We start from the raw sequence: 57,671 nt of genomic DNA, 5'->3' as shown, positions 1-57,671 counted from the left end.
TCTTTTGCCGTGGCTGGGCTGGCGACAGGCAGCATGCCGTTTCCCTTGGAACGTGACCCGGTTCGGGATGAGGCTTTGCGCAAGCTGGCCGCCGTGGCGGGAGACCGAGGCTGGAGCATTGCCGTGCTGCGTGACGTGGCTGGCCCGGATGCTGACCTGCTGTTTCCCGGTGGCCCGGTTGAAATGGTGGAAACATGGTCCGATGTGTGCGACCGCGACATGGTCTCAGCCATGTTGGAAACAGACGAGCCCCGCTTAAGCCAGCGGGTGAAACAGGCCATTCTTCTCCGGTTGCCAACGGATACCGCCATGCGGATGGGGGCACGGACTGGCTTTGGCGTGTTGGCTAGTCCCTGTGCGCGTGGTGCCTTGCGCCGGTCTCTTTTACGGACGGTCAATGCAATCTGGCAGGCTGCGCAGGACGATTCGTCTGGGGTAACTTATGTAACCAAGCGCATGACGCTGAGCATGGTGTATGGCGCGACGCTTCTCTACTGGGTGTCGCGTGGTCGGGATGAGGCCGCTTTGGCTGCTTTTGTTGAGCGCAGGCTGGCTGATGTTCTCCGGTTGGGTAAGGTGAAGGCCCGTTTAAGTCGAAGCGCTCATACGCCTCGTGCCGCTGAAACTTCTGCGTCTGCCACCTGATGCTACAAGCGCAAGGTCACTAAGATGAGCGGCTATCGCCCAAGTGATGAAGCCGGGGCGGGTCTGCTGTTTCTGCGTGAGGAGCAGATTCGGCTGGCTCAGACCATGATGTTTCTTGCAACGCGTGACATGACGGCAGCGATGGAGCCGATTCTGGCGGAACAAAAGCTGGGGCGGGCTCATTATCGCGTTTTGCAGGTTCTGGCGTTCAGTCCCGGTATTCCGGTTAGTCGGTTGCAGGAAGTATTGGGCGTTACCAAGCAAAGTCTGGGCCGTACGCTGGGCGAATTACAGGCGCGAGGGTATCTGGAAAGCGAGTCCTGCATGCGTGACCGCAGGCAAAGGCTTTTACGTCTGAGCAAAGAGGGCCAGAGTGTTGAGGCCCGTCTGTTTGCGGTTGTACGCCATCGGTTGGTTGAAGCGTATCGCGAGGCCGGAGGGGCCGCAGTGGAAGGGTTTCGTCGCGTGATGTGGGGCATGCTGTCTGAAAGCAGCCGCACAATGGTGGCAGATGATGCCGCAGGCCGAAGGAAGGGACGCCATGGTTCATGATCCGCACGACGTCATGCTGGAGGAGGAAACAGCCCCCCATGTCATTGTTGTGGATGATGATTCGCGTTTGAGGCGTCTGCTTCAACGCTATTTGTCCGAACACGGATTTCGCATCAGTGTGGCCGCCAATGCCGCAGAGGCGCGTCAGGCGTTAAGCGCCATCCGACCTGACGCCATGGTGCTGGATGTCACCATGCCCGGCGAAACCGGGCTGGAATTAACCCGGTCTTTGCGGGATTCGGGGCAAGAGTTTCCGATTGTGCTCCTAACTGCGCGCGGAGAGCCAGCAGACCGGATTTCGGGGCTGGAAGCAGGCGCTGATGATTATCTGGGTAAGCCGTTTGAGCCACGGGAACTGCTCTTGCGGCTTAAAGCGCATTTGCGGCGTCTGGCACCTGCTCCTGCTACGGATAATTTGCGTATTATTCGCCTTGGGGAGCAGGAGTTCGATCCTGTGCGGGCGCTTTTGTCTGGACCCAACGGCAATATTCATCTGACGGGTGGCGAAGCAGCACTTTTGTCGGTTTTGGCGCGTAAACCAAACGAAGTCCTGACGCGGGAAGAAATTGCCCGTGCGCTTGATATGGCGGAAATAGGGGAGCGCGCGGTCGATGTGCAGGTCACGCGGTTGCGGCGGCGTATAGAGCCCGACCCCCGAGAGCCCCGGTTTCTGCACACTATCCGTGGACGTGGGTATGTCTTGAAACCCGGCGTGCAATAAGGGTGACAGACCGCAGAACGCTCCGGTTGTTTCCGCCAGGGTTACTAAGATCTCGCCGTATGGAAAAATCGGTGCGGCGTGTCCTGCCCCGGTCTCTGCTCGGGCGTTCCCTGCTGATTGTATTCATTCCCCTGCTGGTGACGCAGGCCATTTCTCTTGAACTGTTTTACGGTAATTTTCTGAAAGTCGTCTCTCGCCGTCTGTCAGATGGGGTCAGTTCAGAAATTGTCCTGTCATTGAATGCGTTGGAGCGTCTGCACAAACAAAGTGACAAGGAATGGTTTGTTGCGCAGGCGCGTGACCATCTTCAACTGATTGAAACATGGCGGCCGGGAGCCAAACTACGCCGGTTCGGCTTTAACCATGTGCTGGGACCAATGGACGAGGATCTGGCGCATGCACTTGAAAGTGCCATTGATTATCCATTTTTTGTAAACTGGAAGCAGGACCCGCACACCGTTAAAATTTCCATCCAACTTAGTGACGGCGTTCTGGAAGTCGAAGCCCCGCGCAAGCGCTTGGATATGGGGCAGATCTGGCTGTTTGTGGCGTGGGCGTTAGGGAGTTCGCTTCTTCTGTTTACGATTGCCAGCCTGTTTATGCGAAATCAGGTCCGCGCTATCCGCAGACTGGCCAAAGGGGCCGAGCAGTTTGGTCTGGGGCGTGATATTGGCCCCATCAAGCCTGAAGGCGCACAGGAAGTCAGGAAAGCTGCCGTTGCGTTTAACCGCATGCAGGATCGTATTTTCCGCTTTGTGTCCCAGCGTACGGGCGTTCTGGCTGGGGTTTCGCATGATCTGCGGACACCGCTTACGCGGATTCGTCTTTCTCTGGCCATGATGCCGCGGGTGGGGACGGTGAAGGCCGAAGACATTCGTGAAGACGTGGACGATATGATCAATGATGTGGTCGAAATGGAGCACATGATTGACAGCTATCTCTCCTTTGCCCGAGGCGAGGGGGCTGAAACACCGACAGTTGTGGAACTGGCCCCGTTTGTGGAAGACGTGGTGAGTGCTGCCAAGCGAACAGGTGCCCGTATTCAGGCTGTCAGTATTCAGAAAAATCTTCAGGTTATGATGCGGCCGGATGCCATGCGGCGTGCGTTGACCAATCTGCTGGATAATGCCCGGCGGCATGGTGGGGCAATTACACTGACGGCGCGGGCATCTTCTGAAGGAGCCTGTATTCTGGTCGATGATGATGGACCGGGCATCAGTGCTGACCGTCGGGAAGCTGTTTTTCGTGCGTTTGAAAGTGGGCGCGGGGGCGGCACAGGCCTTGGGCTAACAATATCGCGCGATATCGTGCGGGCACATGGTGGGGATATGGAACTGGATATCTCGCCATCAGGTGGCTTGCGTGTGAAGATTTTTCTGCCCTAACTGGAAGTTAGGTCCCCGGATAATCTGCAATAAAAAAGGGCGGCAAGAGGCCACCCTTTTTAGAAAATAACCAGAAATCTGTCAGATTAGAGCGTGTTGCCTGAGCCGAAGTGGCCCGGACCGCTGTTGCTGTTCATCATGCCGCCACCGCCGCTGCCCATGTTGCCGCTGCTGCCCATCATGTTCTGCATCGGGTTGTAGCGACCCACATTGCCCAGAATCTGCTGAAGAATGTTGATACTTGTGCCAGGCGTCGGGGTAACCTGGCTGATCATGGCAACAGGGCGGGCGTCACGACGGCTCAGCGTCCGCATGCTTTCCAGCGCACCTGCGTTGTTGAATTTCAGCACAACAACCTGCTGCTTCTTCACGCCGGGGAAATCTATTGGCCGCAGATACGTGGTCATGGAAATATAAATCCACGTATTATCGTCAAAAGCCCCCTTGGTGGTGGCAGAGCCCAGAAGATCGACTGCATCGGCACGGGTGCTGGTGCCCGGAACAAGCTGGTTGTAGTCATCTGCTTCAATCAGCGAGCCACGGGGAATGGGCGTTGGGCGAAAAACACCGCAACCCGACAGGATGCTCAGTGCCGCGAGTAATCCGCATCCTGTGCGGAGACGCGCCATTGTTTTCGAGCGTTGCGGCATCATGTCAGTAAAGCACCCCGGTTTGTGCTGTCACTCTATAGAAAAAAGAGCGACGAAATCAAACAGTGGCTGCACGTGGGCAGACCTGTCTTGTCGGATGCCTTAATGCAGGGAGTGCGTCAATTACAGAATTTACCGCACGCCTTGATTTAACGGAAAAACTGCCGCCGCCGCCTTACGCAGCAGAGAGTTTGTGATACGGCTGTGTGGCGGGCGCAGACAGATACGCGTCCGTAGCCGCCACGGCGGTTCTGAATACGGCAAATGTTTTTTCAGGAGGGTCCCGATGGCCGAGAAACCCGAATTTTCCCGCCCGACGGCAGTTCGCCGAATCGGCGCAGGTGGGCTGGCTGTGACGGTTGAAGCAACGCCTGAGGAATGTGCGCGGATTGCGGTCCGTCTGGGTCTGCCAGAAGTGACCATGTTCCGCTGCAAATATCAGTTGGAACTGGGGCGGCGGAATGTCGTTTCTGCCCACGGTGCTCTTGCGGCCCGCTTCAAGCAGACCTGCGTGGTCACGCTTGAACCGTTTGAAGACGTGCTGGCGGGCTCGTTCGCGGTGCAATTTGTGCCTGAAGAACATTTTGAAGAAAGTGCAGAACCTGATCTAGATGCGGTCGATGAGATCCCGTATGAAGGAGACTCCGTTGATCTGGGCGAAGCTGCTGTTGAACAGTTTGCACTTGATCTGGAACCTTATCCTCATGCGCCTGATGCCCAGTTGCCTGAAGGCCTTGTGATTGATGAGGAAGAAGCTGAAAAGCGGACGCAGGAAGAGGCACGGGCAAACGTGATCAATCCATTTTCCGCCCTTGAACGGTTGCGCCGCAAGGATAGCTGATGTGTCGAGCGCGGGTTTTCTTGCGCTCTTGCTTGCGAAAGGTGCGGCTCTCTGCTAGAGCCCGCCCTCAATCTGGTGATTAACCTGTTTTGTCTTGCCAGTTGCATGGCCTCGTGCCGTGTTGCTGGCGGTCTTTGATCTGTTTGGAGGGGCTCGGGCCCATGGCTGTACCCAAAAGAAAAACCTCGCCTTCACGTCGTGGCATGCGTCGCAGCCATGAAGCTCTGCGTGTGGAGGCCTATGCTGAATGCTCTAACTGTGGTGAGCTGAAGCGTCCGCACAACATCTGCAGCCACTGTGGCCACTATGACGGCCGTGAAGTGATTGCAGCTGGTAAAGCACTGAAAGTCGCTGTTCGCGCCTGATATCACAGGTGCACATGTCCATCTAACGTGGGCATGAAGCGTTACAGGAGTAAGGCATCTGCGGCATGGCAGAGAAGCAGGCATGAGCGATAGAGAGATTCCAGCTAATCCCCCTTCAGATCAAAGCGAGGTTTTTAGCCTTGCGGTTGATGGAATGGGGGGAGATGGAGCTCCCGATGTGGTCATTGCCGGGCTTGCCATTGCTGCTGATCGTCATCCCGGCATGCGTGTGCTTCTGACGGGCGATGAAGCAAAGCTTCGCCCGCTGCTCGCCAGGCATCCGAAAGCAGAAGCCATCTGCACACTTTGGCATACAGATGAATCCATTCCCATGGACATGAAGCCGACCGCCGCACTGCGCGTGCGGAAATCTTCCATGCGTCTGGGGATGGATGCTGTTGCTAGTGGCCGGGCAAAAGGCGTTGTGTCTGCTGGCAACAGTGGCGCAATGCTGGCGTTGGCCAAAATTGTGGTCAAAACCATGCCGGGTATTTCCCGCCCGGCCATGGCCGCTATCAGCCCTACCATCAAAGGTGACGTGGTCATGCTTGACCTCGGTGCCAATGTGGCGTGCGACTGGCGGAATCTGGTAGAATTCGCGGTAATGGGCGAGGCCTTTGCCAAGGCTGTTCTTGGTTTGCCTGCCCCCCGTATCGGTCTCCTCAATATTGGTTCAGAAGAACTCAAGGGCGACGAGAAGCTGCGTATCGCTTCTGAAGTGCTGCGTGAAAGCCCGCTGGCCGCTCAGTTCCATGGCTTTATTGAAGGGCATGACATTACAGCCGGCACGACCGATGTGGTGGTGACGGACGGTTTTACAGGCAATGTCGCGCTGAAAACCGGGGAAGGGGTGCTGAAAATGTCAACATCTCTGCTCCGACAGGTTTTTAGTCGCGGTATTATCGCCAAAATTGGTTACCTTCTGGTGCGGCCCGGACTTGAGCGCATGAAAGAATGGCTTGATCCCCGCCGGTATAACGGTGCCGTGTTTGTTGGCCTGAATGGCGTGGTTGTGAAATCTCATGGCGGGACAGATGCCGAGGGTTTTGCGGCTGCGGTTGACGTTGCCATGGATATGGTCACGCATGGCTTTAACGACGGTATTCGTGAGCGCCTGTCCCATATGGGTGCTCTTCTATCTCATCAGCAGGCCTCCATGGAGCGCGAACCCGTAGCAACGGTGTCCTGACGGAATAGAACAGAACGGTGAAATGCTGCCTCGTTTCAGGGGTGCTGCACCGCCGGATAATGAAAGAGCTGAGATGGCGAGACGTTCGCTTCTGGTAGGGTTTGGCGGGTTCCTGCCAGACCGGGTCGTGACCAACGATGAACTGGCAGCCCGGCTTGAGACCTCTGACGAATGGATCAGAACCCGCACCGGCATTTCTCAACGTCATATTGCTGGCCCTAATGATACCGCAACCAGCATGGGGGCGGAGGCTGCCCGTCGGGCGCTGGAGTATGCAGGCCTGACCGCTGACGATATTGATGCTGTCATTGTCGGTACCTCCACGCCAGATCAGGCTTTCCCGGCAACAGCGGTTCGTATTCAGGCCGAACTAGGCATGAAGCAGGGGTTCGGGTTTGATCTGGCAGCGGCCTGTTCAGGCTTTATTTTTGCCCTTTCGACAGCGCATGCTTTTATCCGCAGCGGCCAAGCCCGGAATGTACTGGTGATTGGCAGTGAAGTTTATTCACGCATTGTCGATTGGTCTGACCGCGGCACATGCGTTCTGTTTGGTGACGGTGCCGGTGCCGTCGTGCTGTCTGGTACTGACGAACCAGGCACAGAAGGGTTGTTGTCCACACATCTACATTCGGATGGGAGCGCTGGTGACCTGCTGTATGTAGATGGCGCTGTTGGCCGCCGTGACATGAGCGGCCACCTGAAAATGAGCGGCCGTGATGTATTCCGGCATGCGGTAGCCAAGCTATCGTCTTCAGTAGACGAAGCACTTCAGGCTGAAGGGCTGGAATACAAGGATGTGTCTTGGCTGGTGCCACATCAGGCCAATATTCGCATCATTGAAGGTGTAGGCAAAAAGCTGAACCTTCCTGCTGAACGGGTGGTGGTGACGGTTGATCGTCACGCCAATACCTCTGCCGCCTCGATTCCTTTGGCTTTGGATGAAGCCGTGCGGGATGGCCGGATTCAAAAAGGGGATCTGGTGCTGATGGAAGCACTGGGTGGTGGGCTGACATGGGGCTCTGCTCTGGCCCGTTTCTAGTTTTTGATCGGGAAGGTGGGTGGTGTCGTTCAGTTTGAATTGACGAGGCCCGCCAACATGTTACCTTCTCTTTCATGGAAACTGTCACGCGTGCATCCCTGGTAGAACAAATCTATCAGCAGGTTGGGCTATCCCGGAAAGAATCCGCTGTTCTTCTGGAAGACATTCTGGAAACGGTAATGGCGGCGCTTGAGCAAGGCGAAAGCGTCAAAATTAGCGGCTTTGGCACCTTTTCTGTCAGACAGAAGGGTCAACGCAGCGGTCGTAACCCAAAAACAGGGGAGGAAGTACCCATTCTTCCGCGCTCCGTTCTGGTGTTCAGGCCCAGCCAGCTTCTGCGGGCAGAAGTGAATCACGAATCTCTCGATCTGGATGTGGACGACGATAATGACTGAAGAGACTTCTCCGTCCATGGAAGACCAGATTCTGAACGCTATCGAAGAAGAGGGAACTTCCCGCTCAGAAAAAGGGCCTCTCGCGTTTCGTACAATTAGCGAAGTGGCAGATGAACTGCATGTGCCCCAGCATGTGCTCCGGTTCTGGGAAACGCGGTTTGAACAGGTTCGCCCGCTGAAGCGTGGTGGTGGCCGACGCTACTACCGTCCATCTGATATTGATCTGCTGCGTTATATTGCCGATTTGCTCTACACTAAAGGCTATACGGTAAAAGGTGTGCAGCGCCTGCTGCGTGAAGGTGGCTACGCTGCATCAGAAGCAACCTCAAAAACGGTCCCATCTGTTGAGCCAGACGGAAACGAAACATCTTCTCTCCCAGTAGCACAGCCTGACGATGTGCTGACATCTTCGGATGAGGCGGCAGCAGAAGGCGAGCAAATTCACGTTGACGAAGAGTCGGAACAGGCTTCTGTAGAATCTGCTGACCAAGACAATAATCACGAAATTACTGTTCGTGGGGCAGAGGAAGGTCTCGAAGGAACCGAGGTTCAGTCAACAGAAGTCATTGCAGTTGTTGTTGCTGAAGAACCGATAACACTCTTGTCCGTTGAGGAAGCCCTCCCGGCAACGGATGACGTCGCCCCCGAAGTCTCTGTTGCCTTAGCATCAGAACAGTCCGGTCAGGACGAAGAAAATGTCGATGCTTCCGTGACTGAGGAAGATGTGATTGCGGCTTTTGCGAGTGTGCCGATTGAAGAAGAGCTCGTAGAAACTGTCCAAGCTCACGATGTAGCTGATCCTGAACGTTCTGCTGTTGTTGGGCAGGCAGATAATGCTGCGACGCAGAATATTGTCTGGCTGGAAAAGCAGAACACGCGACTACGCAATGATCTGTCAGACATCCTGCTGGAACTGGAAGCCCTACGCAGTCGTCTTTCTGCATAAAAAACAGATCAGACGGCTTGTGCGGCTAGCATCAGACTGCTAAAGACCTCTCACCAAGCAAACGGGCAGTAGCGCAGTCTGGTAGCGCATCAGTCTGGGGGACTGGGGGTCGTGGGTTCGAATCCCGCCTGCCCGATATCTCGTTTCTTGGTTTCCAAAAAACTAAGTTGCTGTGCGGGTGTTCAAAAACTGAACACCCTTTTTGCTATCAGGATTGCACAGTATTTTGCGAGCGCGCACTGCTGACCGTCCAGCGCCGCCAGAGCAGATCAAGAGCTGCCATGACCGCTGGCCCAACAAACAGGCCGAGTAGGCCCCACGTTTCGGCTCCGCCCAAAATACCCAGAAGCACCCATAGGAACGGAAGCTTTGTACTGCCACCAATCAGAACGGGGCGCACAAAATGGTCCGCAACAAAAATAACCACAGCCCCAATGCAGAAGGTTACAATCCCCGCGACTGATGCGCCCTGTGCCAGAATAAGCAGCGAGACCAAGCCAATCGCAATCATGGCGCAGAAGGGGATCATCGCTGCCACAGCTGTCATGACGCCAAACAGGGCAGGGTGGGGGGCACCGCTTAGGAAATAGACAATGCCCATCAGCACACCTTCTGCCATGCCGACCAGAACAAGCCCCTGAACAGTGCCGTGGATGGAGGCTACAATCTGACGGGCGATTGTTTCTCCCCGTTTGCCAAAGGCGCGGCGTGACGCAACGCGGCACTGGCGAATAACGGAAACCCCGTCTTTGTAGAGAAAAAACAGTGTCACAATGGAAAAGCAGAAGAGTGTGCCGCGATGCGCGATCTGCGCTCCGACTGCTTTGGTCAACGCCATACCGCGGCTATCGAGCGCGCCGGTCAGCCCGGAAACATCTTGCGGATTGGCTAGATGCGCTTGCCACCAGTTGGTAAGGGCCTGACTGCCAAAGGGAAGGTGCGACACGGCTTCTGGGACCGGCACGCCAGACTGACGCGCTTTTTCCAGCCAACTGAGGGCGCTTTGGGCCTCACCAACAGCCTCAAGCGTAATCAGCATCATGGGGATAACAAAAATAAGCGCCATAGCGGCGGTAAACAGAAACGGCAGAAGCAGGCCGTTAGCTGCCTTGGGCCACGCAGCGCGGGCGCGGGTGTAAAGTGGCCATGTCGCTACCGCAAAAACGCAGCCCCAAACCAAAGCGGGCAGGAAGCCGTGGATGGTATAGAAGGCCATTGCCAGAATAAAAAATGCCAGAACAGCCCGCGCAATTTCCTGCCCCCGCCGAGACCGGTGGCTCGGTTTCACAAGAACGCAGCGCGGAGGCCCGGAAAGAACGGGCTGGTCGTGATGGTCTGGCATTATGGGCAAGTCTCCTCTTCCGCCTGAAAAAACCCTATTTCCCGCCATTTTTTGTCAGTCAGGCGGCTGTGTTGTTTTATAATATGGGCATGCACTTGCCTCTGGGTAGCATAATTACCGCTTTTTGTTTGCTGCCCCTGCTGAATATTTTGGCTTTTCGGTAATAAGGACTCTATCTCTCGGCAACGGGCTCCTCTTATAAGCGGCAATCATGTTCAGACATTTTCTTACAGTTGGCGGCTGGACCATGCTCAGCCGCATTCTTGGCTTGGTGCGTGACCAGCTTCTGGCTGCTTTTATGGGGGCAGGCATTATGCAGGATGCCTACCAGGTGGCCTTTCGTCTGCCGAATATGTTCCGCCGACTGTTTGGTGAAGGTGCGTTTAATGCAGCCTTCGTGCCGCTTTTCTCCTCCATTCTGACAAAGGAAGGGGAAGATGAAGCACGCTCATTTGCTCGGCGGGCACTCGGCGTGATGCTGGTGTGGCTGACGTTTCTATGCGTGCTGGGCGAAATCTTTATGCCGCAGGTGCTGCGCGTCATTGCACCGGGGTTTTTGCAAACGGGGGAACGCTACGCGCTTGGTGTCAGCCTCAGCCGCATAACCTTTCCCTATCTGGTATTGATCTGCGCTGCGGCCTTGGTAGCGGGTGTGTTGAATGGCCTTCATCGCTTCAGCATGGCTGCCGCTGCCTATCTGGCGTTTAATGTGGTTGGTATTGCCGCCATCCTGTTTGCGTCTCCGTTCATGCCGAATGTGGCGTATGCGGCCGCTTGGGGTGTAACGGCATCGGGCGTTGTGCAACTGGGGCTGCTGCTGTGGTCATGCCAGCGGGCGGGTTTTGGTCTGATGCCGCTTTGGCCGCAGCTTACACCGCGCATCCGCTTACTGGTACGCCGGATGGTGCCGGGATTGGTGGGGAGCGGGGTTGGCCAGATCAATCTGACAATAGATACCATTATTGCAACATTGTTGCCGTCCGGCAGTGTTTCTCTGATGTATTTTGCTGATCGGATCAATCAGTTGCCATTAGGCGTTTTGGGCGCTGCAGCGGGCACGACGTTGCTACCGGTTCTGACCCGCCATCTGGCTGCGGGTGAGGAAGATGCGGCCCATAGCGCGCAAAATCGGTCCATTGAATATGTGCTGTTGCTAACGCTGCCTGCCGTTGCTGGTATTCTGGTGCTGGCGGGGCCCATCATGATTGTCTTGTTTGGGCACGGATCCTTTACCGAGCATGATGCGCTGCTTTCAGCAAAAGCATTGCGCGCTTATGCGATCGGGTTGCCTGCTTTCGTGATGGTGAAGGTTTTGTCGCCAGCATTTTTTGCACGAGGAGACACGCGGACGCCCGTTTATATTGGCATTGGCATATTGGTGTTTAATTTTGTTTTGAACCTGCTGTTCATGAAGCCGCTTCTGTATGTAGGGCCGCCTTTGGCCAGTAGTATTGCAGCCTTTGTGAACGTTGCCTGTCTTGCCGTTATTCTGCGTCAACGGAGCGCCTTGCAACTGGCCTCTACAACAACGCGTCGTATTGTTTTGACTGTTGCCGCAGCTTTGATCATGGCGGTTGGTTTGTTCGGGGTAGAGCGTCTTGTCGGTTTCCCTGCCAGTCTATTGCTGCGCATGCTCTGGCTGGGCAGCATGATTGTGTTCGGGGCCTTACTGTATGGCGTCATTCTGCATGTGCTGGGGGTTATTGATCTGGCATCCGTCCTGGCCCGTATCCGGCGTCGGGTCAGCAAACGATAAGACTGAATTATGCCGGTCTGAAGGATAATAGACTGTGACTGATATTCTTCTGGCGCATCAGGTTGATATGGCAACATGGCGGCGAGAATTGCGCCACCATGTTTTTGCCGGGACTGAGCCCGACCGTCTGGTTTGGAGCGTTCTTCCTGAGAGTGCTCTGTTTCAGACTCACCCCATAGCGTTGGGTGGGCGGGCAGATACAACGGCACAAGAAGAACCCCTGCGACTTTCGCGTCGGGTGGTTGAGCTCTTACTTTTTGCGTTTCAGGCTTCTGACCCACAGCGATTTTCTCTGCTGTATCGGCTGATTTTTCGTATCGTGCATGAGGGGCTGGATATAACCACCCAGCCGGACGATGCTGACCTTATGCAGGTTGAAGCGTTGGCTGATGCCGTTAAAGCAGAAACACTGCGTTTCAGAACAGAGTTCGCCGCATTTTTCCGCAATGGTGGCAACGGGGTGTGGACTGATCATCCTGCACACTATGTGGTCGAGGCAAATGCGACATATTGCTGTGCGCGGGTGGCTGAAGCGTGGTCTGTCGAAACACCGTATCGACGCATGCAGTGGAATGAACGACACATTCTGTTTGGCCCTGGTACGGGGACAGCAACAGAGCACCAGCCGTCTCTTTGGCAACCAGACGGGCAGGGTGTCTGGTCTGGGTACCCGAACAGTGTCATTCCCCCCAGCCATCACGATGTTGCTGAGGCTCCGACGCTAGACGTTCTCGGGGCTGAAGCAATGAATTGCCATGCGTGTGCACTCTGGCAACCAGCAAACCGCACAGTGTTTGGTGAAGGGCCGGTTAGCGCACGGATTATGTTGGTGGGCGAGCAACCCGGGGACAAGGAAGACCTTGGCGGGCATCCTTTTGTGGGGCCAGCGGGGCAGGTGCTTGACCGTGCGTTGCAGGAAGCTGGCATTGAGCGTCCTGACGTTTATGTCACAAATGCCGTCAAACATTTCCGGTTTGTCTGGCGGGGTACGCGCCGACTGCATCAGAAGCCCGAACAGGAAAACATAGATAGCTGTCGTATGTGGCTGGATGCAGAGCGTCGGCTTATCAAGCCGGTCTTGATTGTCATGATGGGCGTTACAGCCGCACAAAGCCTGCTGAGACGACCTGTAACAATTTCTCGTGAGCGTTCCAGATTAATACCGCTTGATCGGGGTAGTCAGGGGCTTGTGACCGTTCATCCGTCCTATCTGCTGCGTCTTCCAAACGAAGAAGACAAAGCGCGAGAGTATCAGCGTTTTGTTGCAGATTTGCAGTTGGCAAAACGCTTTATGGATGAAAGTGCCCTTCCGGCAGAGCTTTAGCGTTCTCGGGCTTTATTAATTCGGGCATGCAGTTCCTTGCCCGTTTTGAAAAACGGTATGAACTTCTTGGAAACCTGAACCTGTTCGCCTGTCTTGGGGTTACGGCCCACGCGCGGATCCCGTTCCTTAATGGAGAAGGCACCAAAACCACGCAGCTCAACACGGTTATTGTCTGCCAGACTCTTGGAAATCGAGCCAAAAACCGTATTTACGATCAGATTGATGTCCTTGAGTTGAAGATGCGGATGCTTCCTCATGAGAATGGCAATCAGCTCAGACTTGGTCATGCTAACCTTCCGGATACATACAATCTGACAAACAAGGCCCCAAATCCTGCGCAGCGCGGGCAGGAACGTAAGCCCTGAAAACACGAAATGCGCCACCGGCACTTAACACCGCTGACGCATTCCAGATTTCACTACAGTCGAGGCATTCGTCAATATGCAAACGGTCTGTGAGCATGAACCAGTTTAGTGCCCACAGACGATTTGATACTTAAGCGGAAGCTTTTTTCGGGCGACGGCCGCGGCCTGTGGTTTCTTCACCTTCTGGTGTGGCGTGAATTTTACGGCCCAGACCGATTTCGCGTGCCAGTGTGGAACGACGTTCAGCATAGTTGGGGGCAACCATGGGGTAATCGGTCGGCAGGCCCCAGCGTTCACGGTACTGTTCAGGGGTCATGCCATAAGCGCTTTGCAGGTGGCGCTTAAGCATTTTCAGCTTTTTACCATCTTCAAGACAGATGATGTAGTCAGGGAAGACAGAGCGTTTGACCGGAACGGCGGGCTGAAGCTTTTCAGGTTCGTTCACAGGCTGGTCAGCCGTTTTCAGCGCCTGATAAACATCTTTGATCAGGCCCGGAATAGCAGCCGGATCGGTCTGATTGTTGGAGACATGGGCAGAAACAATTTCCGCAACCAAGTCAAGAATGATTGGGTAAGTCTGGTTCTCAGTCATGACGCTTCCATTTTTATTTTGTCGGCTGAATGATGTAACGCATACTATCGCTGGTCTTGTTTGTGAATAGAAAATATTCAAACACGACTGAATAATGTTCTATTTCTTATGGTCTTGAACAGATTTATGCGTTCATTGGCCAAAACTTCAAGTAAAATAAACATTTTGTAATCTCATTTCTGAATATATAGCTTCAGATCAGACGGGCCGTTGATAAATGCCAGTCTATCGTTGGCTTAGGCCTGTATGTCGATTGTATTTGTAGGGGCAATAATTGACATTCCGGGCAAGGCTATTAAGCCAAATCATGCGCCTTCAGCAGTCTTTCCGACTATCTGCCACAAGATTGCCTAGCAGGTCATGAATATTTGTCTTTCAATAGAGATGAGGACTGTGGAAATGGCACATGACAGTAAAAAGGGGGGCAAGATTGTTCCTGTTGTGTTGTCTGGCGGGACGGGCAGTCGTCTCTGGCCCATGTCTCGTGCAAGTTTCCCAAAGCAGCTTTGGTCATTGGTCAGTGAACGCAGCATGTTGCAAGAAACTGTGCTGCGCGGCTGCTCGGCGGCTTTTACTGCCCCGGTTATTGTCTGTAATGAAGAACACCGCTTTCTGATTGCCGAACAACTTCGGGAAGTGATGACGGAAAAACCAAGTATTCTTCTTGAACCCCTGGGGCGTAATTCTGCCCCCGCCATTACCGCGGCTGCGTTGCTGGTGGCACAGTCAGACCCGCAGGCCGTTTTGTGGATGATGCCTGCTGACGCAGATATCAAGAATCAGACTGCCTTGATGCAGGTTATGGAAAAAGCCGTTCAGACTGCTGACCTTGGTCGTATTGTCACATTTGGTATGACCCCGACCCGCCCAGAAACGGGGTATGGTTATATTGAAAAAGGCGCACCACTTACCGGGGTGGAGGGTGCTTATGTTATTCGCGCGTTCCGGGAAAAACCTGCGCCCGACGTTGCTCAGGCTTTTGTGGAAGACGGCGGTTATTTCTGGAACTCCGGCATGTTTGTGTTTCGTGCCGATGTGCTGCTGGCTGAAATGGCAAAACATGCCCCCGCGGTGCTTGAGCATGTTCAGGCCGCATTTGAGAAGCGCACTACGGATCTGGACTTTATCCGTCTTGATAAAGACGCTTTTGCGCAGGTTCCAGATATTTCAATCGATTACGCTATTGCTGAAAAAACCGACGTTTCAGCTGTTATTCCTGCTGACCTTGGGTGGTCAGATGTCGGTAGTTGGGATGCGTTGTGGGATATTAGCGTCAAGGATGCGCAGAACAACGTGCTGATTGGGGATGTGTTAACAGAAGATGCGCATGGATGTTATGTGCGTTCTGAAAATATACTGACAGCCGTTTCTGGTTTGGATGACGTTGTTGTCGTCGTGACATCCGACGCTGTGTTGGTGACGCACAAAAACCGGGCTCAGGACGTAAAAACACTGGTTGACCGTCTGAAGCGGGAGGGGCGGGCTGAAGCATCGGTGCATCAGCGCTGCTATCGACCATGGGGGTTCTATGAGGGGCTGATCTGTAATGATCGCTTTCAGGTCAAGCGCATTGTTGTGAATCCCGGTGGCAAGTTGTCACTGCAAAAGCATTTTCATCGTTCAGAACATTGGGTTGTTGTGGGTGGTGTGGCGATGGTGACGCGCGATGAAGATGAGTTTCTGGTGCGCGAAAATGAAAGTATTTATTTACCACAGGGATGTGTCCATCGTCTGGAAAATCCGGGGAAAATTCCGCTTACATTGATTGAAGTGCAGTCAGGAGCCTATTTGGGCGAAGATGATATTATCAGGCTGGAAGACAGTTATAATAGAAATTGATAAATAAAACGTGAGCAAATACCAAAAAAGCTCTCCGAAAGGAGAGCTTTTTTGTAGTGAAACCGAATCAGAGAAAACGCGTTTAGCGGATTCCCAACTCACTCATCAGGAAGTCACGGAATACGGCTACGCGTTTGGAACTGCGTAGTTCTTCCGGGTAAACAAAGTAGGCATCGACAGTCGGGGTAGAAACTTCCGGCAAAATCTGCACCAGATCAGGAAATTCCTTGGCGGCGTAGGTTGGGATGGACCCAATGCCCAGCCCCGATGCAATAGCAGATGCCATGGCGGCCATGCTGTTGACCTCAAGCCGGGCCTGCTGCTTCGCGCCGTTTCGACCGCCGGCTTCAGCCAGCCAGTTGATGTGCGCCACCGGTGGGTGGTGTTCACCAAACAGAACCAGTTGATGGTTGGCGATATCTTCAAGGGTTTTTGGCTGCCCGTATTTTTCAATGTAAAGCGGTGCAGCAAAAATCGGCAGGTGGAAGTCTGCCAGATGGCGTTGGATAAGGTCAGGTTGACGTGGTGCATGCATACGCACGGCAACGTCGGCTTCTCTCATACCAAGGTCGAGATCGTTATCTTCCAGAATAAGGCAGATATCGATATCTGGGTTTACGGCCATAAATTTATGAAGTCGCGGCATAAGCCAGCAGCTGCCAAAACCAGTAGTGGTTGTAACCCGTAGTCGGCCGGCGGCCTTTTCCTTGCTTTCGGTTAAAAGCGTTTGTGTCATTTCAAGTTTTGAAAAGACTTCACGCACCGTCTTGTGCAGCGTCTCGCCCTGTTCAGTGAGGATCAGGCCTCGGGCGTGGCGGTGAAAAAGAGGAACCTGAAGAACGTCTTCCAGAGCTGAAATCTGCCGTGAAACAGCAGACTGGCTCAGGTTAAGAACATCCCCAGCGTGGGTAAAGGAACCGGCTTCGGCTACAGCATGGAAAACCCGGAGTTTGTCCCAGTCCACGCACGCCTCCTGCACTATTGAATGAAGTTATTAAGGGTATGAATTCATACCACTCATTTCATTACGTGCAGTAATTGTAAGGCGTGGTCAAGGGACAACCTGTTATGCGGGTGTGGTCTCAGCCAGATAGCGTTCGGCGTCCAGCGCGGCCATGCAGCCGCTTCCCGCAGCCGTAACAGCCTGACGATAAATCTTGTCCTGCACGTCACCAGCGGCAAATACACCGGGCACAGATGTCCGTGTGGTGCCGGGTGTTGTCAGAATGTATCCGTCTTCATCCAGTGTCAGGCTGTCTTTGAAAATGCCAGTATTGGGCGAATGGCCAATGGCAATGAACACGCCATCAGTCGGCAGAGTGGTGGTTGTGTTGTCCTGCGTGTTCTGAAGTGTAATGCCAGACACAACAGCAGGGGAACCTTCGGCCAGAATGTCGCTAACGACGCTGTTCCAGACGATTGAGGTTTTGGGATTGTTAAAAAAGCGATCCTGAAGAATTTTTTCAGCCCGCAGACTGTCACGCCGATGAACAAGTGTGACGTGGGCCGCGTGGTGCGTCAGGTACAATGCTTCTTCAACCGCGGTGTTGCCGCCACCCACGACCACAACATTCTTGCCCCGATAGAAAAAGCCATCACAGGTTGCGCATGCTGAAACACCGGCACCCTGAAGCTGCTTTTCACTGGGCAGTCCCAGCCATTTGGCTTGTGCGCCGGTTGCAATAATAACGGAGCGTGCGACGTAAATCGTGCCAGAATCCCCAACCATGCGGAACGGGGAGCCGGATGTGAAGTCAACGGATGTGATAATGTCGTGCTGGATGCGGGCACCGACATGTTCTGCCTGGGCAGCCATCTGTTCCATCAGCCATGGCCCCTGCACAGCTTCGGCAAAGCCCGGATAGTTTTCAACGTCGGTCGTGATCATAAGCTGACCACCTGGCTGAAGGCCTGCCACCAGAACAGGTTTAAGATTCGCACGGGCCGCATAAATGGCAGCCGTATAACCCGCCGGGCCAGCGCCTATAACAAGCAGGTCTGTTGTAATGGTTTCGGTCATAATCAGCGGGCCTTTCTGGTCAACAGCAGGGGCGTGTAGCGGGCAGCAGATGCTTTATCCTTAATGTGGCGATATGGCGGGTAGGCTGCGTTTGGGCAAGAGGCGACTTGGGTTTGCGACCTATGCAGACGCGTGGCATATACGGGACAAATCGTTCAGAAAAAGGCTTCAGCGTAAAATGGAACACATCAGGTGACAGAACTCGACGCTGTTGATCTACGGATTGTTGCAGAGCTTCAGGACGACGGGCGTATGACCAATGTTGAATTGGCGCGCCGTGTAGGGATTTCTGCACCACCCTGTTTGCGGCGTGTCCGCAGGCTTGAAGAACTGGGTGTTATTCAAGGCTACCATGCTGAACCAGATGCGGCCATGCTGGGCTGGCCCATCACGCTGTTTGCGCTGATCGGGCTGGATAGTCAGAAGGAAGCCATCCTGTCTGCGTTCGAGCAGGAACTGGCCCAGTGGCCGGAAGTGCGGGAATGCCACATGATCCGTGGTGGCGGGGATTTTCTGGTGCGTCTGATTGCACGCGATGCCGCGCATGAGAACCAACTGACCCGGAAATTGACGGAAGGCCCGCATGTGATCCGGGTCCAGACCTTGCAGACCATCCGCACGAGTCTGGAACGGACAGGCGTTCCTATCGCAACAGTTCCCGAGGGCGCACAAAGGTGAATCCAGAGCCAGCGGCTCTTGACGGTGGGGCTGTCGGTAGCCCCGATATCAGCGTCATTGTTCCCTGTTACAATGAAGTCAGAAACGTCGCCCCACTCGTTCAGGCACTCGACCGTGCGCTGTCAGGGCGTCGGTGGGAGGTTGTGTTTGTTGATGACAACTCCCCTGACGGTACGACTGAAGCCGTGCGTGCTCTGGCACGACAGGATGCGCGGGTAAGGGGATTGTGCCGCATAGGGCGGCGCGGTCTGTCTTCGGCGGTGATCGAAGGGGTATTGTCCTCATCAGCCCAGATTGTGGCCGTGATGGACGGAGACCTTCAGCACGATGAGTCCCGTCTGGGCGCGCTGATTGAGGCTGTTGAAAGTGGTGCCTGTGATGTGGCGGTCGGGAGTCGTCATGTTGAAGGGGGCGATAATGCCGGTCTGGCTAACGCATGGCGACACGCTCTGTCTGATGGCGGCATCAAACTGGCCCAGATGATTTTGCCGGTAAAACTGACTGACCCGATGAGTGGCTTCTTCGCTTTTCGGCAGGAGCAATTTGCTGCCATAGCGCCACGATTGTCAGGTACAGGCTTCAAAATCCTTCTCGATCTGCTGTTGTCCGCCCCCACACCGTTGCGGGTGCAGGAGATACCGTGCGGGTTCAGGCCAAGACTGGATGGCGAAAGCAAACTGGATGCTGTGGTTATGCTCCAGTTTCTGGCGCTACTGGCGGATAAACTCTGCCGTGGCTGGCTACCCTTGCGGTTTATTGCGTTTTGCATGGTCGGGGCGATTGGTGTGCTGACCAATCTGGTGGTCATGAAGCTGGCAAGCATAGCCGGAGCCAATTTTTCAGTTGCGCAGGCTATTGGTACCGTTGTCGCCATGATGCTCAATTTCTGGCTTGATAACGCGCTGACATACCGAGATCGCCGCTTGCGTGGTGCGGCCTGTCTGCGTGGATTAGTGGTATTTATGCTGGTGTGCTCCATTGGGGCCATTGCCAATGTGGGTGTGGCGCAGATGCTCTATGTGGATCGACAGGGGCTGACTGAGGCCAGCATAGCGGGTGCGTTGATTGCGGCCGTGTGGAACTATGCTGTTTCTTCAACAATTGTCTGGCGGTTGTGATTTTTCAGATGTCTCCCTTTAGGCAGGCTCGTCAGCATTCGTGGGTGATTGGTGGAGCATTTTTGCTGCTTCTGACACTTACGCGGATTGTCATGGGGGCGATCTTACCCCTGACACCAGATGAAGCTTATTATCGCGTATGGGCTTTAGCACCGGCTGCTGGGTATCTTGATCACCCTCCCATGGTGGCCGTATTTATTCGCATCGGCATGGCCGTGTTGGGCGATACCGCGTGTGGTGTTCGGTTCATGGGGCCGATATCAGCTGCGTGTGGAACCGTGCTTCTCGCCATGGCGGCTCGGGGCTGGTTTCAGGCGCAAGGGCGGCCAGCCTCTACGCAGGCCGGATTAAAGACCGCTGTTTTATTAAATGGCACGGTTGCCCTCGGTGTTGGCACGCTTCTCATGACACCCGATACACCGCTTCTTTTTTTTATGGCGATGATGCTCTGGGCCCTAGCTCAACTGTGTTGCACAGGAAAAGGGGTGTGGTGGCTGGCGATTGGATTTAGTGCCGGGCTGGGGTTTGACAGCAAATATACTGCCCTGCTGCCGGTTGCAGGTTTGGGGCTCTGGCTTGTGGTCACACCGGCAGGGCGTGCGTGGCTGAAAACCATCTGGCCGTGGATTGCGGCGGGCATTGCCGCCCTTTGTGTAATCCCCGTCGTATGGTGGAATGCAACCCATGGTTGGGCCAGTTTCCTTAAACAGGGTGGCCGTACAGGTGATTGGCACCCGGCAAAAATGGTCACGTATTTTACGGAATTGTTAGGCGGCCAAATCGGGCTGGCCTCCCCCGGGGTGTTTGTGTTTTTTGTGGCCGGAAGCGTTCTGTTGTGGCGGCAGAAAGATGCGTTTTCGCGCCTGCTTCTGTGTATGATTCTGCTGCCGCTTACCGTGTTTTTGCAGCACGCGATTGGTGCCCGCGTTCAGGCAAACTGGCCGGTTGTGATTTATCCAGCATTGTCTGTGGCAGCTTCTCTGCCTGCGTGGAAAGGGTGGAAAGCCGCCAGTCTGTTTGGCATGACTCTGGTGGCCGTTATCATGGTGCAGGCCGTGGCGTCACCGGCACGCCTTTCTCCGCATGTAGATATGACGTTGCGGCAGATGGGTGGGTGGTCGGAGTTTGGGCAACAGGTTGCGGCCAGAGTGCCAGCCGAGTCCGCTGTTGTGGTGGATGAATATGGTCTGGGTGCAGAACTGGCATTCTATATGCCAGCACAGAGACAAGTAATTGCGGTTGAGCCGCGCTGGGCGCTGTTTGCTCTGGCTCATGCGACATGCGGCGAGGCCTATCTCATCAGAAGCCACAGGCGCCGAGACGTCCCGGACCCCGCTTTCTTCGACGTTCTAGCCCAGGAGCCCGACATTGCGCGCGTGCGCCGAGGCATGGTGGCGGAGACATATGCCGTGTTCCATGTGCGACTGCGGTGTGACCTGTCAGGGCATATGCCAGACAGCGCTCTGCTGCCTCGTCGTTCTTAGAAGGTCAAATCGCTGGTTTGCACACAAGCGCAGAACAGGGATACGCTACACAAAACAGGTTCACGAGTAAGAGAAAGCGGGTGCGTATGTCGTCTCCATTAAATGTGGCTGTCCAGATGGATCCTCTGGAGCATGTTGATATTAACGGCGATTCCACTTTTGCCCTGATGCTGGAAGCGCAGTCACGCGGCCATAAATTATTTGTTTATGAGGTGCCGTCTCTGGCATTGGGTGAGGGAACAACATCCCCCGGTGGTAAAGTCAGCACGCAGGTCAGTGCGTCTCTGCGCCCCGTCACGGTGCAGCGTGAAAAAGGTAACCACGCGACCTTTGGCGAGGCTTCTCGTCGTTCGCTTGGGGAGATGGATGTGGTGCTGATGCGTCAGGATCCCCCATTTGACATGGCCTATATTACCGCGACCCATCTGCTCGACCACGTTCATGGTGTTGGCCCGAACAAGGCGCTTGTGGTGAATGACCCGCGCTGGGTGCGCGATTCACCGGAAAAGCTGCTGGTTACGCATTTCCCGCATCTGATGCCCCCTACGCTGGTGACGTGGGATGTTGAACAGATCCGCGCATTCCGGACGCAGTGGAAAGACATTATTGTCAAACCCTTGTTTGGGAATGGCGGCAGCGGGATCTTCCGCATCAAGGAAGATGATCAGAACCTGAATGCACTGCTTGAAATGCATTTTGCACGCTCACGCGAACCCTTGATGATTCAGCGTTATGAGCCCGCCGTGAAGAAGGGTGACAAGCGGATTATTCTGGTTGATGGCGTGCCTGTGGGGGCGATCAATCGTGTCCCGACCGGGGATGACCATCGATCAAACATGCATGTTGGGGGCGTGGCCCGTAAAGTCGCATTGACTGAGCGGGATAAAGAAATCTGTGAAGCCATAGGTCCTTTCTTAAAGGAGCATGGCCTTATTTTTGTGGGGATAGACGTGATTGGTGATTATTTGACTGAAATCAACGTCACATCCCCAACGGGCTTGCAGGAACTGGAACGGTTCGACGGCGTCAATGGTGCGGCCGCAATCTGGGATTGTATTGAAAACAAGCTGAAAGCCTGATCGGGCAAAGGATCAGGTGTCTTTACGTTGCTCTGATGGGGAATGTTTGCCCATGAAAGAGTCGGAAAATGCCTGATCCATTTGTTCGGCTTCCCCTTCGTCCAACGGAGGAGGTGGGGTGTCCTTGCCGAAGCGGTTATCCAGCCACGTGAAGATCGGGTCGCGAAAAAAATAAATGATCAGAGAGGACCAGATAATCAGGCTAAGTAGGGCAAGAAGCAATTCCAGCATGTCTCTTTATCTTTGACGTGATTGAATGGTGCGGAAGGTAAAAGAACAATGAGCACTGACACAAGGGCGCTTTTAAGGCACACTGGGTTTTAAAGAAGAGGAAGATGCGTTGTGGCTCTTGAAGAAATTGCCGCCAGCGGGCAGAGAGAACCTATGAGTGACGTTCTCCACAAATGCTCGCCCGGTCAGGGTGAAGATCCGGCACCTTCGCGTTCAGCGTTGGATGCCGAGGCCGTAAAGGTCGCTTACCGCCGGTGGGCAGGTGTGTATGACACCGTGTTTGGTGGCGTTTCAGGGTTCGGCCGCCGTCGTGCGGTTGAAGCCGTCAACGCATTGTCCGGCACAGATGTGCTTGAAGTGGGTGTGGGAACAGGCCTTGCCCTTCCACATTATCGCAAGGACAAGCAGATTACGGGCATCGATTTGTCTGGTGATATGCTGGCCCGTGCGCGTGAACGGGTGCAGAGAGAGCACCTGACAAATGTTAAAGCCCTGCTGGAGATGGACGCGGAAGAGACCTCGTTCGAGGACAACTCCTTTGATATTGCTGTGGCCATGTTTGTGGCGTCCGTTGTGCCGCACCCGCGGAAACTGCTGCGTGAACTCAAACGCGTGGTAAAGCCGGGCGGTCACATTCTGTTCGTGAATCACTTTCTGGCCCCAGGCGGTGTGCGTGGTGCTGTTGAGCGTGGCATGGCACGTGCCTCACGGTCGCTGGGTTGGCATCCTGATTTTGCGATGGAATCTCTTCTGCCTCCGGAAGATCTGGTGCGGGCGCGTCAGCAGCCGGTGCCGCCAGCGGGGCTTTTCACGCTCGTCACGCTTGATAATCTCTAAGATTTTTTGCTGCTGATCGCCTTTCTGCACAGGGCAGGGGCGATAAGCATGCGCAGCTAAATGGGTCGTTTACTTAAGGCAAAGCCGCTATAGAAGAGGCTTTCAGGGTGCGCGTGTCGTAACCCAACACACATCTGTCAGGGCGTGGGGTGCGAAACATGGCATCTGCTTGTGCGGAACAAGACCAGTATAAGGAAAACAGCATGGTACGGCGTACTGCATCGGTTGATGGTGTAGGGGCAGGTTACCTGCTGGTTGCGGCTTTGGCTGGATTGCTAGGCGGTGGCGGTTCAGCGTTACAGCAACTTGGTCTTTTGCCGCATGCTGGATTCTGGGCCGGTATTGACCGCGTGCATAGCGCCCTGATGCTGCTTTTTGTTGTCGTGCCTGCTTTGGTGTGTGGATTTGGCACACTCTGGTTACCGCGCGCGTTGAAGCGGGATGGCACGGTTCTTCCGGGTCTTAACAAACTTTCCTTGGCCTGTGTTTCAGCCTCTGGTGTGCTGATGGTGGCCTCTCCTTGGCAAAATGCGGCCACGCTGGTCTGGTGTTGCGGCACCTTAATGGCAGTCATGGTCATTCTGGCGACCATTTTTGACAGCCGTGCAGATGGTGAGGCACGCGCGCCGTTTTCTCCCTTGGTCTGGGGTGAAATGCTGGCTTCTGCTGTTGTGCTGGTAACGGTCCCTGTGTTGGGTGCTGTTGTTAGCCATCAGATTAAGACTGGCGGAGCATTCTCCCCTGAAATGCTGACAGGGTTTGTCGAGCCGATTACTCTGGTGACGCTGCTGGCTGGCTTTGGCGTGGTTTTTGAAACAGGTGCCAAAGTCGCACGGTTCCCCACTTTTCCGGTTGCCGCGATTATGAGTCTGACTGCTGCGGCAGGGACAACGCTTTGGGTAAAAAGCGTTTTTGCTCATGGTTTGTTAGGCGTTGCAGCGCAGACAGCTTTTTTCTCCGCACAGTCTCTTATTCTCAGTGCTGCGACGTTGGCATCTGTTCTTCTGGCCGCGCTGTGGATGGCAGGCACATGGCGCGCCAATCTGACTGTCAGAACGCCTATGCTCTGGGGGCTTGGTTTTCTGGCCGTAGTGTCTTCCGGCTGGGTCAGCCAGTTCATGCAGGGCGATGGTCTGCATTCCGCGTTACAGGTCGGAACGCTTTATGCCGTATTCTGTGGCCTGTATCTCTGGCGGGGTGAGGGCTGTGGCCGTTGGTATCCGACGTCGCTGGCCACAGCGCAGTTTGTCTGCATGGTCGCGGGGACGGTGCTTGCTATTCCGTCTTTGCCTGCCGTGTGCCGGATGTGGAGCGGCGGCCTGCTTGGGGCGTCCGTATTGTGCTTCCTGCTGACTATGGGCTTAAGCTTTTCCCAGAACCGCCCTCTGGTTGAAGTTAATTCTTGCGAAAAAGATGCGTTTGAAACAACAGACAGCATGGTGCGGTCATGAGTGAAACAACGGCGCAACCGGCTGTTTCTGCCCGCGTCCGCTTCAAAGCAGACCGGGTAGGCACCACAGCTAAAGACTGGGTTCAGCTTCTTAAACCACGGGTTATTTCTCTGGTCGTGTTTACAGGTGCTGCGGGCATGATCATGGCCCCCGGGCACCTTTCTCTTTTTGAAGCTGCTGTCGCCATTCTGTGTATCTGTCTGGCATCAGGCGCGGCAGGTGCCATCAATATGTGGTACGACCGTGATATTGATGCGGTTATGCAGCGCACCATTACACGCCCTATTCCGGGTGGGCGCATTCCTGAACAGGAAGCGCTGGCTTATGGTATCGGGCTGTCCTGCTTTTCTGTTTGTCTGATGTGGATGGCAACAAACGCTTTGGCCGCCGGTATTCTGGCGTTCTCGATTTTTTTCTACGCTGTTATCTACACCATGTGGCTAAAGCGTTCGACACCGCAGAACATTGTGATTGGCGGTGCGGCGGGCGCTTTCCCACCCATGATTGGATGGGCCGCCGCCACAGGTCACATGACAGTATTACCGGTTGTTATGTTCGGTATTGTGTTTTTCTGGACACCACCGCACTTCTGGTCCCTGTCACTCTATGCGTGCAAGGATTATGGGCGCGCCGGAATTCCTATGTTGCCCGTGGTCAAAGGGGCACGTCACACACGTTGGAACATTTTTGTTTACACGCTGGTGTTGCTGGCAATCTCTCTTATTCCGTCAGTCATGCATCTCTCCGGCTGGCTCTATACAGCGACAGCTCTTGTGCTTGGTCTGGGGTTTGTCGCGTGTGCTGTGCGTGTGCTGCGTGAGCCGCAGGATGAAAATGGCGTCAGTCTTGCAGGCGATAAAGCCGCCCGCATTTCCTTCCGTTTCTCGCTGGCATACCTGTTTCTTCTGTTCTGCGGGTTGCTGGCAGACCATATGCTGCAAGGGTGGATTGGTTAATGGATACACAGAATAGCCTGACCCAACCGGAACTTGTTGAGAAACAGCGCCGCCAGAAAGACCGTCTAAAAGCCATGATTGGCTTTATGGTTCTGATTGCAGGCGTAATGTACGGGCTGACCTTTACGCATTTATAGACTGGTTAGGCCCATTGAGTTTAGGCGGGAGCGAGTGCGCTTGTGTCTTAACAAAGAGGCAAAAAGCCAATGCTTCCAAGAATGGGGCATTGGCTTTTTTATTATTTAAGACGCCTATTCAAAGTAAAAAATAAGACACTTTTTAGACGCAAGTGGTTCACGGGCTGTAGCAAAACATACGAAAAATAAAGCGACGCAGCGGCGGGACCTTTGTTCAAAAACGAGGTTTTTAGTAGAACAGAGGCGTCAAGATTAACAAAAGAAGATCGCAAACACGATTTTAGAGATGTCCATCTGCCCGTTATTTTTTACGGACTTCTTCCAGCAGCGTATCCATTTGCACAGGCACACCTTTTTCCCGCAGCTTAGTCAGGTCATTTTCCAGATCTGCTATTTTACGCTTGTTCCAGAAATGGAGAAAAATGCTGAAGGCCGAGGCAGAGACAGCCAAGACGAACGTAATAATTTCCAAAAAAAGCATGTTTCTAACATCCTATGGAACGCTAAAGGCCAACACAGCTTAGCGCCTTAGATACAAAAAATCCCGGCCACGTTGGAAGCATGGCCGGGATGTGTCACGTCGAATGCCTGAAAGTTATCCGCGAGTTTGCTGAATACCCGACAACAACCAACGACCACCACGAGACGGGCGCGTAAAGGTCCACAGCTCAGTAATTGTTACAGGGTCAGTAGAACTGCCTTCAATAACCTGACCCATCGCGTTGGTCGTTAGATCAATCAGACTGTAGCGCATGGCGACAGTTGCGTAATCCATACCACCTTCCTGCCATGCTTCGGCCAGATCACCCTGAATAAAGTGAACGTCTGACACCACATTGCGCGCGCCTTGGGCGGCAAGGGTGGCTAGTTGCTGGTTGAAGTAAGACACCATCTCTGGCGTCGCCATCTGCTGCATGGCCGGAATGTTCTGCTGGTTCCAGGCATTCTGGATATCAAGCAAAGTCTGCTGAAAGGCCTGATAATCGCTGCTTGTAATAGGCAGATTAGACTGGGCATTAGCGACAGGTACACCGGGCGGTGACGCGCCGCCAGTCGCTGCCTGATTAAGGCTGAAACCATTGCCGCCAGTCGTATTTCCTCGGTTGCCCGAGAACCGGCGCACCAGCCACATAACAATCCAGACGACCAGAGCAACCTGAAGCATCAAACCAATCAGGCCGAAAAAGCTGTGAACGCCACCAAAGAAACCATGACCACTCAGCAGCCCAAACAGACCGGCCCCGAGCACACCGCCCGCAAAACCTGTCAGGAACGGGTGGCGGGGGCGCATGGCCTGTGCGCCAAACCCCTGCTGATATGGCGTTTGCGTGCCATAGCCGCTCTGTCCCGGTGTACGGGGTGTTATGGAACGGTCCATCGGGCTTGCACCATAGGGGGTGGTGCGTGTCGGGGGCGGGGCGCTCCATGTCCGGCTGCCGCGGCTACCCATGGACCCACCTTGTCCGGGGCGCGCATCGGCCTGATAGGCCAATGGGCCACTCAGCAGGCTCACAGTCATCAGAGCGGCGAGAGCGGAAGAGAGAGTGCGCTTTTTCACGAGGTGTTGTGTCTCCAGACTTTGGTTAGGCACCGGCGACGCTCAAGGCGTCTGTTCTTAATGTGGGGGCATCAGTGCCAAAACGGAACTGTAAATCGTTCGCTAAAGTGATGGACGCGAAAATTTCCAGCAGGTTCCCGGCCAAAGTAAATTCAGCAGCGGCTTCGGCAATCTTTCCGTCGCGGATCATGAAGCCAGAAGCGCCTCGGCTGTAATCCCCCGTCAACCCGTTAATGGAGGAGCCCATCATTTCCGTAATGAACAGGCCTTCCTTTATGTCTGCCATCATCTCTTCCGGGCTCAGGCTGCCCGGTGCGAAAGACAGATTGGTTGCCGACGGAGACGGCGGGCCAGAGGTTCCGCGGGCAGCACGACCGTTGCTTTCCAGCCCCAGATGGCGAGCGCTCCGGGTATCCAGAATCCAGCTTTGCAGTACACCATTGCTGACCAGTTCCAGGGGAGCGGTGCGATTGGCTTCCCCGTCAAACGGCCGGGACTTCAGGCCGCGTGCGCGGGTAGGGTCATCCGTGATGGTGACGCTATCCGCAAAGATTTTCTGTCCGAGCTTTTCTTTCAGAAACGATGTGCCACGGGCAATCGACGCGCCGTTGATTGCCCCAATAAAGTGACCAAGAAAGCTATTGGCAACGCGCGGATGGAACACGACCGGATAGCGCCCCGTGCGTGGACGGATGGGGTTGATCCGAGCCACGGCATTTTTACCCGCACGCGTGCCAATCAGGCCTGCATTTTCCAGATCAGAAAGATGCACGGTGCCATGGTAATCATAATCCCGCTGCATGGTTTCACCCTTGCCCGCCAGAACACAGACCGAGGTCGAGTGGCGGGTGCGGGCATAGGTGCCAGCAAAGTTCTGCGAGGTTACCAGCGCGATTTCAGTGCGCCCCCAGGAGGCACTGCTGCCCGCACTATTGGTCACACCCTTGATAGCCAAGGCTGCGTCTTCACCCTCACGCGCACGGTTTAGCAGCGCATTCGCATCGGGCTCGGCCGTGTCGGTCAGATCCAGATCATTACTGGTAAAGGTGCCCGTAAGAGCATGAGGAGCCAGCCCGGCAAATCGGTCATCCGGCAGCACTTTGGCCATTGCCAGCGCTTGCTCAACCAATCCATCAAACCGGTTAGGGTCGATGGTGGTTGTGGAGACGATGGCTGATTTCTGGCCCAGAAATACACGCAGACCCAGATCTGTGGTTTCAGAGCGTTCGAGTTCTTCCGTAACACCGTTACGAACCCCCGCACCTATGGCTGTGCTGGAGACAAAAACTGCATCGGCAGCATCGGCCCCGGCGGCACGCGCACGGCGGACAAGATCAGAGATCTTTTCGAGGGTTTGTTCACTCATGCTGCAAGTTTCTCCGCAATGGTGTTCAGGGGCAGCACGTGGCTAACGGGCCCAAGGGCTGCCAGCGTCGGCTGTTGGGTGAAGATACGGCTGGCCACGCGGCAGATATCTGCCGGGGTAACAGCTTCAACATGCGCAACTGTTTCGGAAACCGGAATAATACGCCCAAAAAGCTGAAGCTGGCGGGCAATCTGTTCGCATCGGCTGCCAGTGCTTTCTAAAGACATCAGCAGGGAGGCCTTAAGCTGGGCGCGCGCACGCAGCATTTCGTCCTGCCCGACGGACTGCTGAATCTTGTGCAGTTCTTCAAGCGTGACCGGGACCAGTTCGGCACATTGTTTCTCGCCTGTGCCAGCATAGATGCCAAACAGGCCACCATCAATGAACGGTGCGTTGAAGGAGTAAACAGAATAAACCAGTCCGCGCTTTTCCCGAATTTCCTGAAACAGACGGGATGACATGCCACCGCCCAGAACCATGGAAAGAAGAAGGGTCGCGTAATAATCGGGGTCATTATAACCGACAGACGGAAACCCCAGCACCACATGCGCCTGGTCGAGGTCTTTTTCCTGACGGAACTCACCACCACCATAGAGAGACGGCGGGGTTGGAATTTGTGCCGTTGTCGGCAGGTCGGCAAAATGACGCTGCACCCGTTCCACCACGTCTTCATGGTGGAGGTTGCCAGCGGCGGCAATCACCATGTTGTCTGCTGTGTAATGGGTGCGCATGTAGGACATGAGCGTATCGCGGCTCATGTTCTGAATCAGGTCTTCCGTGCCCAATGTCGGGCGGCCCATAGGCTGATTGGGGAAGGCTGTGGCCTGAAAATGGTCAAACACCACGTCATCCGGTGTGTCGTTAGCCTGACCAATTTCCTGAAGAATGACCCCACGTTCACGTTCAATTTCAACCGGATCAAACGTGGAATGGGTCAGGATATCACCAATGATATCCACGCCCAGGTCCATATTGTCTTTCAGCAGTTTGACGTAAAACGCGGTCTGTTCCCGTGCAGTATAGGCATTGATATGCCCACCCACATTTTCAATTTCCTCGGCAATCTGAAGGGCTGACCGGCTGGTGGTGCCTTTGAACGCCATATGTTCCAGAAAGTGTGAAACACCGTTTTCTTCAGCCGTTTCATCCCGTGTACCGGTAGAGACATAAGCACCGAAAGAAACGGTTTCCACACGGTCCATGCGTTCAGTCACAACGGTCAGGCCGGAGGGAAGGCGGGTCAGATTGATGGGATCAGTCATTCGTGTCCTGAAAGGAAAGGCCGCGTCACGCGGCCTGAAAAAAGGAAAGTATTAGTGCGTGTTAGAAAGAACGGCAGCGCGCACGGCATCTTTGACGGCATCTGCCGTAGCCGGCACGGTGCGATAGCGTTCTTCCCGAGAAAACAGATCTTCCAGATGGACAGGCAGAGCCGGGTGAATACCCGTGGCTGCGACCATGGCGTCCGGGAATTTGGCCGGGTGAGCCGTTGCCATGGCAATCATGGGCACACCGGCCTCACGGAAACGACGACCCGCCGCAATGCCAATGGCACTGTGAGGATCTGCCAGATAGTTTGAACGTTGATGCAGATTTCTGATTTCGGTCTCCGTCCCTTCATCGTCAAGGGCAAGACCAGAAAAGAGTTCACGCGCCCGATCCCACACCTCGGCCGGGACATCCATATGCCCGGTGGCACGGAAGCCCGTCATGATACGGGTGCAGGCTTCTGCGTCACGGTCAAGCAGTTCAAACAGAAGACGTTCAAAGTTGGACGAAACCTGAATATCCATGGATGGCGAAAGGCTGGGCACGACCTCTTTCATGGTCATGTCATTCGCGTTCAGGAAGCGGGTCAGAATGTCATTGCGGTTTGAGCCGACGCACAGATGGCGGATAGGCAGACCCATTTTCCGTGCGGTCCATGCGGCCAGAATGTTGCCGAAGTTCCCTGTCGGCACCGCAAAGGAGACCTCACGTTCAGGCGCGCCAAAGTTCAGCGCTGCATAGACGTAGTAGGGCACCTGTGCGGCAATACGCGCCCAGTTGATGGAGTTGACGGCAGACAGATGCATGTCCTGACGGAACGGGGCATCGGCAAAACAGGCTTTTACCAGATCCTGACAATCATCAAACGTGCCTTCTACCGCCAGATTGGTGATGTTGGGTTCCAGAACCGTGGTCATCTGGCGGCGCTGCACTTCTGACGTGCGGCCTTTTGGGTGCAGAATGACAACAGATAACCGCTTGCGCCCACGACAAGCTTCGATAGCGGCAGACCCGGTATCGCCAGATGTTGCGCCAACAATGGTAACGTGGCTGTTGCGCTCGGTCAGAACATGCTCAAACAACTGGCCCAGAACCTGCATGGCCATATCTTTGAAGGCCAGAGTGGGGCCGTGGAACAGTTCCTGCACGAACAGGCCGTCTTCAACCTGTGTCAGGGGAACAATGGCCGGGTGGTCAAACCCGGCATAGGCCTGTGCGCACAGGCGGCGCAGGGTCGCTTCATCTATATCCTGCCCAACAAAGGGTGCCAGAATACGGGCTGCAAGCTCCGGGTAAGGGAGGCCACGCATGGCCTGCCATTCTGACAGCGAAAATGTGGGCCATGTTTCCGGTAAATACAGGCCGCCATCTTCGGCCAGACCTGTCAGCAGGACATCGGAAAACGAAAGAGCGGGAGCCTTCCCCCGGGTCGAGATATAGCGCATGCGCGGGTTATACCCTGAATAAGGAGTGTCGCGAAGTAGGCTTGTGCACTGTTTGCCTGAACCATGCGAGAGAAAAGGTTCCGCATTTTTGGCGGTTGCCGTGCTTCAGGCGCAAGATGCCCACACGCAGGTAGGCAACCGGTCAGGCTGGTATCCGGGTTCAGGTGGGTGGGGGGGTGGTGGGCAGTGTCAGCTTATAAACCGTTACGGGCCATTCAACCGATGCCTTGCCATTCTGAAAAGCAGCGGTGTGGTTAAGCTGCGCTGCGGGCACGTACAGATGACCAGAGGCATCAAGCCCCGGTGTAGCGGGCCATTTCAGGCGCGGGTCCGTAATCAATCGGCGGGGAATACGGCCAATTGTATAGCTTAGGATGCTGCCTGTGCTGATGTCGGACCAGTAAAGTGTGCCATCCGGCCCCATGGTCATGCCGCCTAAGGACGGCGTTTTGTACCATTGGGTCACGCTTTCTTCCATGGCTGCGGGGGTAACGTCCGGGTCAGTGAAAATGGTGGTTTCCACGCGGGATAGATATCCGCCGGGGGGTTGCAGTACAATCCATTTCCCATCCGGGCTGACAGCGATCATGCTGGAATCAATAGCCAGAAGATGCCCGTCTGCTGTGGTGACAGGCCCGGTTGGCGTCGTGATGGGCCGGGTGGCACTAATGGCAGGGTGACGGTCAAGAAAGCGGCGCGCCGATGCAGACGGCAGATCAATGACCAGCACACCTGCAACGCCTGAATCTGCAACGTAAGCTGTGTTGCCATGCACTGCCACGCCAGAAACAATGCTTTCCTTGTGAAGCGCCGAGGCTTCAATCGGCAAAACACGGACAACTTTATTCTGTTTGGTATCAATCTGGATCAGCTTTGCCGGTGCCACGGCATCGGCTTTGTGGTTGGGAACGCCACTATCCAGAACCCATAACGTGCCATCTGCCAGAAGCGTCATGCCTGCTGTTGAGACAATGCGCTGGCTGGGGTCACCTTGTTCGGCGTTCCATGCCGCATCAGGGTAGGGCGCAAAACTACCGTCTGTTTGCCTTACGGAAAGCTGAGGGCCCGTGTTGCCAACCCATATCGGGGCTTCAAGCACAGCGCGGCCATCTGGCAGCATGACCACCGCATCCCACACCTGTTTGTCAGACTGGGTGAAAGGTTCCAGCGCAGACGCTGAAAGCTCCGGCACTTTAGGCATGTGCACGGCCCATGCGGAGGATGAGGTAACGCCCAACCCTGCAAACAGAATGGTTGCCAGAGCAGAGCGGCTCATAACAGCGCGGATGTTGGAAGGTAGAGGCATGTCAGAGGCGGCCTTGCGGCATAGGGGCAGAAACATGGCGCGTAGTCTCACCCTGTTTTGGCTTTTCCCACAACCGCATTCTTCGCATGGCCCCGCAGAGCCAGACGAAGATGCAGTGGTAGGCACGTAACATCAGGCATCAGGAGCACGATCCAGATAACGACGGCGGATGTGGCTAAGATAAGCATCAGCCCCAAGCGACGCGCCGGTGGCCGAACGGATAATATCCGGCATGGACGCGCTGCTGGCGCGCTGATGCACATTTGTGCGCAACCACTGCATCAGCGGCGCAAAATTCCCTTCGCCAATGGCGGGGGCAATTGTCGCATCCTGCTGGTAGGCCGTAGCCCGCAACTGGGCGGAGGCCAGCGCCCCCAAAGCATAGCAGGGGAAATAGCCGAATAGTCCTTCGGGCCAGTGAATATCCTGCAAACAGCCTCGGCGATCATCCGGCACGTTTAGGCCCAGCAAAGCATGGATGCCGTCATTGAAGGCACCCGGCAGATCTTTAAGGGCCAGATCTCCACTGATCAGCGCCTTTTCAATTTCGTAACGCACCAGAATGTGGGCGGGGTAGGTTACTTCGTCTGAATCGACCCTAATCAGTCCCGGCTGCACATGCGTCAGCAGGCGATGCAGATTGTCAGGCTGCCATGCAGCATCTGTTTCGCTCGCGCTAAAGCTCTGGCGCAACAGAGGGGCAACCCAGTTTACAAACGCCTGTGACCGGCAAACCTGCATTTCCACCATTAGGGACTGGCTTTCATGCACGGTCATGCCCGCAGCCTGCCCAACGGGTTGGGAAATCCATTTTTCTGGCAGACCCTGTTCGTAAAGGGCGTGCCCCGTTTCGTGCAGCACACCCATCATGGCTGGAATAAAATCAGCTTCTTCATAACGGGTGGTCAGCCGCACATCATGGGTTGCCCCTCCGCAGAAGGGGTGGGTGCTGACATCCAGCCGTCCGCGCGTCATGTCAAAACCAAGCTGCTGCATCAGCTTGCGGCCCAAGGCTTCCTGCTGGGGAACAGGGAAGGGCCCCTGTAGAGGCTTGCTGGACGGAAGGGAGGCCTGCTTTTCCAGAACTGCGGCAATCAGGTCAGGCAGTTCTGCTCTTAGTCGTGTAAAAATGGGGTCAATATCAGTCTGGCGGGTACCGGGATCAAACGAATCCAGCAATGCGTCGTACGGTGTGACACCCAATGCGGCCGCTTTCGCGTCGGCCACCTGTCGTGTCAGATTAAGGACTTCTGTCAGGTAAGGCAGAAAACCAGCAAAATCATTGTCTCGCCGAGCTTCGCGCCACGCCATTTCGCTGCGGGTTGTGGCCTGTGTGCAGGCTTCTACCAGATCACCGGGAAGAGCTGTGGCATGGGTATGGATACGGCGCATCTGGGCAAGATTTGCCTTTCGCCAGACGTCATCCCCAGCGTCCGCGCTCGCTAGAAGATCAGCCATTTCTGGCGCAGTCAGGATTTCATGACGTAGGCCTTCCAGAATGGCCAGATTTTCCCCACGGCGGTTGGCTGCGCCATGCGGCATGGTCACTTCTTTGTCCCAGCACAGAATGCCCAGTGCATCGCTAAGGGAGGAGAGGCGGGCGAAATGGCGCTCAAGGCTCTGATAGGCTGTATTCATGATCGGGAGCATAAATCAGGATAGGCCCGGACGGAATGACCCGCACCGTAGAAAACAGCGCGTAAGCTGGCAGGCTTACCCCGAATATTGTTCATGCCGTCTTTCAGCGTGGGTTTTCGGCTTAAGATGGTGCAAATATTATAAAATCCCCGCACGTTAAGCGGACACGCTGCCAGCAAAGGAACTGAACACGACATGACCCAGACGACAGAGAATGTGTCAGATGCCTCGGTTCCTGCCGCATTAAATCTTCTTTCAAAAGGTGAGGCAGAAGAAGCTGGCGCCATGCTCCGCTATCTGCTTCAGCAAAATCTGGGTGATGCAGACGCATGGCATGCTATGGCGTGCGTTGCGCGGGCAACTGGTAATGCGCAGGCAGCGGTTGCACTGGCAGGCAAAGCCATAGATCTGCGATCAGATGCCCATTTTCATATTACGCTGGGCTTGGCGCTTCTGGCGTTAGGGCATGATGAACCTGCCCGCGCAGCCGTCAATATCGCCGTGCTTGAAACCCCGCGAGACCCGCAGGCGCATCAGGCAATGGCAGAAATTCTGGAAGCGCAAGGGCGTTCTGCGGATGCTGAGCAGGCGCTTCGCAATGCGGTCCGTTTACGCCCACTGGAAGCCGTAAGGCATCTGGAACTGGCGTCCTTTTTAGCGCGACATGGAAAAACCGAGGACGCCATTCAGGTTTCTGAAAAAGCGTTGGCCTTGGCCCCCCAGGATGTCTTTACCCAAAATCAACATGCTCTGTTGCTGGAGCGCGCAGGTCGCATGGCGCAGGCTGAACCGTTTTTTGCAACCGTCGCTCATGCGTTGCCTCATGATGCGGCGGCACTTGCCAATTATGGGGCTGCGCTTTTCTCCACCGGGGCTTTTGAAGATGCACGCACGGTATTGCGTGACTCCCTGGTTCTGAACCCGAATGCGGTTGAAACCAGAAGCAACCTGGGGTTGGTGCTTATGGCGCTGGGTCAGTTGCCCGAGGCAGCAGACATGCTGGGGCAGGCTCATGCTGAAAAACCGGACGATGTGCGGCTGGCTGTCAATTACGGCACGGTGCTGACGGATCTGGGGGATGTTGCACAGGCTGAGCGTCTGTTCCGCACCAGCATGGTGGCGGAGGCTTCTGTTCAGGATCGGGCCCGCGCCGAGTTGAATCTGGCCACCGTGCTACTGGGGGAAGGGCGCTTTCAGGAAGGTTGGCGGCATTTTGAAGCCCGAAAGCAGATATTGCCTGCGGGGCGCGATTACGGTTTGCCAGCGTGGTCTGGAGCAAGCCAGACAACACCTGTGCTGATCTACGCTGAACAGGGTTTAGGCGATACGCTTCAATTTCTGCGTTATCTGATACCAGCGTCTTTGCGGGCCCCCATTGTTCTTGAGGTACCAATGGTCCTGCATTCATTAATTCAGGCATCGATTCATGGTCGGCTGCCGGGTGTGAGCCTGCTGGAAAAAGGACAGGGAGCAGAAGTGTATGGCGCAACGGCAGCTTGTTCTCTGTTGAGTTTACCTTACGTGCTCGGGTGTGATGCCCCGCTGGCATGGCGTGAAACCATCGCGCTACCGGGATATGGGGGAGGCATGGTTTCCCCTTTGAAAGTCGGCATGTGCTGGTCTGGTAATCCGGATTACCGTTTTGATCGTCGTCGTTCTGTTTCTCCGGACGTGCTGCGTCCTCTGTTTGAGATTGAGGGCGTTATGGTCCAGTCCCTGCAAAAACAGACAGAACCGCTATCCTGGCCCATTTCTGCTTTGCCGGAGGGCGACATGCTGACCACAGCGCAGATTTTGGCCAAGCAGGATGTCGTGATTACGGTTGATACGGTCATTGCCCATTTGGCGGGGCTGCTAGGAAAACCCGTGTGGCTGCTTGACCGTTTTGGCGGAGACTGGCGCTGGAAAGCAGGCTCGACACAGGTCGCGGCAGATGGTCAGGAACACAACCTCTGGTATCCCAGCTTGCGTATCTTCCGTCAGCCGGAACCGGGTGAGGGCCCAGCCCCGTGGCGCGAGCCAGTGCAACGGGCCGCTGCTTCTTTGCGCGCTTTAGTGCAGCAAACCGGAGTGTGATGCTTTAGTACGTCCTGTGGGGCATAATGAGTTTGTGCTGACATGCAGGAAGCCTGTTGCCCTGCCCAAGGACGCCCGTATGATAATGGGATGAAACGCTATTCTCCCGAGGGTGCCACCCCAGCCATGGCGCAATGGTTTGCGCTGAAGGCGGAAAATCCTGAAGCCCTGCTTTTCTTCCGCATGGGCGATTTTTATGAACTGTTTTTTGACGATGCCACGGCAGCTGCGGCTGCGCTGGATATCGCACTGACAGCCCGTGGCACCCATGCGGGCGAACCAATTTCCATGTGTGGTGTGCCCGTTGCTGCCGCACCAGCCTATCTGGCGCGTCTTATCCGGCGTGGTTTTCGGGTGGCTGTCGCTGAACAGACGGAGGCACCGCGTAAGGGGAAGGGTGCAGCCAAAGGTCCACTAGCGCGCGCCGTTGTGCGGGTTGTAACACCGGGCACCCTGACCGAGGATGAACTGCTTGAGCCTGGGCGGTCTAACCTGCTGCTTGCGCTGGCTGAAAGCGCCCCGCCTTCTGGTCGCGGACGTAAGGGGAAGGTAGCAGAAAAACCACAGGCTAGCGCTGCGATTGGTGCTGCGTGGATTGATGTGTCAACAGGCCTGTTTGAAACCGCCAGCGTTACGCAGGCTGCTCTGCCCGGATTGCTCGGGCGGTTGGACCCAGCGGAAATTCTGGCCCCGCCTACTCTGGTATTGGGCGACTTTGACGCAAACCGCGCGCCAGAAGTGCTGATTCCGGGTGTGGATGCGGCGCGCCAACGTCTTGCGTCGGCTTTTGATGTGGCAAGTGTGGATGCATTTGGCACATTTTCTGATGAAGAAGCCGTGGCTGCTGCCGTAGCGGTCGATTACGTGCAACGGAGTCAGGCAGGGAAACTTCCGCGCCTGACGCACCCAAGCCCGCAGACTGATGGGGGCATTCTGGGCATAGACCCCGCCACGCGGGCCAGCCTTGATATTCTGCGTGCCCGTGATGGCGGCATGGAGCACACACTGTTTTCAGCGGTGAACCAGACCGTCACGGCTGCTGGTGCCCGACTGATGGCCGAGTGGCTGTCTGCGCCACTGACTGATGTGGCGCGTATTTCGGCGCGGCAGGACGGGTGGTGCTGGTTGCGCGATTCACACGCCTGCCGAACGTCATTGCGCGATGCCCTGAAAAAAGCGCCCGATATTGCCCGGGCTTTAGGCCGTCTTTCTCTGGGGCGTGGCCAACCGCGAGATCTTGCTGCCGTGCGGGATGGTTTGCATGCCGCGCGTGACGCCTCAACTGCGCTGGGCGATGTAGGGCAGTTGCCGCCTTATCTTGCAAAAGCCGCCGGAAGCCTGGGGGTTGCGCAAGGCCTTGAGGCTGAACTGGTGCGCGCCCTGGCGGATGATCTTCCCGCCCGGCTGGATGATGGAGGGGTGATAGCGGCCGGTTACGATGGGGAACTGGATGGCTACCGGGGGTTGCGTGACAATTCACGCCGTATCGTGGCTGGGTTGCAAACGGATTATGCGACCCGTTACGGGGTGGCGAGCCTCAAGATCAAACACCATGCCCAGCTTGGCTATGTGATTGAAGTTCCCGTCAGTGCCAGCAGTCGTATGAAAGATCGCGAGGATCTGATGTTCCGACAGGGAACAGCCAGCAATGCGCGTTTTTCAACTGAAGAACTGTCGGGTCTGGATGCGCGCATTGCGGAGGCGGCTGAACGGGCCGCCATGCGTGAGAAAACGATTTTCAACGTGCTGGTTGAGAGCATTCTGGCCGAGCAGGCGCTGCCTGTTCTGGCCAAAGCTCTGGCTGTTCTGGACGTTCTGCAATCCTGCGCCATGCTGGCAGGTGGCGGTAGCTGGTGCCGCCCGGATGTGACGGATGACACGGCTTTTGATCTTCAGGCCTGTCGTCATCCGGTTGTCGAATCGGCGTTGCCCAAAGGCACGCGGTTTACGCCCAACGGATGTGATCTTTCCCCCAATCGGCGCGTTATGCTGCTGACGGGCCCGAACATGGCCGGTAAATCAACTTTTCTGCGGCAGACCGCTTTGGCCATTATTCTGGCGCAGGGCGGTTTTCCTGTTGCGGCTGAAAAAGCGCAAATTGGGATTGTTGATCAGCTTTTCTCCCGCGTGGGGGCATCGGATGATCTGGCGCGTGGTCGTTCCACCTTCATGGTGGAAATGACGGAAACCGCGGCTATCCTGAATCAGGCTGGCCCCAGATCTCTGGTTGTGGTCGATGAAATTGGCCGCGGCACCGCAACGCTGGACGGCTTGGCTATTGCATGGTCCGTGCTGGAGGCTCTGCATTCAACGGTGCGCTGCCGTGCAATTTTTGCAACGCATTTTCACGAACTGGCTGATCTGGTTGATACGCTGCCTCGCCTGTCCCCCCACACCATGGCGGTGCGGGAATGGCGTGGGCAGATTGTTTTTCTGCACGAGGTTCTGGCCGGTTCGGCAAAGAAAAGCTGGGGTGTGCACGTGGCCCGGCTGGCCGGTGTGCCGGCATCTGTGGTTGATCGGGCCGGGCGTCTGCTTAAGGAACTGGAGCGGGAGCATGCAACCGGTCCGAAACCGTTACCATTGTTCGACACGCAGAAGATATTACCGCATGAAGAAGAAAATACGTTAAGACAGCGTTTGTTAGAGGTAGACCCCGACACGCTGACACCGCGTGCGGCGCTGGACATCCTGTATGAGCTGCATAAAGAAGCTCTTCAGGAAGAAAGCAGCCCCGCTCAGGCGTGATTCGGACTAAACATACTTATAAGACTGTCCCCAGGAGCAGAAACCGACCGCAATGTCGACTTCCCCCGCACCAGCTGCTTCCGAGCAGCCCGATGTCGCCGCAATTGCCATCCTCACGCCAGAGGGGCTGGCGGCCTGCCTTGCCCGGGAACTAAGGGACGCCACGCCGGAAGATGCCGCCATCCCTCCGCGGGAGGAGGCTGTCGCCATTTTCCGCCGTTATCTGGGGCGTTATCAGGCTGATGTTCGCACACGGTTTGAACAGCATGTGCTGAAGGGCACTGGGGCTGCCAAACTGATCGCTGCGTTTACGGACGTCATGCTGCGCGGCATTGTTGATCTGGCACTGCGTGCCACCGGTCAAGCGGCCAGTGTTGATGATATTGGGGCTGAACACCGGCGGTCTGGCCGTCTGGTCGTTGCCGCAACAGGCGGATACGGGCGCGGCCTGCTGGCCCCATTCAGCGATATTGATCTGCTGTTCCTGACGGAAGAGGACAATGTTGAAGCCGCTCATCGGCTGGTAGAATATGTTCTCTATTTCCTTTGGGATTTAGGCGTAAAGGTTGGCCACGCAACCCGCACTATCAGCGAATGTATTGAGGAAGCCCGGAAAGACACAACCGTCCGCACTGCATTGTTGGATGCACGCCTGCTGGCCGGGGATGCCGCGTTATTCGCGATGTTCGAAGCCCGCTATATTGTCGCGTGTGTGGAAGCCGGGCCTGCTGGCTTTATTCAGGACAAACGGCGCGAACGTCTTGAGCGTCACCGTCGGTTTGGGGACAGCCCCTATCTGGTTGAACCCAATCTGAAAGAAGGGCGCGGCGGCCTGCGTGATTTGCAGACACTTTACTGGATGTGTCGCAACACATTTGGTACCCGGCATGTAACAGATCTTCTTGCCCCAGATTTTATCTGGATGGGCATCCTGACCGAGCAGGAAGCAGCCCGAGCCCGACGGTCGTGGGATTTTTTGTGGACCGTGCGTCTGCACCTCCATTATGTGGCTGGCCGGGCTGAAGAACGCCTGACCTTTGATATGCAGCCCGTCATTGGGGCGCGTATGGGCTATACGCGTCATGGCCGCCAGAATGGCGTTGAACGCTTTATGCGCCATTATTTTCTGACAGCGCGTGAAGTCATGCGGTTGACGCACGTTCTTGAACCAGCCGTGCTGCGGCAGGCGCAAGGGCCGGTGGCAACGGCAGCCAAACCTGATGACGCAATGCGTGAAGCCGGATTTACGTTGCTAGATGGTCAGATTCTGCCCGAACGTGGTATCTCGTTCGATCAGGAACCGATCAAAATGATGCAGTTGCTGGACTGGGCGCGTATGCGGCGCAGACCGCTGCATCCTATGGCCCGGCACCAGCTAATCCGCTGGGAAAGACGTGCAAGTGCGCTGCGGGACGACCCGGAAGCCGCGCGTATCTTCCTTGACCTGCTGTGTGGTGAAACCGCAGCCCTTGAACAACCGCGTCGCCGTAAGGAAGCCGCCCCCCCGGCAGAGGCTGACGCCGCTGCGCTCGTGCCGTCTTACGAACAGCACACACCGCCCGGTCATGCCCATTGGCTGCATATTCTGAATGAAACCGGTATTTTCGGGCGGCTTATTCCAGACTGGGCCCGCATTGTGGGGCAAATGCAGTTTGATACCTATCATGTGTTCACAGTGGATGAGCACACGATAGAAGCTATCCGTATTATGGATGAAGTCGCCTCTGGTCGCATGGCGGATGAAATTCCGGTTGCCTACGAACTGGTGAAGGGGCTTCATTCTCGCCGGGCGCTGTATATGGCTGTGCTACTGCACGACATTGCCAAGGGACGAGGCGGAGATCATTCGGAAATCGGGTCGGAAATCGCTGCCGAACTCTGTCCTAAACTGGGGATGTCGGGTGAGGAAACGGAAACCGTTTCATGGCTGGTGCTGCACCACCTGCTGCTAAGCCACACCGCCTTTCAGCGGGATATTGACGACCCCAAAACCATTCTTGACGTTGCGGATATTGTGCAATCACCGGAACGTTTGCGTCTGCTTTTGCTGCTAACCATTGTTGATATGCGGGCTGTCAGTTCCCGCGTGTGGAACGCTTGGAAAGCAACCCTGCTGCGTGAACTCTACGTCAGGGTGGCAGAAGTTCTGGCAGGTGGCCTGGCCACTACCGAGCGTGACGTGCGTGTTCGTCATGCCAAGGAAATTACGGCAGAAATTCTAACCGAAGACGGCGTGGCAGAAAGCGATATCAACCGTTTTCTTGACCTCGGTTACGCTGGTTACTGGCTTTCCTTTGATCATGAAACGCACAAACGCCATGCGCGGCTGATTCGTGAAGCAGATGCCAAGGAAGCGCCGCTAACAGTCGAAGTGCTTCCGCTCCCTGCGCGAGGGGTGACTGAGGTTACGATCTATACAATCGACGTCCCCGGCCTGTTCTCCAAAATAGCTGGTGCATTGGCGCTTGCCGGTGCGTCTATTGTGGATGCGCGTATTCACACCATGATGCACGGCATGGCGCTTGATACGTTCTGGATTCAGGATACCGCAGGCAGCGCTTATGAAGAAACGCACCGTCTGGCGCGCCTGTCTTCCCTGATTGAGCAAGCTCTGAGCGGCCAGATTGATATCGGGGCAGAAATTGCGCAGGCCGGGTTTGGGCATATGCCTATGCGGATGCGGGCCATCCATGTGCCGCCGCGCGTAGTGATCGATAACGGGGCATCAAACACCTATACCGTTATCGAAATCAACGGCCGTGACCGTCCTGGCCTTCTGCACGACGTAACTGCGGCAATGAGCGAGGAAAGCCTTCAGATCGCATCCGCTCACATCACTACCTATGGCGTGCGTGCGGTGGACGTTTTCTACGTGAAAGATCTGTTCGGGCTGAAAATCACGGATAAAAAGCGCCTTGATGAAATTCGGGAACACCTTCTGTCCTGCATGAAGGCTGCCGAGGCAGAAGCCAAAGCCCTGCATGATGCGCGCATGTCTGCCTGAAGGTTCTTTTCTAAAGACGTTAGCAAAAAGGGGAGGGCCGTTTGGTCTTCCCCTTTTTTATCTCAAGCGATTACCCCAAGCGGCTTCCGGCGATTCTGAAGCAGCTATGGCTAAAGAGAGTTTATCCTGCTGCTGCCAGCATAGAAATTCTGTTGAATAGAAAACTGCCTCTGCGGAAGTCGGATATCATAACGGACCCCAATCTAATTGGCGGTTCACACTCCCGAACGATCAGAAACCCATAGTTAGACAGGTTCAAGGGAGAGGGCTTTGCCGGGGCTGGCAGGTGAGAGCCCATAAGCAAGGCCACGCTGCAACGCCTGTCCTTCTGGGGAGGTTGGGTTTATCAGCCTATGGCGTAAAAACAGATCTATCAGAACCAGATTGACGTTGAACTTAAATTCATCCGTTTCACGCACTAACTCAAATGCCTCTTCAAGTTTGATCAGGCTGAAAGATTCGACTTCTCCGTCAGCGGCCTCCGGCGTGAAGTCTTCTGGTAGAAACAGGTCATAACAATACAGAATATCGCGTCGTAATCCTTCGGGGCGGTTCAGGGCGTAAACAATACGGCTGACTTCCTGCGCCTGTGCGGCAATTTCTGGGGCAATGCTGGCTTCTTCAGCCGCTTCTTTCAGCAAAGCTTCTGAGGGAGAATGACCGGCAGGCACACCGCCAGCAACCAGATGGTCAAGTTTGCCGGGGTCCAGTCTTTTGTTTCGGGCCCGTCGGCCTGTCCATAAATACAGGCCATTCTGTTTGCGCACCAGCCCATTCATATGCACGCCAATGGCAACCAGCCCGAACAATGGCAGCGCACCGCGGTCAATGCGGGCGATAGCGGGCTGCCCTACATCCAGTCTCACATCAAACAACTCATGGTGGGACCGATAAAACCCCTCCTGCGCCAGTTTTTCTCCCAAAGTTTCAAGGTCAGCCGGGTTGGCTAATGCGAAACCTTCCGTGCGAGACCCCAAGCCTTCCTGCTCCAGCCTGTCGGCAATGGCTGGGTCGATCCATCCGGCAGGTTGTCCGCCCAAAGAAAAAGCAAACCGGTTGCCGGGCACGACGGCGGTGTTGCACTGCCGGAGGTGACGAAGGAAAGGCGTATCGTCCGAAGGCATTCAAAATCCTGTCGCGCTGGTGAACGAAAAAGAGGGTCTGCTCCGCTTTATATCTGGTCTGTCGGGGGTGGAGGCAAGGTGCCGTGGGGTTGCAAAATACGGAAGGCGTGTCACATCCCGCTTATGTCACCTCGTCAACGTCGCGTTTCCGGGCCGTCTGAACAGTCGGCAACCGTTACTCTGTCCCGTCTGCTGCCATACCTTTGGCCGCGCGAAAACCGTAACCTGCGGTGGCGTGTGGTCATTGTGCTGCTGGTTATGGTTGGGGGAGAGTTGGCTACACTTGCCGTGCCTCTGGCGTACAGCAAGGTTGTGGATCGGCTTTCTCACCCGCAAAGTCTGGCATTGGCCCCCATGGCGCTGGTCATAGGGTATGGGCTGGTTCGACTGGTGTCAGCCGCATTGACCAATTTGCGCGATGCTCTGTTTGCCCCAGTGCGGTTCAGGGTGGCCCGTCAGGCAGCCTTCCGCAGCTTTCAGCATATGCACAAACTGTCTCTCCGCTTTCACCTTGACCGACGCACAGGCGGAGTTACCCGTGCGATAGAACGCGGCACGGAGGGCGTGGAAACGCTGCTGCGGATGGGTATGTCGCTGTCGCCCACAATTTTGCAGGCGTTGCTGGTGGCCGTCGTCATCTGGCGCGTATTTGACTGGCGCTACGTCGCGCTGATTGTGGTGATGATAGGGGCGTATATCGGCTTTACGGTGAAATTCACCTCATGGCGGCTGGGGATTCGCCGCCAGATGAATGAAACGAACAGCGAGGCATCAGGCAAAGCGCTGGATAGTCTGCTGAACTATGAAACCGTAAAATATTTTGGGAACGAGGTGCACGAGGCCACGCGCTACGACAATGCACAGGCCCGCTATGAAACAGCTGCCCGCAAAACCCAGTATTCGCTGGGGGCGCTCAACTTCGGGCAGGCTGCAATTATTGCTGTGGCGCTGACACTGGTGATGCTGCTGGCCGGGCGGGATGTTGAAGCAGGGCACATCAGTGTGGGGCAGTTCGTGATGGTGAACACGTATCTATTGCAACTCTATGGGCCGCTGAATTTCCTTGGTTCGGTCTATTCTGCCATTCGTACCGCCATGGTTGATCTTGAGCACATGTTCGGTCTGGTTGAAGAGCATGTCGAGGTTGCAGACCCCGCTACGCCGCGGCCTATCGCTGCCCATTTGCAGGATTCGGATGCGGCCCAGGTCGAGTTTCGAGATGTCAGATTCGGTTATGGGCCAGAGCGCGAAATTCTTCACGGCGTCAGCTTTATTGCCCAGCCGGGGAAAAAGCTGGCGATTGTCGGCTCAACCGGCGCGGGTAAATCGACCATCAGCCGTCTTCTGTTCCGGTTTTACGATGTCTGGTCGGGGGCTGTTCTGGTGGATGGTCATGATGTGCGGGAATACAGGCAGGCTGATCTGCGCGCCGCCATTGGTGTGGTGCCGCAGGATACCGTCCTGTTCAATGAAACTATCGGCTATAATATTGCCTATGGCCGGTTAGGCGCGACCCCCAGCGAGGTCGAGCAGGCGGCACGTCTGGCCCAGATTCATGACTTCATCCTGTCCCTGCCAGATGGGTATAATACACAGGTTGGGGAGCGGGGGCTCAAGTTGTCCGGTGGTGAGAAACAGCGCGTCGCCATCGCCCGGACGATTTTGAAAGACCCACGCGTTCTTGTGCTTGACGAGGCCACAAGCGCGTTAGACACACATACCGAACAGGAAATTCAGGTTGCTCTGAAAACGGTCTCTGCGCGCCGCACCACCCTTGTCATTGCGCATAGGCTCTCCACCATTGTGGACGCAGACGAAATTCTGGTGATGGGGCAGGGTGTCGTGCTTGAACGTGGCACGCACGATGCCCTGCTTGCGGCAGGAGGCCACTATGCAGCCATGTGGGCTGCACAGGGGGCGGAGAGCGTGACAGAGCGTCTGACGGATACTGAATCGCAGTAAGGAGAGTCTGTCTCCAGATGCGAATCGTTTTAGCGGTGATCTCGCGATGCGCGTGTATGCCGCGCAGGAAAAGGATGAAGTTTTCATGACGGATACAGAAGGCACTGCACCAGCACAGGGCACCACACCAGAAGTGCCTGATGAACTGGCAAAATGCGCCATGGTTATTGAAAGTGCGGTTGAACACCTGATCAAGGAACAGCAGCCACCTCTGGCCATCGCGTCCGCTCTGCTGGGCGGATCTCTGGGCCTGCTGGCGCGCAGCATGGATAAAGAGACTATTCTGCGTATTCTCGACTCAGCCGCCAGCAGCGTTCGTTCAGGCGAAGTTCATGCCTCTACAGCAGGAGAAAACGGCGCACAAAGCGAGAAAGCCTGAGGTCAACCCTTGACGGAAGGCCGTGGCTCAGCCATAAGCCGCGCCAATCCTGAATGTGGTCGCCGGGCAAATTTTGTCTCGGCCCTCTGTTTTTATGTCTAACAAGGATGAGACAATGTCCCGTCGCTGCCAGATCACCGGCAAAGGCGTGCTGACCGGCAATAACGTCAGCCACGCTAACAACAAATCCCGTCGTCGTTTTCTGCCTAACCTGCAGGAAGCGTCTCTTCTGTCTGATACGCTCGGTTCTTCCGTTCAGTTGCGTGTCAGCACCCGTGGCCTGCGCACCATTGAACACAATGGCGGCCTGGATGCCTTCCTGATCAGCACGCCTAACCGCAAGCTGCCAGAAGAAGCACAGGTTATCAAACGCCGCGTTCTGCGCGCTCAGGCCAAGAAGCAGGCTGCTGCTGGCGCCTGATTCAGGGGTTGAGCCTTAATTCTGCGGTTTCCGGGCCTGTTATTGTCTAACTGGCCCGGTTTCTGCGGTTCAGGTGTCTGGCAGGGTGCCAGATATCTTTTACGTCTATCGGCCGGTTTCCGGCAGCCGGGCTACCTGAAAAAATTCGGGTGCCAGCACGGTGTTCGGCGGCCACAGGCGCGAAGGAAGAGTTCCATCGCGCCTGACCTGTTTTCTGGAGGTTTTCGTGTCCGCCAAATCCGAACTGTCCAAGATCCGTAATATCGGGATCACCGCGCACATCGACGCGGGCAAGACAACCACGACTGAACGTATTCTCTACTACACCGGCGTGTCTCACAAAATTGGTGAAGTGCACGAAGGTAACACCACCACTGACTACATGGCGCAGGAACGTGAACGCGGTATCACGATTACCTCCGCTGCCGTGACGTGTGAGTGGAATGACCACCGCATCAACATCATCGACACCCCAGGACACATCGACTTCAACATCGAAGTGAACCGCTCCCTGCGTGTGCTCGACGGTGCTGTGTTCATTATTGAAGGCGTGGCCGGTGTTCAGCCGCAGTCTGAAACCAACTGGCGTCTGGCTGACCGCTACAAAGTTCCGCGTATCATCTTCATCAACAAGCTGGACCGTACCGGTGCAGACTTCTATCGTGCTTTCGACACGTTGAAAGAAAAGCTGGATATCGTTGCTATCCCGCTACAGCTGCCGATTGGTGCAGAAGACCAGTTCCTGGGTGTTGTCGATCTCGTTGAGATGAAGGCAATCGTCTGGGAAGGTGGTGAACTGGGCGCTAAGTTCCACGACGAAGAAATTCCGGCTGACCTGAAGGAAAAGGCTGCTGAAGCCCGCCAGAACCTGCTCGACACAGCATTGTCTGTGGACGAAAAGGCAATGGAAGAATACTTCGAAACAGGTGAAGTCTCCATTGAAACCCTGAAGCGCTGCATCAAGAAGGGTGCCATCTCCGGCGAATTCCGTCCGGTTCTGTGCGGTACGGCCTTCAAGAACAAAGGTGTTCAGCCGCTTCTTGACGCCATTATCGACTACCTGCCTGCTCCTGATGACGTTGAAGGCATTCGTTGCGCTCCGCCGGAAGGTGAAGAAGAAAACGAAAACGCCCAGCCAATCATCCCGGTTGACCCGGATGGCAAGTTTGCTGGTCTGGCATTCAAGATCATCAACGATAAATACGGCACGCTTACCTTTGTACGCGTCTACCGTGGCGTTCTGAAAACCGGTGATACGGTTCTCAACACCACCAAAGGCCACAAAGAACGTATTGGCCGTATCTACCAGATGCACGCTGACAAGCGTGAAGAACTGACCGAAGTTCATGCTGGTGATATTGCTGCATTCGTTGGTCTGAAAGATTCCCAGACGGGTGACACGCTGGCTGACGCTGCTGACCCGGTTATTCTTGAACGCATGACGTTCCCGGTTCCGGTTATCGACATTTCTGTCGAACCGAAGACCAAAGACGCTGTTGAAAAGATGACTCTGGCCCTGCAGAAGCTGGCTGGGGAAGATCCTTCTCTGCAGTTGAAGACCGATCAGGAAACGGGTCAGACCATTCTGTCCGGTATGGGCGAACTGCATCTCGACATCATCATCGACCGTCTGCGTCGTGAATATGGTGTGGATGCAAACGTTGGTGCTCCGCAGGTTGCTTATCGTGAAACCATCTCGAAGCCGCACACGGAAACCTACACCCACAAGAAGCAGTCTGGTGGGTCTGGTCAGTTCGCTGAAGTCAAGATCATGTTCGAACCGCTTGAGCGGAACGAAGACATCCAGTTCGAAAACAAGGTTGTGGGTGGTACCGTGCCGAAGGAATATATTCCTGCGGTTGAAAAAGGTATTCGCATGCAGTCTTCAACGGGTGTTCTTGCAGGTTTCCCGACTGTGGACTTCAAGTTCACGCTGCTTGACGGTAAGTACCATGACGTTGACTCGTCCGCTCTGGCGTTCGAAATCGCGGCAAAGGCTTGCTTCCGTGAAGGCATGAAGCAGGCTGGCCCTGTTATTCTTGAACCGATCATGGACGTTGAAGTCACCACCCCGAACGATCACGTTGGTGACGTGGTGGGCGATCTTAACCGTCGTCGTGGTATGATCCAGAGTCAGGAAACATCTGGTTCAACCGTTATGGTTCGTGCTCATGTGCCGCTGAAAGAAATGTTCGGCTACATTTCTCACCTGCGTTCCATGACAAAGGGTCGTGCATCCTTCACCATGCAGTTCCATCACTACGATCCGGTGCCGCGCAACGTGGCAGAAGAAATCATGGCACAGTCCAAGTAATCTTCTTTCCGGTTACAGGAACACAGAAAAGCCGCTCCATCTGGGGCGGCTTTTTTTATGCAACGGTGCTTTTAGCCGTGAGTGGGTAAGAACTAACTGTGTGCCGCGTTCAGTTTTCTGGCCGCATCACCGTAATGGACAAAAATCGGCCTATCTGTTGTTTCTTACTTCTCATCTCAACGACGCGTCATGTGTGGTGAATGCACATGAGGGCGTTCTGGCAAGAGCATGCTTTAGCAAAGCCTGCAACAGTCTCTGATATGCTTGCCTTGTTATAATTGACTGATTGTATCTGGATTTTTGCTTTTTCAGCGCGAAAAGTGATCGTGAGACAGCGCCATTGGGGCGTAGTCTGCTTGGATTGTTTCGACCAACATTCTCGCGTGTTGAATGAGGAGTGTCAGGTAGGGGAAGTCTTCTCCACCTAACAGCCCTCCATCACACATTACTCTTTCTTCTATTTTTGGTTTTTAAGCTTTTTATTCCAAGCAGCTCTTATTTCATCAGGCGTCATTTGCTTCTGAGCCTGAGGGGCCGGTTTGCCGTTTGGCTTTTTCTTGCCGTCCGATTTCTTTGACGGGTTTTTTACGCTTGGTGCTTTTTTAGTTCCTACAGCGTGAGAAAGATTGCCTGGCGCAATACCCGCAGCCGGGTTGGTGTTGACCTCCTGCACGGCACGGCCGCACAGGGATTTATCGCCCACCCCGAACTGGATGGTGGGCAACAAAGCCAGTGGTGGGAAGACAAAGCCTAGCCCAGTTGCGGCAGCGGCACGTCCAAGTATTTCAGCCCCCGGCAAAACGGTAGGGGATTTTATGGGGCCGTTAATATGGAACGCCCCCGGCAAAGATGCGATGGTCGGGCCTTGGGACCGTGTCGTCAGCGCGTAATCAAGTGTGTTGTTGCGGAAATTGATGGTGCCGTGGCCCAGTGTCCGGGCTTCCCCGGTTTCAAGCAACAATGTGTTGGTTGAAACAATACCGTTTTTAAGCGGCATATCGGCAATAAAGCAGCGGATATCTGTGTGTGCAGGCAGGCCCAACGCGCTTAGAACCGCGTTGCCCAACTGAAGCCCTAAGACGTTTGGCAGAATTGCCGTAATATCTCCGCCTTGATCAAGCACAAGCGTTAGCCCACCATTGCCTGCGGCCATCAAGCTCGCGATTGAGTTCCCTTTGGCTTTCAGCGTCATATGGCCGCCAATGATACCTTGTGCTTTGGAACCTGCCGTAGCCTGCATGACACGGGCGAGGTCAATGCGGGCAAAGTCGATGCGGGCGGTTGTATCAAACAGCTTGCCATCAGGCTTTAACGTGGCCGAACTGGCAAGCGTGCCTTTACCAACGGCAAAGTTCAGGCGCTTCAGATCAATCGCGCCATCTTGCACGAAGAATTCGGCGTCGATGTTATCCAGTGGCAGCTTCTGGTTTTCAATATGCGCACCATGATAGGTAACGTGGGCATTGACCGCATTAAGGCGAGGAATATTGATAGGGGTATCGGGCAATACGGTATTGCTCTTGGCGTCAGCTTTTTCTTCAGCCTTTGTCTTGTCGGGCTTGGCCCCGATAAATCCGCCCAGATCAACAAGATTAACTTGTTTGGAATGAAGGTCCGCCTGAACAAAAGGTGGTTTTTTGTGCGGGTCCACTTCAATGGTGCCGCCAATATCACTGGTTCCCATCTTGCCTTCAAACTGCCTGAAGACAATGTGGTCGCGTGTGTAGTCTAGATTGCCGGTAATGGCGTAGGCGGGGGTACGGGGAATGGGCACCCCCGTTAGCGGGTACAGCAAAGACATATCTGGGCCCGCAAAATGTAGTTTAAGTTGCGCGCCACCCAGTTCGAGCGGATGGGTAATTGATCCTTTCAAAGTGGCGTTGGTCGGCCCGTTTTGCACACTCAAATCAACCGGGTAGGGCTCCTTGTCAGCCACAAAGGACAGAACAGCCCCCCCAATAAAGTGGGCGGTAATGGGTTGGTGAGCATAGCGGCCTTTGCCATCCACGCGAATGGTGCCGCGGCTTTTATCTTGTGGTGGGGTCGTATTGATGGCCATTTGCATGTCGGCCTGTAATGGGTCGTGTTTGACATGCAGATTACCGTCAGTGATGCGTAACTCCCCAATATCAGGGAGATTTGAGGTGCTTTGGTCTTTCCCATCCTGTTGGGGGGCGGGTTTGCCGTCTTCTGTAAAGCTGTAATTATTGTCACCATTTTTCCGGGCAAGAATATCGGCTTTTGGCTGATCAAGTGCGATCAGCGGCACATGAAGGGTGCGGTGCCAGAGGTATGACCATACGTCGACAGAAACGGCGACTTCCCTGGCTTCAGCAAACAGGTTTTTCTCTTGTTCAAAAGCCTCGGGTTGTTCAATTTTCAGTCCGTCAACCTTCACGGTCGTGACGCGCCCAAGGGCGACATGCAAATGTTCAATGGTCGTTTTTCGGTGAAGCATGGCTGTTGCACGCGAATTGACCAGTGGCACAAACCAGTCCCATGACCAGAAAACGATCAGAAGCACGATAGCCAGCAAAAAAGCGCCGAGTGTTATCAGAACCGGGTGTCTTTTGGGCTTCGGCTGCTTTGTAGTTTCAGTCATGGGCAGAATGTCCTTGGGAATGGTTGCCCACAACAGACAGGCATCCAGAAAAGGGGAAAAATCTCTTACACATCACAGGCATAACGGTTGGGTGTTCCTATTTGAGAATTGGAACGCAGGTTTCTGGATGTTGGTTCCTGTCAGGCTGCTGTGCAGAAGCGGCTTTTCTCCGCCTAATGCTCTGAAAAACCGCAAAAAGAGACTGGTCTCGGCCAAGCGCCTTCGCCTAAACTGGTAGAAAGAGTCTGTCGGCGCGTAAGAAAGAAAGTGGCAGAAGTGACATGAAGCAGACACTACCGACCCTGGAACAGACGTCCTTCCAGCACGAGACGCCTTTGCAGATTGCGGATGATACACTCCCTCTTGTCGCGGCTTACAAACAGTCCCGCAGGCAGGCGTTACGGTCTGCCTTTACCGCCGGAATAGGGGCTGCTGCCTTCATGGCGGGGCGATCAGTCTTCGCGCAGCAAATGTCTCTACCGCTGGCTTCTTCGTCGCCCGACAGAATGCCTCCCATCAATGGCGTGTATGACTGGCACGCGTTACCGCCTACTCCGGCGTCGCTTGAGAGTGACGCGGGTGGCCAGATGATGGATACCGGGTTCGTACCGGGGCAGGGGCGGGCGCAACTCTATTTTACCGCTGCTGGGCAGGGTGTTCCCGTTATTCTGCTGCATGATGGACTGGCAAATTCTGATTACGTGAGCGACCTTGCGCGTTCACTCCTTCGGGCCAGATGCCGCGTTGTCGTGATGGATGCCCGCGGGCACGGGCGCAGCACAATGGGCAAGCTGCCGCTGAGTTACGATCTGCTGGCCGATGATGTGGTGACTCTAATGGCTTATCTTCATATTCGGAACGCCGCCTTTGTGGGGTGGGGGGACGGCGCGGTGCAGGCCATGAACGTCGCCATGCGGCATCCCGGCACGGTATCCCGTATTTTTGCATTCGCGCCCCGTATGTCTGCCGATGGCTATATGGAAGCCGGGCAAGACAGTTCAGATATGAAATCTTTTTTGGTGCGCGCACGCAGCGAATATAAAAAGCTTTCCCGTGACGGTAGTTTTTCTGATGTGCGTGATGCCGTGAATGATCTGCACCGAAGCGCACCAAACTGGAGTGATGCAGACCTCCAGCGGGTTACTGCCCCATTATGGGCGGTGGCCGCTGATCGGGATAGTGTCATTAATCGTGCGCAAGTGGAGCATATTTCTGGAACGATTGAAAATGCTGGTTTTATGGTTCTGCCCAATACCAGCCATTTTGCGCCGTTGCAAAACCCACTTCTGTTTGCGTTGTCTGTCGAAAGTTTTTTCGGGGGGCGATAATTTTTTTTGTAGGGGAAATGGAAAAGCCCTCGGGAAAACCGAGGGCTTTTTTTATACCATGCGTCTCAAATAAATTGGTGCTTAACCAAAAGCGCCAATATCATGCATGACTGCAACACTGATTTCACGAGCAAGTTCAAACATCTGACGCATGGGAATAAAGATTTCCCGATGTTCGCGGATGTAAATGCTTTCCTCACGCGGCCCACGCGGTTCATGAAAATCGAGATCAGACGCAGCGGTTCCGGATGGGAAAATATGATCCATCTCTTTTAGAACAGCCGGAATTTCCAGGCAGAGGATCTGCTGCATCATGACGTCGCGGTTGAAGCCGCTTCTGGGCATGAAGAAGGGAATACGGCACGCCAGAAGCCAGATCTGTTCAATCAATGCAATCCGAATGGCATGCAGAGCACGCAGTCGGTCAGATCCATGCGGTGCTTCCTCCCATGCTTCGCGCAGGGCAAGGTGGTCTGCCTGAATACGGCGGAACATGGCATGAAGGTCAGCGGAAAAGTCCAGTTTTTCTAGATCGCGCATCAGAGATAAGAAGGCGGCACGGCGCGTTTTTGAGGCTTCGCCCGTAGCGCGATCCAGCCAGAAACCGGGGTCAAGCAGTTGGATCACGCATTTCAACACCCGATCATCCGAACTGGCCAACGCATGTTGTGCGAAGTCGAGTGCCCTATGAAAACGGGGGCTGGATGTATTGAAAGTTTCAAACGTGTCCGGGTGCCTGCGTGCGGCGGCCCCTAAGCCCTGCAACGTATTGGCGCACCATCCCAGTTGTTGAAGAATAGCATTATTGGGTATGGCCCGAAGCTGACTGGGGTGGCTCAAGCGGGTGCGGTTGGCGGATTCCGCACTTTGCCGTGCAGGTGGGCGAGAGCCGGTACGATCAATCAATGCAGGCCCGAATGCGCCCAGCAGCGCAGCGTATCCGGGGTCTGCAACCAGCTTGGTCATGCCTTCCGCAATGCTGGAGAAAAAGTCTGCTGAAAAATCTGGCTGTTCGTAAACCGGGTCTCCCGCATGATGAAGCGGTGTAAACAGATTTTCCGAAATCGAGGCAATGGTTGCCCCTGCCAGTTCAGGTGTGCCGAACAGAAGGTATCCGTCTCCGCCCTGAAACGCGGTTTCTTCCCGACATGTAATCCCGCTTTCTGCAAATTTGGCCCGGACGTGCGGGGGCGACAGATAATTCAGGCGATCAGCCATGCGGAAGGGATGTGCACCACGGCCGATGCTTTCACCGTGCGTATCAAAGAAAATAACTGTAATATCTTGCAGGTTCCAACGTGCAAGCTGGTCATGAATGCGCAGGCGTAACCGTTCTATCAGGTTGGTGGCTGCAAGCTGCCCTACGTAGCGTCCAGAATCAGAATACCCGAACTGGAAGCACATGCGGCCTGTGCGTCGTACATAATCGCGCCATGCGGGTGAGCGCAGAACTTCTTCAACAATTCTGTCACCGTTGGTCAGGGCATCTTCGGTTTCAAAAAGGGGCGAGATTTCCAGCTTGTCAGCAATGCCAAAATATGTGGCCGCCCACAGGGCCGCCAGCAATGTGTAACCTGTTTCGGTTTCTGCAATCAGGAAGCGAACAGGCGTGTCCGAATCAATATGTTTGATAATCTGCGCGACTGTCATCATCAGTCGGCCTGCTGTTGACGGGTCGCTCATCAGGGAGCCGAAATCGACCGGCACAGTCTCTGCCTGATCAAGTGCGTCATTAACCCGGTTTAGCAGGGCGCGCCGGTGCGCTGGGTTGCCGGGATCATCAGGAATATTCAGCTTCTGACGAACAAAATTGTGAATCTGTGTGGCGTTCAGTCGCACATGTGTATGGGCTAGCGCCAATCCATGAGCCAAAAACCCTGCTCGTGCGACAGCCAGTGGTAAACGTGCCGCCTCTGGGGCTGCGTTAATTGCCGCCTGCAAGTCATCAGCCAGATCCGAAGCCTTGTTCAGTGCTGTGGCATGGTTGTTGACAAGAAGGTCTGCAAAGGACGCAACGGCTTGCGGGTCTGCGCTAGTAGGCGTTGTCGCAATCTGCTGCTGAATGACAGCAATCGCTTTTTCCAATCTGTCTGCCAAGACAGGGGCTGACACGCCAGAGGCTGCAACCTGCTGCTGAAGCCGCTCAATCTGGAATAGCTTCATGCGTAGGCGTAGGCGCAGGGTATCCCACCAGCCAATATCAGTGCGCCCATCGGTATCGTAACCGACCCAGCTTGTTGCAATAATCGGCTGCGGGCTGAGCGTATGCCACACGTCTGGCCAGTGATGATGTGCTGCTTCAAGCAGTTCGACGGTCAATAGATCAATGGCGTCGCGTGCACGGGCAATAGCCTGCGTTGCCAGGTCAAATTCTTCATTCAACGTGGGTGGTGCGGTGCGTCGATGTGTTTCAAAAAAAGGAGCATCATCGGGCAGAACGGGTTGAGACGCACATTCGGCCAACGCAGAATAAACGTCATTACTGACTGCAAATGTTGGGTGAGCGGTAAAAACGGCAGCAAAGCGGGTTGGGGTCAGCGCCTGAATAAAAGCCTCTGCTGTGCGGGCAGGAAGGCTTTCAATCAGTTTCTTTACGCTGTCTTTCAGGCGCTCGGCGGTGGTTTCGGGGGACGTGCCCCCCACATAACGGTGCAGTCGGCCTGCACGACGCAGAAAAGCCGAATCTCGCAGGCTCTGAACCAGCTTGGTGACATCGGCGCGCGAAAGCGTTCCGTCCTCTAAAGCAAAACCAATCCGATGCGCCGTTGCCATGACGGGGTTTGGGGTGTCGGCGCCAGCGGCCGCCGTATCTTCCAGCATAGGGGCCAGTAGAGACTGAATATCTGGAGAGAGTGAGGTGAGGTCCATAAAGCGCCGTCCACTGTTTGAATTTTATTTCTAGGAAACAGACCTGCCTACATTTTCATGTCTGTTCATCGGCGGCAACTGCCTCACGCACTCTTGGGGTGTGTGCGGGGGAGTGCTATCGAGAACCTCATGACGTCTTATCCGGAAAATGATGGTGACATCGCCGCTCGCAAAGCCCTGAAACGCTATCAGCGGGCCGCAACGGGGCTGCTTGTTTTTATGGGTGGTCTGACTGTGGCGGGTTATGCTGCGCCTGCTGCCGGCTGGGTGAAGGACGGCTTCTGGCTGGAAATGTTTCGTGCTGGTGCCCGCGCTGGTGTGGTCGGCGGGCTGGCTGACTGGTTTGCGGTTGTGGCGCTGTTTCGGCATCCGCTAGGGCTGCCTATACCGCACACTGCGATTCTGCCTGCCCAGAAGGAACGGTTGGGCAGGGCGTTGGGGCGGTTTGTTTCCGGGCAGGTTTTTACCGAAAAAGAAGTTTCAAAAGTTCTGTCTCAGGTTGATCTGCCCGGCTTTCTGGCAAACATGCTGGATGACCCTGCGGCGCGTGAGACCATAACCCGGTCCCTTCTTTCTTCCATGCCGCAGATGCTTGATCGGTTGGAAGACGGTCGGGCCAGTGGGGCGATAGGCAAGATTTTCCCACGGCTGCTGGGTGGTAGTAACCTTGCACCAATCGTAGCCAAGGCTTTGCGCAGTCTGGTGGATGATGACCGGCATCAGGAAGTGCTTTCTTATTTGCTGGGGCAGATCAAGGATGGTCTTCAGGCCAAAGAAGGCGCACTTCGCAGCATGATTGAAGACCGGGTGCGTGAGCAGGGCGGTCGTATTCTGGGCTGGGCGATTGGTGGCTCTATCGCCACGCGGGTTTTGATGGCGGCCAGTAAGGAACTGGAACGGGTTGACCCCCAGAATTCAAGCCTGCGTGAAGGTTTTACGGCGTGGGTGCGCGGCCAGATTGACAGGATAGAAACTGACCCGGAACGCGGGAGCGAGATATCGCAGGCGGTGCTGGGGGTATTGTCGCATGAAAGTGTGGTCGTCTGGTGGGCGGATATCTGGCAGCGCTTTCGCCGTCTGGTTGAAGCCGACGTTGATGATCCCGAAGGGCGCATTGCCTCTATCGTGCAGGATGCCTTGTCCCGCATGGCCACGCAGGCACGGCATGATCCGGTGTTGCGTCAACGCATAATGGACAGTGTCAGCAAAGCCACCTTCAAGGCTCTGCCTTTTGTGCGCGACCGTATGGCAGACTTCATTGCCCGTGTGGTGGCAGGGTGGGACGCAGTGCAGATTGCTGAAAAGCTTGAACTGCGCGTTGGGAAAGACCTCCAGTTTGTGCGGTTTAACGGCACGTTGGTTGGATTCGGGGTGGGGGCGCTTCTGTTTGCCATCCTGCGTCTGCTGTTCGGGCTGAACGCGCAGTAACATGACCGCAGCCCCCATGCCCTTCCGATCACGTTTGCGAGGCAGGGCTGCCTACTGTCGTTTTGGGTTGACGTTTACAGGACTTGGCCCCATGTGTCTGAAACAGGACCTGACAGGTCTCCAATCTGGTAATGCAGGATAATGCTGAAACTTTCCCGCCTGGCCGATTATGCGGTTGTCATACTTGTAAATCTTGGTGAACAGGATGGTGTTGTCACATCTCCTGCGCTGTCTGCTGAAACCGGCGTGCCGGAACCAACAGTGGCCAAAGTTCTCAAGGTGTTGTCTGCCAATAAGTTCGTACTGTCCCAGCGTGGGGCAAAGGGCGGGTATCGTCTGGCGCGGCCATTGTCTGAAATTTCGGTTGCCAGCGTTATCGCCGCAGTCGATGGCAAGATTGCCCTGACAGCATGTGTCGATGGCGGCGGATGTGATACCGGCGTGTCATGCGGAATGTGCGGAAGCTGGGACACCATCAACAAAGCCATCCGCGACACGCTGGAGGCTATTTCATTGGAGACCATGCGTCAGAAAAGTGCGTGTGGGTCCGCTTTTATGAAGAAACCAATGCCGATCAGTGCCAGCGCAGGACGTGAAGGGGGCGTGAGCTAATGCCAGCAGTAACCGAAACGCGTGAAGCCGTCGAAAAACTGGGTCAATCTTCCTATAAATGGGGGTTTGAAACAGAAATTGATATGGACCTCGCCCCCAAAGGGTTGAACGAAGACACCATTCGTCTGATTTCTGCCCGGAAGGAGGAACCGGAATGGCTGCTTGAATGGCGGCTTTCTGCGTTCAAGGCGTGGCAGCAGATGACAGAGCCCACATGGGCCAAAGTCAAATATCCGCCGATTGATTATCAGGACGCGCATTATTACGCGGCCCCGAAAAAGAAACC

49 protein-coding genes and 1 tRNA gene (2 of these 50 cut by a window edge) are annotated in these 57,671 nt (G+C 55.2%); 33 read left to right on the top strand and 17 right to left on the bottom strand.

Annotation, left to right across the window (positions count from 1 at the left end; all coding sequences use genetic code 11):
• The 4 genes in view from Abin_RS03385 to Abin_RS03370 are tightly spaced (at most 59 nt apart) and all read left to right on the top strand, a layout consistent with a single transcriptional unit that may run on beyond the window.
• Nucleotides 1–645 carry the 3' portion of a ubiquinone biosynthesis protein COQ9 gene (locus Abin_RS03385; protein ID WP_048844944.1) on the top strand. Its footprint begins 36 nt before the window's first position, so only the last 645 of its 681 coding nucleotides appear in the window; its start codon lies beyond the left edge, outside the window; the stop codon is at nucleotides 643–645.
• A 24-nt stretch (nucleotides 646–669) separates the two neighbouring features.
• Nucleotides 670–1,197 carry a MarR family winged helix-turn-helix transcriptional regulator gene (locus Abin_RS03380; protein ID WP_048844943.1) on the top strand — a complete coding sequence of 176 codons (528 nt, stop codon included), beginning with the start codon at nucleotides 670–672 and terminating at the stop codon, nucleotides 1,195–1,197.
• The gene (locus Abin_RS03375; RefSeq protein WP_048844942.1) at nucleotides 1,187–1,918 is read left to right on the top strand and encodes a response regulator; all 732 of its coding nucleotides are present in this window, start codon (nucleotides 1,187–1,189) and stop codon (nucleotides 1,916–1,918) included. The genes Abin_RS03380 and Abin_RS03375 overlap by 11 nt, the downstream gene beginning before the upstream one ends.
• A 59-nt stretch (nucleotides 1,919–1,977) precedes the next feature.
• A complete protein-coding gene (locus Abin_RS03370) occupies nucleotides 1,978–3,303 on the top strand; it encodes an ATP-binding protein (protein ID WP_052948155.1) in 1,326 nt (441 codons plus the stop codon).
• Nucleotides 3,304–3,389: 86 nt separating this feature from the next.
• Here the strand turns inward: Abin_RS03370 and Abin_RS03365 are convergent, their stop codons facing one another.
• Complete coding sequence (locus tag Abin_RS03365) at nucleotides 3,390–3,956, bottom strand: outer membrane protein assembly factor BamE (RefSeq protein WP_048844940.1); 567 nt, start codon at nucleotides 3,954–3,956, stop codon at nucleotides 3,390–3,392.
• Between the two features lie 283 nt (nucleotides 3,957–4,239).
• Between Abin_RS03365 and Abin_RS03360 the strand changes: the two genes are divergently transcribed.
• From Abin_RS03360 to Abin_RS03330, 7 genes are all read left to right on the top strand, one after another.
• Nucleotides 4,240–4,794: a DUF177 domain-containing protein gene (locus tag Abin_RS03360; protein ID WP_048844939.1), complete on the top strand. Its 555-nt coding sequence runs from the start codon at nucleotides 4,240–4,242 to the stop codon at nucleotides 4,792–4,794.
• 161 nt (nucleotides 4,795–4,955) lie between these two features.
• Complete coding sequence (gene rpmF, locus Abin_RS03355; protein ID WP_035380917.1) at nucleotides 4,956–5,159, top strand: 50S ribosomal protein L32; 204 nt, start codon at nucleotides 4,956–4,958, stop codon at nucleotides 5,157–5,159.
• A gap of 82 nt (nucleotides 5,160–5,241) precedes the next feature.
• Nucleotides 5,242–6,348, top strand: coding sequence for a phosphate acyltransferase PlsX (plsX, locus tag Abin_RS03350; RefSeq protein ID WP_048844938.1), 1,107 nt, complete (start codon nucleotides 5,242–5,244; stop codon nucleotides 6,346–6,348).
• Between the two features lie 73 nt (nucleotides 6,349–6,421).
• Nucleotides 6,422–7,387, top strand: a complete 966-nt coding sequence (locus Abin_RS03345) for a beta-ketoacyl-ACP synthase III (RefSeq protein WP_048845033.1) — start codon at nucleotides 6,422–6,424, stop codon at nucleotides 7,385–7,387.
• A 38-nt stretch (nucleotides 7,388–7,425) separates the two neighbouring features.
• On the top strand, nucleotides 7,426–7,782 hold the full coding sequence (locus Abin_RS03340; RefSeq protein WP_255319308.1) for an integration host factor subunit alpha: 357 nt from the start codon (nucleotides 7,426–7,428) through the stop codon (nucleotides 7,780–7,782).
• Nucleotides 7,775–8,728, top strand: coding sequence for a MerR family transcriptional regulator (locus Abin_RS15765; RefSeq protein WP_084593428.1), 954 nt, complete (start codon nucleotides 7,775–7,777; stop codon nucleotides 8,726–8,728). The genes Abin_RS03340 and Abin_RS15765 overlap by 8 nt, the downstream gene beginning before the upstream one ends.
• A 62-nt stretch (nucleotides 8,729–8,790) precedes the next feature.
• Nucleotides 8,791–8,864, top strand: a tRNA-Pro gene (locus Abin_RS03330).
• Between the two features lie 72 nt (nucleotides 8,865–8,936).
• Here Abin_RS03330 and Abin_RS03325 read toward each other — a convergent pair.
• Nucleotides 8,937–10,070: an AI-2E family transporter gene (locus tag Abin_RS03325; RefSeq protein ID WP_048844936.1), complete on the bottom strand. Its 1,134-nt coding sequence runs from the start codon at nucleotides 10,068–10,070 to the stop codon at nucleotides 8,937–8,939.
• Nucleotides 10,071–10,281: 211 nt separating this feature from the next.
• On the opposite strand from Abin_RS03325, the gene murJ reads away from it, so the two are divergent.
• Nucleotides 10,282–11,826, top strand: coding sequence for a murein biosynthesis integral membrane protein MurJ (gene murJ, locus Abin_RS03320; protein WP_048844934.1), 1,545 nt, complete (start codon nucleotides 10,282–10,284; stop codon nucleotides 11,824–11,826).
• Between the two features lie 34 nt (nucleotides 11,827–11,860).
• A complete protein-coding gene (locus Abin_RS03315) occupies nucleotides 11,861–13,150 on the top strand; it encodes a UdgX family uracil-DNA binding protein (protein WP_048844933.1) in 1,290 nt (429 codons plus the stop codon).
• On the opposite strand, the gene Abin_RS03310 is transcribed toward Abin_RS03315, so the two are convergent.
• Entirely contained in the window at nucleotides 13,147–13,437 is a 291-nt protein-coding gene (locus Abin_RS03310) for an integration host factor subunit beta (RefSeq protein WP_048844932.1), read from the bottom strand. The two genes, Abin_RS03315 and Abin_RS03310, sit on opposite strands and share 4 nt — an antisense overlap.
• Nucleotides 13,438–13,645: 208 nt before the next feature.
• Nucleotides 13,646–14,107: a MucR family transcriptional regulator gene (locus tag Abin_RS03305; protein ID WP_048844931.1), complete on the bottom strand. Its 462-nt coding sequence runs from the start codon at nucleotides 14,105–14,107 to the stop codon at nucleotides 13,646–13,648.
• 399 nt (nucleotides 14,108–14,506) lie between these two features.
• Between Abin_RS03305 and Abin_RS03300 the strand changes: the two genes are divergently transcribed.
• On the top strand, nucleotides 14,507–15,946 hold the full coding sequence (locus tag Abin_RS03300) for a mannose-1-phosphate guanylyltransferase/mannose-6-phosphate isomerase (protein ID WP_048844930.1): 1,440 nt from the start codon (nucleotides 14,507–14,509) through the stop codon (nucleotides 15,944–15,946).
• 82 nt (nucleotides 15,947–16,028) lie between these two features.
• Here Abin_RS03300 and Abin_RS03295 read toward each other — a convergent pair whose 3' ends face one another.
• Nucleotides 16,029–16,910 (bottom strand): LysR family transcriptional regulator, encoded by an 882-nt coding sequence (locus tag Abin_RS03295; protein WP_048844929.1) that lies wholly within the window; start codon nucleotides 16,908–16,910, stop codon nucleotides 16,029–16,031.
• 102 nt (nucleotides 16,911–17,012) lie between these two features.
• Nucleotides 17,013–17,966: a thioredoxin-disulfide reductase gene (gene trxB / locus Abin_RS03290; protein ID WP_048844928.1), complete on the bottom strand. Its 954-nt coding sequence runs from the start codon at nucleotides 17,964–17,966 to the stop codon at nucleotides 17,013–17,015.
• 192 nt (nucleotides 17,967–18,158) lie between these two features.
• Here trxB and Abin_RS03285 point away from each other — a divergent pair, with 192 nt between their 5' ends.
• The 4 genes from Abin_RS03285 to gshB all read left to right on the top strand — a co-directional run bounded on the left by Abin_RS03285 (nucleotide 18,159) and on the right by gshB (nucleotide 22,325).
• Nucleotides 18,159–18,644, top strand: coding sequence for an Lrp/AsnC family transcriptional regulator (locus tag Abin_RS03285; RefSeq protein ID WP_048844927.1), 486 nt, complete (start codon nucleotides 18,159–18,161; stop codon nucleotides 18,642–18,644).
• Complete coding sequence (locus tag Abin_RS03280; RefSeq protein WP_048844926.1) at nucleotides 18,641–19,762, top strand: glycosyltransferase; 1,122 nt, start codon at nucleotides 18,641–18,643, stop codon at nucleotides 19,760–19,762. The genes Abin_RS03285 and Abin_RS03280 overlap by 4 nt, the downstream gene beginning before the upstream one ends.
• Nucleotides 19,763–19,770: 8 nt before the next feature.
• On the top strand, nucleotides 19,771–21,246 hold the full coding sequence (locus Abin_RS03275; RefSeq protein ID WP_048845031.1) for a glycosyltransferase family 39 protein: 1,476 nt from the start codon (nucleotides 19,771–19,773) through the stop codon (nucleotides 21,244–21,246).
• Between the two features lie 86 nt (nucleotides 21,247–21,332).
• Nucleotides 21,333–22,325 (top strand): glutathione synthase, encoded by a 993-nt coding sequence (gene gshB / locus Abin_RS03270; protein ID WP_048844925.1) that lies wholly within the window; start codon nucleotides 21,333–21,335, stop codon nucleotides 22,323–22,325.
• A 12-nt stretch (nucleotides 22,326–22,337) separates the two neighbouring features.
• Here gshB and Abin_RS03265 read toward each other — a convergent pair whose 3' ends face one another.
• Complete coding sequence (locus Abin_RS03265; protein WP_048844924.1) at nucleotides 22,338–22,556, bottom strand: hypothetical protein; 219 nt, start codon at nucleotides 22,554–22,556, stop codon at nucleotides 22,338–22,340.
• 153 nt (nucleotides 22,557–22,709) lie between these two features.
• On the opposite strand from Abin_RS03265, the gene Abin_RS03260 reads away from it, so the two are divergent.
• The 4 genes from Abin_RS03260 to Abin_RS03245 all read left to right on the top strand — a co-directional run bounded on the left by Abin_RS03260 (nucleotide 22,710) and on the right by Abin_RS03245 (nucleotide 25,937).
• Nucleotides 22,710–23,393, top strand: coding sequence for a class I SAM-dependent methyltransferase (locus Abin_RS03260; protein WP_048845030.1), 684 nt, complete (start codon nucleotides 22,710–22,712; stop codon nucleotides 23,391–23,393).
• Between the two features lie 203 nt (nucleotides 23,394–23,596).
• Nucleotides 23,597–24,844, top strand: coding sequence for a cbb3-type cytochrome c oxidase subunit I (locus Abin_RS03255; protein ID WP_158319884.1), 1,248 nt, complete (start codon nucleotides 23,597–23,599; stop codon nucleotides 24,842–24,844).
• Complete coding sequence (locus Abin_RS03250; RefSeq protein ID WP_048844922.1) at nucleotides 24,841–25,800, top strand: heme o synthase; 960 nt, start codon at nucleotides 24,841–24,843, stop codon at nucleotides 25,798–25,800. The genes Abin_RS03255 and Abin_RS03250 overlap by 4 nt, the downstream gene beginning before the upstream one ends.
• The gene (locus Abin_RS03245) at nucleotides 25,800–25,937 is read left to right on the top strand and encodes a hypothetical protein (RefSeq protein ID WP_170237853.1); all 138 of its coding nucleotides are present in this window, start codon (nucleotides 25,800–25,802) and stop codon (nucleotides 25,935–25,937) included. The genes Abin_RS03250 and Abin_RS03245 overlap by 1 nt, the downstream gene beginning before the upstream one ends.
• A 301-nt stretch (nucleotides 25,938–26,238) precedes the next feature.
• Here Abin_RS03245 and Abin_RS03240 read toward each other — a convergent pair whose 3' ends face one another.
• The 7 genes from Abin_RS03240 to Abin_RS03210 all read right to left on the bottom strand — a co-directional run bounded on the left by Abin_RS03240 (nucleotide 26,239) and on the right by Abin_RS03210 (nucleotide 34,519).
• Entirely contained in the window at nucleotides 26,239–26,418 is a 180-nt protein-coding gene (locus Abin_RS03240) for a hypothetical protein (RefSeq protein WP_048844921.1), read from the bottom strand.
• A 114-nt stretch (nucleotides 26,419–26,532) separates the two neighbouring features.
• Nucleotides 26,533–27,456, bottom strand: coding sequence for a Tim44 domain-containing protein (locus Abin_RS03235; RefSeq protein WP_371862212.1), 924 nt, complete (start codon nucleotides 27,454–27,456; stop codon nucleotides 26,533–26,535).
• A gap of 64 nt (nucleotides 27,457–27,520) precedes the next feature.
• Complete coding sequence (locus Abin_RS03230; RefSeq protein WP_048844919.1) at nucleotides 27,521–28,861, bottom strand: TldD/PmbA family protein; 1,341 nt, start codon at nucleotides 28,859–28,861, stop codon at nucleotides 27,521–27,523.
• Nucleotides 28,858–30,123 carry a M16 family metallopeptidase gene (locus Abin_RS03225; RefSeq protein WP_048844918.1) on the bottom strand — a complete coding sequence of 422 codons (1,266 nt, stop codon included), beginning with the start codon at nucleotides 30,121–30,123 and terminating at the stop codon, nucleotides 28,858–28,860. The genes Abin_RS03230 and Abin_RS03225 overlap by 4 nt, the downstream gene beginning before the upstream one ends.
• Before the next feature lie 51 nt (nucleotides 30,124–30,174).
• A complete protein-coding gene (gene thrC, locus Abin_RS03220) occupies nucleotides 30,175–31,575 on the bottom strand; it encodes a threonine synthase (protein ID WP_048844917.1) in 1,401 nt (466 codons plus the stop codon).
• A gap of 160 nt (nucleotides 31,576–31,735) precedes the next feature.
• Complete coding sequence (locus Abin_RS03215; protein WP_048845029.1) at nucleotides 31,736–32,881, bottom strand: L-dopachrome tautomerase-related protein; 1,146 nt, start codon at nucleotides 32,879–32,881, stop codon at nucleotides 31,736–31,738.
• A gap of 132 nt (nucleotides 32,882–33,013) precedes the next feature.
• On the bottom strand, nucleotides 33,014–34,519 hold the full coding sequence (locus Abin_RS03210) for a carboxypeptidase M32 (RefSeq protein WP_048845028.1): 1,506 nt from the start codon (nucleotides 34,517–34,519) through the stop codon (nucleotides 33,014–33,016).
• A 195-nt stretch (nucleotides 34,520–34,714) separates the two neighbouring features.
• Between Abin_RS03210 and Abin_RS03205 the strand changes: the two genes are divergently transcribed.
• The 3 genes from Abin_RS03205 (at nucleotide 34,715) to Abin_RS03195 (ending at nucleotide 42,347) form a co-directional block, all read left to right on the top strand.
• Nucleotides 34,715–36,595 carry a tetratricopeptide repeat protein gene (locus Abin_RS03205; protein ID WP_048844916.1) on the top strand — a complete coding sequence of 627 codons (1,881 nt, stop codon included), beginning with the start codon at nucleotides 34,715–34,717 and terminating at the stop codon, nucleotides 36,593–36,595.
• Between the two features lie 90 nt (nucleotides 36,596–36,685).
• Nucleotides 36,686–39,343, top strand: a complete 2,658-nt coding sequence (mutS, locus tag Abin_RS03200; RefSeq protein ID WP_048844915.1) for a DNA mismatch repair protein MutS — start codon at nucleotides 36,686–36,688, stop codon at nucleotides 39,341–39,343.
• A 52-nt stretch (nucleotides 39,344–39,395) separates the two neighbouring features.
• Nucleotides 39,396–42,347 (top strand): [protein-PII] uridylyltransferase, encoded by a 2,952-nt coding sequence (locus Abin_RS03195; protein ID WP_048844914.1) that lies wholly within the window; start codon nucleotides 39,396–39,398, stop codon nucleotides 42,345–42,347.
• A 245-nt stretch (nucleotides 42,348–42,592) separates the two neighbouring features.
• Here Abin_RS03195 and Abin_RS03190 read toward each other — a convergent pair whose 3' ends face one another.
• Complete coding sequence (locus tag Abin_RS03190; RefSeq protein ID WP_048844913.1) at nucleotides 42,593–43,471, bottom strand: NUDIX hydrolase; 879 nt, start codon at nucleotides 43,469–43,471, stop codon at nucleotides 42,593–42,595.
• 189 nt (nucleotides 43,472–43,660) lie between these two features.
• Between Abin_RS03190 and Abin_RS03185 the strand changes: the two genes are divergently transcribed.
• The 4 genes from Abin_RS03185 to fusA all read left to right on the top strand — a co-directional run bounded on the left by Abin_RS03185 (nucleotide 43,661) and on the right by fusA (nucleotide 48,547).
• Nucleotides 43,661–45,433, top strand: a complete 1,773-nt coding sequence (locus Abin_RS03185; RefSeq protein WP_174766849.1) for an ABCB family ABC transporter ATP-binding protein/permease — start codon at nucleotides 43,661–43,663, stop codon at nucleotides 45,431–45,433.
• 85 nt (nucleotides 45,434–45,518) lie between these two features.
• Nucleotides 45,519–45,812 carry a hypothetical protein gene (locus tag Abin_RS03180; RefSeq protein ID WP_048845027.1) on the top strand — a complete coding sequence of 98 codons (294 nt, stop codon included), beginning with the start codon at nucleotides 45,519–45,521 and terminating at the stop codon, nucleotides 45,810–45,812.
• A 115-nt stretch (nucleotides 45,813–45,927) separates the two neighbouring features.
• A complete protein-coding gene (gene rpmB, locus Abin_RS03175; protein WP_048844911.1) occupies nucleotides 45,928–46,233 on the top strand; it encodes a 50S ribosomal protein L28 in 306 nt (101 codons plus the stop codon).
• A 226-nt stretch (nucleotides 46,234–46,459) separates the two neighbouring features.
• Nucleotides 46,460–48,547, top strand: coding sequence for an elongation factor G (fusA, locus tag Abin_RS03170; protein WP_048845026.1), 2,088 nt, complete (start codon nucleotides 46,460–46,462; stop codon nucleotides 48,545–48,547).
• A 457-nt stretch (nucleotides 48,548–49,004) separates the two neighbouring features.
• Here fusA and Abin_RS03165 read toward each other — a convergent pair whose 3' ends face one another.
• Nucleotides 49,005–51,149 carry an AsmA family protein gene (locus tag Abin_RS03165; protein ID WP_048845025.1) on the bottom strand — a complete coding sequence of 715 codons (2,145 nt, stop codon included), beginning with the start codon at nucleotides 51,147–51,149 and terminating at the stop codon, nucleotides 49,005–49,007.
• A 281-nt stretch (nucleotides 51,150–51,430) separates the two neighbouring features.
• Here Abin_RS03165 and Abin_RS03160 point away from each other — a divergent pair, with 281 nt between their 5' ends.
• The gene (locus Abin_RS03160) at nucleotides 51,431–52,477 is read left to right on the top strand and encodes an alpha/beta fold hydrolase (RefSeq protein WP_084593427.1); all 1,047 of its coding nucleotides are present in this window, start codon (nucleotides 51,431–51,433) and stop codon (nucleotides 52,475–52,477) included.
• Between the two features lie 81 nt (nucleotides 52,478–52,558).
• Here the strand turns inward: Abin_RS03160 and Abin_RS03155 are convergent, their stop codons facing one another.
• Nucleotides 52,559–55,345: a phosphoenolpyruvate carboxylase gene (locus tag Abin_RS03155; RefSeq protein ID WP_084593426.1), complete on the bottom strand. Its 2,787-nt coding sequence runs from the start codon at nucleotides 55,343–55,345 to the stop codon at nucleotides 52,559–52,561.
• A 129-nt stretch (nucleotides 55,346–55,474) separates the two neighbouring features.
• On the opposite strand from Abin_RS03155, the gene Abin_RS03150 reads away from it, so the two are divergent.
• The 3 genes from Abin_RS03150 to sufB all read left to right on the top strand — a co-directional run.
• On the top strand, nucleotides 55,475–56,773 hold the full coding sequence (locus Abin_RS03150; RefSeq protein WP_048844909.1) for a DUF445 domain-containing protein: 1,299 nt from the start codon (nucleotides 55,475–55,477) through the stop codon (nucleotides 56,771–56,773).
• A 141-nt stretch (nucleotides 56,774–56,914) separates the two neighbouring features.
• The gene (locus Abin_RS03145; RefSeq protein ID WP_048844908.1) at nucleotides 56,915–57,385 is read left to right on the top strand and encodes an SUF system Fe-S cluster assembly regulator; all 471 of its coding nucleotides are present in this window, start codon (nucleotides 56,915–56,917) and stop codon (nucleotides 57,383–57,385) included.
• Nucleotides 57,385–57,671, top strand: the 5' end (the start) of a protein-coding gene (sufB, locus tag Abin_RS03140; RefSeq protein WP_048844907.1) for a Fe-S cluster assembly protein SufB. 1,204 nt of this gene lie beyond the right edge of the window; 287 of the gene's 1,491 nt are visible here — the first part of the coding sequence; the start codon lies at nucleotides 57,385–57,387; its stop codon lies beyond the right edge, outside the window. Before Abin_RS03145 ends, sufB begins: the two co-directional genes overlap by 1 nt.

Origin of the sequence: Acetobacter indonesiensis (genome assembly GCF_000963945.1) — a bacterium.
In the GTDB taxonomy this organism is placed as follows: Bacteria; Pseudomonadota; Alphaproteobacteria; order Acetobacterales; family Acetobacteraceae; genus Acetobacter; species Acetobacter indonesiensis.
Note: the sequence above shows the minus strand (reverse complement) of the source record. Positions and strands in the feature narration are given on the sequence as shown.

Coding starts and splice junctions, on each gene's coding strand:
- mutS (WP_048844915.1), top strand. CDS start 36,686: ATGAAACGCTATTCTCCCGAGGGTGCCACCCCAGCCATGGCGCAATGG.
- Abin_RS03210 (WP_048845028.1), bottom strand. CDS start 34,519: ATGAATACAGCCTATCAGAGCCTTGAGCGCCATTTCGCCCGCCTCTCC.
- rpmB (WP_048844911.1), top strand. CDS start 45,928: ATGTCCCGTCGCTGCCAGATCACCGGCAAAGGCGTGCTGACCGGCAAT.
- Abin_RS03305 (WP_048844931.1), bottom strand. CDS start 14,107: ATGACTGAGAACCAGACTTACCCAATCATTCTTGACTTGGTTGCGGAA.
- Abin_RS03265 (WP_048844924.1), bottom strand. CDS start 22,556: ATGCTGGAATTGCTTCTTGCCCTACTTAGCCTGATTATCTGGTCCTCT.
- Abin_RS03190 (WP_048844913.1), bottom strand. CDS start 43,471: ATGCCTTCGGACGATACGCCTTTCCTTCGTCACCTCCGGCAGTGCAAC.
- Abin_RS03215 (WP_048845029.1), bottom strand. CDS start 32,881: ATGCCTCTACCTTCCAACATCCGCGCTGTTATGAGCCGCTCTGCTCTG.
- Abin_RS03230 (WP_048844919.1), bottom strand. CDS start 28,861: ATGAGTGAACAAACCCTCGAAAAGATCTCTGATCTTGTCCGCCGTGCG.
- Abin_RS03145 (WP_048844908.1), top strand. CDS start 56,915: ATGCTGAAACTTTCCCGCCTGGCCGATTATGCGGTTGTCATACTTGTA.
- Abin_RS03225 (WP_048844918.1), bottom strand. CDS start 30,123: ATGACTGATCCCATCAATCTGACCCGCCTTCCCTCCGGCCTGACCGTT.
- Abin_RS03240 (WP_048844921.1), bottom strand. CDS start 26,418: ATGCTTTTTTTGGAAATTATTACGTTCGTCTTGGCTGTCTCTGCCTCG.
- Abin_RS03325 (WP_048844936.1), bottom strand. CDS start 10,070: ATGCCAGACCATCACGACCAGCCCGTTCTTTCCGGGCCTCCGCGCTGC.
- Abin_RS03165 (WP_048845025.1), bottom strand. CDS start 51,149: ATGACTGAAACTACAAAGCAGCCGAAGCCCAAAAGACACCCGGTTCTG.
- trxB (WP_048844928.1), bottom strand. CDS start 17,966: ATGACCGAAACCATTACAACAGACCTGCTTGTTATAGGCGCTGGCCCG.
- Abin_RS03150 (WP_048844909.1), top strand. CDS start 55,475: ATGACGTCTTATCCGGAAAATGATGGTGACATCGCCGCTCGCAAAGCC.
- Abin_RS03365 (WP_048844940.1), bottom strand. CDS start 3,956: ATGATGCCGCAACGCTCGAAAACAATGGCGCGTCTCCGCACAGGATGC.
- Abin_RS03205 (WP_048844916.1), top strand. CDS start 34,715: ATGACCCAGACGACAGAGAATGTGTCAGATGCCTCGGTTCCTGCCGCA.
- Abin_RS03180 (WP_048845027.1), top strand. CDS start 45,519: ATGACGGATACAGAAGGCACTGCACCAGCACAGGGCACCACACCAGAA.
- gshB (WP_048844925.1), top strand. CDS start 21,333: ATGTCGTCTCCATTAAATGTGGCTGTCCAGATGGATCCTCTGGAGCAT.
- plsX (WP_048844938.1), top strand. CDS start 5,242: ATGAGCGATAGAGAGATTCCAGCTAATCCCCCTTCAGATCAAAGCGAG.
- Abin_RS03345 (WP_048845033.1), top strand. CDS start 6,422: ATGGCGAGACGTTCGCTTCTGGTAGGGTTTGGCGGGTTCCTGCCAGAC.
- Abin_RS03195 (WP_048844914.1), top strand. CDS start 39,396: ATGTCGACTTCCCCCGCACCAGCTGCTTCCGAGCAGCCCGATGTCGCC.
- Abin_RS03370 (WP_052948155.1), top strand. CDS start 1,978: ATGGAAAAATCGGTGCGGCGTGTCCTGCCCCGGTCTCTGCTCGGGCGT.
- Abin_RS03360 (WP_048844939.1), top strand. CDS start 4,240: ATGGCCGAGAAACCCGAATTTTCCCGCCCGACGGCAGTTCGCCGAATC.
- Abin_RS03375 (WP_048844942.1), top strand. CDS start 1,187: ATGGTTCATGATCCGCACGACGTCATGCTGGAGGAGGAAACAGCCCCC.
- Abin_RS03300 (WP_048844930.1), top strand. CDS start 14,507: ATGGCACATGACAGTAAAAAGGGGGGCAAGATTGTTCCTGTTGTGTTG.
- murJ (WP_048844934.1), top strand. CDS start 10,282: ATGTTCAGACATTTTCTTACAGTTGGCGGCTGGACCATGCTCAGCCGC.
- Abin_RS03310 (WP_048844932.1), bottom strand. CDS start 13,437: ATGACCAAGTCTGAGCTGATTGCCATTCTCATGAGGAAGCATCCGCAT.
- Abin_RS15765 (WP_084593428.1), top strand. CDS start 7,775: ATGACTGAAGAGACTTCTCCGTCCATGGAAGACCAGATTCTGAACGCT.
- Abin_RS03380 (WP_048844943.1), top strand. CDS start 670: ATGAGCGGCTATCGCCCAAGTGATGAAGCCGGGGCGGGTCTGCTGTTT.
- Abin_RS03155 (WP_084593426.1), bottom strand. CDS start 55,345: ATGGACCTCACCTCACTCTCTCCAGATATTCAGTCTCTACTGGCCCCT.
- Abin_RS03160 (WP_084593427.1), top strand. CDS start 51,431: ATGAAGCAGACACTACCGACCCTGGAACAGACGTCCTTCCAGCACGAG.
- rpmF (WP_035380917.1), top strand. CDS start 4,956: ATGGCTGTACCCAAAAGAAAAACCTCGCCTTCACGTCGTGGCATGCGT.
- Abin_RS03260 (WP_048845030.1), top strand. CDS start 22,710: ATGAGTGACGTTCTCCACAAATGCTCGCCCGGTCAGGGTGAAGATCCG.
- Abin_RS03235 (WP_371862212.1), bottom strand. CDS start 27,456: ATGACTGTGAGCCTGCTGAGTGGCCCATTGGCCTATCAGGCCGATGCG.
- Abin_RS03245 (WP_170237853.1), top strand. CDS start 25,800: ATGGATACACAGAATAGCCTGACCCAACCGGAACTTGTTGAGAAACAG.
- Abin_RS03275 (WP_048845031.1), top strand. CDS start 19,771: ATGTCTCCCTTTAGGCAGGCTCGTCAGCATTCGTGGGTGATTGGTGGA.
- Abin_RS03255 (WP_158319884.1), top strand. CDS start 23,597: ATGGTACGGCGTACTGCATCGGTTGATGGTGTAGGGGCAGGTTACCTG.
- Abin_RS03250 (WP_048844922.1), top strand. CDS start 24,841: ATGAGTGAAACAACGGCGCAACCGGCTGTTTCTGCCCGCGTCCGCTTC.
- thrC (WP_048844917.1), bottom strand. CDS start 31,575: ATGCGCTATATCTCGACCCGGGGGAAGGCTCCCGCTCTTTCGTTTTCC.